47 protein-coding genes (2 of these 47 cut by a window edge) are annotated in these 57,157 nt (G+C 69.1%); 29 read left to right on the plus strand and 18 right to left on the minus strand.

Annotated elements, in window-relative coordinates; genetic code table 11:
- Both ppc and ABAZ39_RS30565 read right to left on the minus strand, forming a co-directional pair.
- Positions 1-918 carry the 5' portion of a phosphoenolpyruvate carboxylase gene (gene ppc / locus ABAZ39_RS30560; protein WP_081863453.1) on the minus strand. 1,902 nt of this gene lie to the left of the window's left edge, so the window shows 918 of its 2,820 coding nt (coding positions 1-918); it begins with the start codon at positions 916-918; its stop codon lies off the left edge, out of view.
- 296 nt (positions 919-1,214) lie between these two features.
- Positions 1,215-2,087 carry an SMP-30/gluconolactonase/LRE family protein gene (locus ABAZ39_RS30565; protein ID WP_040138068.1) on the minus strand — a complete coding sequence of 291 codons (873 nt, stop codon included), beginning with the start codon at positions 2,085-2,087 and terminating at the stop codon, positions 1,215-1,217.
- Between the two features lie 229 nt (positions 2,088-2,316).
- On the opposite strand from ABAZ39_RS30565, the gene fbaA reads away from it, so the two are divergent.
- Complete coding sequence (gene fbaA, locus ABAZ39_RS30570; RefSeq protein ID WP_040138070.1) at positions 2,317-3,396, plus strand: class II fructose-bisphosphate aldolase; 1,080 nt, start codon at positions 2,317-2,319, stop codon at positions 3,394-3,396.
- A 44-nt stretch (positions 3,397-3,440) separates the two neighbouring features.
- Here fbaA and ABAZ39_RS30575 read toward each other — a convergent pair whose 3' ends face one another.
- The 4 genes from ABAZ39_RS30575 to ABAZ39_RS30590 form a co-directional block, all read right to left on the minus strand.
- Positions 3,441-4,283 (minus strand): GH12 family glycosyl hydrolase domain-containing protein, encoded by an 843-nt coding sequence (locus ABAZ39_RS30575; protein WP_040138071.1) that lies wholly within the window; start codon positions 4,281-4,283, stop codon positions 3,441-3,443.
- Between the two features lie 77 nt (positions 4,284-4,360).
- The gene (locus ABAZ39_RS30580; RefSeq protein ID WP_040138073.1) at positions 4,361-5,215 is read right to left on the minus strand and encodes a glycosyltransferase; all 855 of its coding nucleotides are present in this window, start codon (positions 5,213-5,215) and stop codon (positions 4,361-4,363) included.
- A gap of 247 nt (positions 5,216-5,462) precedes the next feature.
- A complete protein-coding gene (ccoG, locus tag ABAZ39_RS30585; protein ID WP_040138074.1) occupies positions 5,463-6,941 on the minus strand; it encodes a cytochrome c oxidase accessory protein CcoG in 1,479 nt (492 codons plus the stop codon).
- 288 nt (positions 6,942-7,229) lie between these two features.
- Positions 7,230-7,937: a Crp/Fnr family transcriptional regulator gene (locus ABAZ39_RS30590; protein WP_040138076.1), complete on the minus strand. Its 708-nt coding sequence runs from the start codon at positions 7,935-7,937 to the stop codon at positions 7,230-7,232.
- A gap of 372 nt (positions 7,938-8,309) precedes the next feature.
- On the opposite strand from ABAZ39_RS30590, the gene ABAZ39_RS30595 reads away from it, so the two are divergent.
- The 8 genes from ABAZ39_RS30595 to ABAZ39_RS30630 all read left to right on the plus strand — a co-directional run bounded on the left by ABAZ39_RS30595 (position 8,310) and on the right by ABAZ39_RS30630 (position 23,530).
- Positions 8,310-10,601 carry an ATP-binding protein gene (locus tag ABAZ39_RS30595; RefSeq protein WP_040138077.1) on the plus strand — a complete coding sequence of 764 codons (2,292 nt, stop codon included), beginning with the start codon at positions 8,310-8,312 and terminating at the stop codon, positions 10,599-10,601.
- The gene (locus ABAZ39_RS30600; protein ID WP_040138079.1) at positions 10,594-11,076 is read left to right on the plus strand and encodes a response regulator; all 483 of its coding nucleotides are present in this window, start codon (positions 10,594-10,596) and stop codon (positions 11,074-11,076) included. The genes ABAZ39_RS30595 and ABAZ39_RS30600 overlap by 8 nt, the downstream gene beginning before the upstream one ends.
- 16 nt (positions 11,077-11,092) lie before the next feature.
- Positions 11,093-13,996 (plus strand): PAS domain S-box protein, encoded by a 2,904-nt coding sequence (locus tag ABAZ39_RS30605; RefSeq protein ID WP_051658762.1) that lies wholly within the window; start codon positions 11,093-11,095, stop codon positions 13,994-13,996.
- Positions 13,997-14,063: 67 nt separating this feature from the next.
- Entirely contained in the window at positions 14,064-16,571 is a 2,508-nt protein-coding gene (gene ptsP / locus ABAZ39_RS30610) for a phosphoenolpyruvate--protein phosphotransferase (RefSeq protein ID WP_040138081.1), read from the plus strand.
- The gene (gene pfkB / locus ABAZ39_RS30615) at positions 16,568-17,539 is read left to right on the plus strand and encodes a 1-phosphofructokinase (protein ID WP_040138083.1); all 972 of its coding nucleotides are present in this window, start codon (positions 16,568-16,570) and stop codon (positions 17,537-17,539) included. Before ptsP ends, pfkB begins: the two co-directional genes overlap by 4 nt.
- Positions 17,540-17,564: 25 nt before the next feature.
- Positions 17,565-19,403, plus strand: coding sequence for a PTS fructose-like transporter subunit IIB (locus ABAZ39_RS30620; protein ID WP_040138085.1), 1,839 nt, complete (start codon positions 17,565-17,567; stop codon positions 19,401-19,403).
- A gap of 185 nt (positions 19,404-19,588) precedes the next feature.
- Positions 19,589-21,880 (plus strand): sensor histidine kinase, encoded by a 2,292-nt coding sequence (locus ABAZ39_RS30625; RefSeq protein ID WP_040138087.1) that lies wholly within the window; start codon positions 19,589-19,591, stop codon positions 21,878-21,880.
- A 99-nt stretch (positions 21,881-21,979) separates the two neighbouring features.
- Positions 21,980-23,530 (plus strand): tetratricopeptide repeat protein, encoded by a 1,551-nt coding sequence (locus ABAZ39_RS30630; RefSeq protein WP_051658764.1) that lies wholly within the window; start codon positions 21,980-21,982, stop codon positions 23,528-23,530.
- Here the strand turns inward: ABAZ39_RS30630 and ABAZ39_RS30635 are convergent.
- Both ABAZ39_RS30635 and ABAZ39_RS30640 read right to left on the minus strand, forming a co-directional pair.
- On the minus strand, positions 23,482-25,773 hold the full coding sequence (locus ABAZ39_RS30635) for a TonB-dependent receptor (protein WP_081863455.1): 2,292 nt from the start codon (positions 25,771-25,773) through the stop codon (positions 23,482-23,484). The two genes, ABAZ39_RS30630 and ABAZ39_RS30635, sit on opposite strands and share 49 nt — an antisense overlap.
- A gap of 128 nt (positions 25,774-25,901) precedes the next feature.
- A complete protein-coding gene (locus ABAZ39_RS30640) occupies positions 25,902-26,915 on the minus strand; it encodes a FecR family protein (RefSeq protein ID WP_040138089.1) in 1,014 nt (337 codons plus the stop codon).
- Positions 26,916-27,149: 234 nt separating this feature from the next.
- Between ABAZ39_RS30640 and ABAZ39_RS30645 the strand changes: the two genes are divergently transcribed.
- The gene (locus ABAZ39_RS30645; protein WP_040138090.1) at positions 27,150-27,698 is read left to right on the plus strand and encodes an RNA polymerase sigma factor; all 549 of its coding nucleotides are present in this window, start codon (positions 27,150-27,152) and stop codon (positions 27,696-27,698) included.
- Between the two features lie 205 nt (positions 27,699-27,903).
- Here the strand turns inward: ABAZ39_RS30645 and ABAZ39_RS35240 are convergent, their stop codons facing one another.
- Positions 27,904-28,665 carry a transglycosylase domain-containing protein gene (locus tag ABAZ39_RS35240; RefSeq protein ID WP_081863456.1) on the minus strand — a complete coding sequence of 254 codons (762 nt, stop codon included), beginning with the start codon at positions 28,663-28,665 and terminating at the stop codon, positions 27,904-27,906.
- Positions 28,666-29,004: 339 nt separating this feature from the next.
- Between ABAZ39_RS35240 and cysE the strand changes: the two genes are divergently transcribed.
- Positions 29,005-29,889 carry a serine O-acetyltransferase gene (cysE, locus tag ABAZ39_RS30650; RefSeq protein ID WP_081863457.1) on the plus strand — a complete coding sequence of 295 codons (885 nt, stop codon included), beginning with the start codon at positions 29,005-29,007 and terminating at the stop codon, positions 29,887-29,889.
- Between the two features lie 31 nt (positions 29,890-29,920).
- Here the strand turns inward: cysE and ABAZ39_RS30655 are convergent, their stop codons facing one another.
- The 3 genes from ABAZ39_RS30655 to ABAZ39_RS30665 form a co-directional block, all read right to left on the minus strand.
- Positions 29,921-30,109: a helix-turn-helix transcriptional regulator gene (locus ABAZ39_RS30655; RefSeq protein ID WP_040138092.1), complete on the minus strand. Its 189-nt coding sequence runs from the start codon at positions 30,107-30,109 to the stop codon at positions 29,921-29,923.
- Positions 30,106-30,486: a hypothetical protein gene (locus ABAZ39_RS30660; RefSeq protein WP_040138093.1), complete on the minus strand. Its 381-nt coding sequence runs from the start codon at positions 30,484-30,486 to the stop codon at positions 30,106-30,108. Before ABAZ39_RS30660 ends, ABAZ39_RS30655 begins: the two co-directional genes overlap by 4 nt.
- A 98-nt stretch (positions 30,487-30,584) precedes the next feature.
- Positions 30,585-31,520 carry a LysR family transcriptional regulator gene (locus ABAZ39_RS30665; protein ID WP_040138095.1) on the minus strand — a complete coding sequence of 312 codons (936 nt, stop codon included), beginning with the start codon at positions 31,518-31,520 and terminating at the stop codon, positions 30,585-30,587.
- A 184-nt stretch (positions 31,521-31,704) separates the two neighbouring features.
- Between ABAZ39_RS30665 and ABAZ39_RS30670 the strand changes: the two genes are divergently transcribed.
- The 8 genes from ABAZ39_RS30670 to ABAZ39_RS30705 all read left to right on the plus strand — a co-directional run bounded on the left by ABAZ39_RS30670 (position 31,705) and on the right by ABAZ39_RS30705 (position 40,576).
- Positions 31,705-32,826, plus strand: coding sequence for an ABC transporter substrate-binding protein (locus tag ABAZ39_RS30670; protein WP_014199847.1), 1,122 nt, complete (start codon positions 31,705-31,707; stop codon positions 32,824-32,826).
- Positions 32,827-33,010: 184 nt separating this feature from the next.
- On the plus strand, positions 33,011-34,072 hold the full coding sequence (locus ABAZ39_RS30675; protein ID WP_040138103.1) for an ABC transporter ATP-binding protein: 1,062 nt from the start codon (positions 33,011-33,013) through the stop codon (positions 34,070-34,072).
- Entirely contained in the window at positions 34,069-34,923 is an 855-nt protein-coding gene (locus ABAZ39_RS30680) for an ABC transporter permease (protein WP_040138105.1), read from the plus strand. Before ABAZ39_RS30675 ends, ABAZ39_RS30680 begins: the two co-directional genes overlap by 4 nt.
- The gene (locus tag ABAZ39_RS30685; RefSeq protein ID WP_051658766.1) at positions 34,923-35,723 is read left to right on the plus strand and encodes an ABC transporter permease; all 801 of its coding nucleotides are present in this window, start codon (positions 34,923-34,925) and stop codon (positions 35,721-35,723) included. The genes ABAZ39_RS30680 and ABAZ39_RS30685 overlap by 1 nt, the downstream gene beginning before the upstream one ends.
- 33 nt (positions 35,724-35,756) lie before the next feature.
- Entirely contained in the window at positions 35,757-36,812 is a 1,056-nt protein-coding gene (speB, locus tag ABAZ39_RS30690) for an agmatinase (protein WP_040138107.1), read from the plus strand.
- A gap of 4 nt (positions 36,813-36,816) precedes the next feature.
- Complete coding sequence (locus ABAZ39_RS30695; protein WP_040138109.1) at positions 36,817-37,623, plus strand: carbon-nitrogen hydrolase family protein; 807 nt, start codon at positions 36,817-36,819, stop codon at positions 37,621-37,623.
- Between the two features lie 16 nt (positions 37,624-37,639).
- On the plus strand, positions 37,640-38,884 hold the full coding sequence (locus ABAZ39_RS30700) for a threonine ammonia-lyase (RefSeq protein WP_040138110.1): 1,245 nt from the start codon (positions 37,640-37,642) through the stop codon (positions 38,882-38,884).
- Positions 38,885-39,214: 330 nt separating this feature from the next.
- Positions 39,215-40,576: a nucleobase:cation symporter-2 family protein gene (locus ABAZ39_RS30705; RefSeq protein WP_040138112.1), complete on the plus strand. Its 1,362-nt coding sequence runs from the start codon at positions 39,215-39,217 to the stop codon at positions 40,574-40,576.
- A 158-nt stretch (positions 40,577-40,734) separates the two neighbouring features.
- Here ABAZ39_RS30705 and ABAZ39_RS30710 read toward each other — a convergent pair whose 3' ends face one another.
- The gene (locus ABAZ39_RS30710) at positions 40,735-42,174 is read right to left on the minus strand and encodes an aldehyde dehydrogenase family protein (RefSeq protein ID WP_040138113.1); all 1,440 of its coding nucleotides are present in this window, start codon (positions 42,172-42,174) and stop codon (positions 40,735-40,737) included.
- A gap of 338 nt (positions 42,175-42,512) precedes the next feature.
- Here ABAZ39_RS30710 and ABAZ39_RS30715 point away from each other — a divergent pair, with 338 nt between their 5' ends.
- The 6 genes from ABAZ39_RS30715 to argE all read left to right on the plus strand — a co-directional run bounded on the left by ABAZ39_RS30715 (position 42,513) and on the right by argE (position 49,406).
- A complete protein-coding gene (locus ABAZ39_RS30715; protein WP_040138116.1) occupies positions 42,513-44,111 on the plus strand; it encodes an ABC transporter substrate-binding protein in 1,599 nt (532 codons plus the stop codon).
- 218 nt (positions 44,112-44,329) lie between these two features.
- Complete coding sequence (locus ABAZ39_RS30720) at positions 44,330-45,307, plus strand: ABC transporter permease (RefSeq protein WP_040138118.1); 978 nt, start codon at positions 44,330-44,332, stop codon at positions 45,305-45,307.
- On the plus strand, positions 45,304-46,206 hold the full coding sequence (locus ABAZ39_RS30725) for an ABC transporter permease (protein WP_040138120.1): 903 nt from the start codon (positions 45,304-45,306) through the stop codon (positions 46,204-46,206). Before ABAZ39_RS30720 ends, ABAZ39_RS30725 begins: the two co-directional genes overlap by 4 nt.
- A gap of 13 nt (positions 46,207-46,219) precedes the next feature.
- Positions 46,220-47,209, plus strand: coding sequence for an ABC transporter ATP-binding protein (locus ABAZ39_RS30730; RefSeq protein ID WP_040138121.1), 990 nt, complete (start codon positions 46,220-46,222; stop codon positions 47,207-47,209).
- Positions 47,206-48,213, plus strand: coding sequence for an ABC transporter ATP-binding protein (locus ABAZ39_RS30735; protein ID WP_040138123.1), 1,008 nt, complete (start codon positions 47,206-47,208; stop codon positions 48,211-48,213). The genes ABAZ39_RS30730 and ABAZ39_RS30735 overlap by 4 nt, the downstream gene beginning before the upstream one ends.
- On the plus strand, positions 48,210-49,406 hold the full coding sequence (gene argE / locus ABAZ39_RS30740; protein WP_040138127.1) for an acetylornithine deacetylase: 1,197 nt from the start codon (positions 48,210-48,212) through the stop codon (positions 49,404-49,406). The genes ABAZ39_RS30735 and argE overlap by 4 nt, the downstream gene beginning before the upstream one ends.
- A gap of 85 nt (positions 49,407-49,491) precedes the next feature.
- On the opposite strand, the gene ABAZ39_RS30745 is transcribed toward argE, so the two are convergent.
- Positions 49,492-49,749 (minus strand): hypothetical protein, encoded by a 258-nt coding sequence (locus tag ABAZ39_RS30745; RefSeq protein WP_040138129.1) that lies wholly within the window; start codon positions 49,747-49,749, stop codon positions 49,492-49,494.
- Between the two features lie 334 nt (positions 49,750-50,083).
- Positions 50,084-50,911: an SDR family oxidoreductase gene (locus tag ABAZ39_RS30750; RefSeq protein WP_040138131.1), complete on the minus strand. Its 828-nt coding sequence runs from the start codon at positions 50,909-50,911 to the stop codon at positions 50,084-50,086.
- Between the two features lie 169 nt (positions 50,912-51,080).
- Here ABAZ39_RS30750 and ABAZ39_RS30755 point away from each other — a divergent pair, with 169 nt between their 5' ends.
- Both ABAZ39_RS30755 and ABAZ39_RS30760 read left to right on the plus strand, forming a co-directional pair.
- Entirely contained in the window at positions 51,081-51,827 is a 747-nt protein-coding gene (locus tag ABAZ39_RS30755; protein WP_051658767.1) for a hypothetical protein, read from the plus strand.
- Positions 51,824-52,816: a BMP family lipoprotein gene (locus tag ABAZ39_RS30760; RefSeq protein WP_040138132.1), complete on the plus strand. Its 993-nt coding sequence runs from the start codon at positions 51,824-51,826 to the stop codon at positions 52,814-52,816. The genes ABAZ39_RS30755 and ABAZ39_RS30760 overlap by 4 nt, the downstream gene beginning before the upstream one ends.
- Positions 52,817-52,824: 8 nt before the next feature.
- On the opposite strand, the gene ABAZ39_RS30765 is transcribed toward ABAZ39_RS30760, so the two are convergent.
- A complete protein-coding gene (locus tag ABAZ39_RS30765) occupies positions 52,825-54,009 on the minus strand; it encodes a pentapeptide repeat-containing protein (protein ID WP_040138134.1) in 1,185 nt (394 codons plus the stop codon).
- A 129-nt stretch (positions 54,010-54,138) separates the two neighbouring features.
- Positions 54,139-54,891 carry an isochorismatase family protein gene (locus tag ABAZ39_RS30770; protein WP_040138135.1) on the minus strand — a complete coding sequence of 251 codons (753 nt, stop codon included), beginning with the start codon at positions 54,889-54,891 and terminating at the stop codon, positions 54,139-54,141.
- 279 nt (positions 54,892-55,170) lie between these two features.
- Between ABAZ39_RS30770 and ABAZ39_RS30775 the strand changes: the two genes are divergently transcribed.
- Together ABAZ39_RS30775 and ABAZ39_RS30780 are read left to right on the plus strand one after the other, a co-directional pair.
- Complete coding sequence (locus ABAZ39_RS30775) at positions 55,171-55,731, plus strand: hypothetical protein (protein WP_040138139.1); 561 nt, start codon at positions 55,171-55,173, stop codon at positions 55,729-55,731.
- Positions 55,728-56,336: a hypothetical protein gene (locus ABAZ39_RS30780; protein ID WP_040138140.1), complete on the plus strand. Its 609-nt coding sequence runs from the start codon at positions 55,728-55,730 to the stop codon at positions 56,334-56,336. Before ABAZ39_RS30775 ends, ABAZ39_RS30780 begins: the two co-directional genes overlap by 4 nt.
- Positions 56,337-56,408: 72 nt before the next feature.
- Here the strand turns inward: ABAZ39_RS30780 and galU are convergent, their stop codons facing one another.
- Positions 56,409-57,157, minus strand: the 3' portion of a protein-coding gene (gene galU, locus ABAZ39_RS30785; RefSeq protein ID WP_040138141.1) for a UTP--glucose-1-phosphate uridylyltransferase GalU. It continues 121 nt past the right edge of the window; 749 of the gene's 870 nt are visible here — the last part of the coding sequence; the start codon falls outside the window, past its right edge — the gene reads right to left on this strand; its stop codon occupies positions 56,409-56,411.

Below are 57,157 nucleotides of genomic sequence, written 5' to 3' on the forward strand. Positions count from 1 at the left end.
GTGGTCGAGCGCGGCGGTCGATTGCAGGCGCATCGCCTCGCGCAGGATCGGTGCCGTGACGAAGGGGTTGCCGTCGCGGTCGCCGCCGATCCAGGAACCGATGCGGAAATAGGGCGGCAGCGACCACTGCCGGTCGGGGAAGCGCTTGGCCAGCAGATCCTCGAAGCGGCAGAACAGCTTCGGCAACTCGGAGAAGAAGGTGTCGGTGTAGTAGGAAATACCGTTCTTCACCTCGTCGATCACGGCGAGGCGCTGCGGGCGCAGCATGCGGGTGCGCCACAGGGTCAGGATGGCCTCCTGGAGCGCGTCCATGTTGGCCTCCGCCTCCTCCGGCGTCAGGCGCGAACGGTCGCGGGTGTCGAGCAGGGACGCCACCTTGTGCTCCAGCGCCAGGATGCTCTTGCGCTGGACCTCGGTCGGGTGGGCGGTCAGCACCGGGCTGACCTGTGCGATGTCCAGCACGCCGGCCAGCCGGTCCGGGGCGACGCCGGCGGCCTCCAGCCGCTCCAGCGCGTATGGCAGGGTGCCTTCGCGCGCCGGCGAGCCGGCGATGGCGTGGTCGCGGGTGCGCCGGATGTGGTGCTGGTCCTCGGCGATGTTGGCGAGGTGCAGGAAGTAGGAGAAGGCGCGCACCACCGACATCATCGTGTCGCGCGGCAGGCCGTTCAGGATCTCGGCCATCTCGCGGCGGGCGGAATCGTCGTCGTCGCGGTTGAAGCGCACCGACGCCTGGCGCACGCTCTCGATGACGCCGTAGACGCTGTCGCCTTCCTGCTCGCGCACCGTGTCGCCGAGCAGGCGGCCGAGCAGGCGGATGTCCTCGCGCAGCGGGAAATCCTTGTCGTCGGTGCCAGTGTCGGTGCCGGTTTCGGTGTCGCTGACCGGAGCGTTGGAATGGAGGGCGGCGTCGGTGGTCATCGTGGGTCGCTCCGGCTGTGCGAAGGTGGAACCGTCGAAAGGATCGGCGTGCAACTGTAAAGCAGTTTGCTGCACCCGCTAAAGCCCTTTTTCCCTTGTGGGAGAACGGCTTCGGCACGGTTGCGGACGCCGCCACCCGGGGGTGCCGGTTGCGCTGCGGTGTCCGCACAGATCTATCACTTGGCCGAAGGGCTCGCCACGGCGGCGCGTGATCCTTCCGCCATGCGGTGACGGCTGCTGTTCAGCACCAAAGTTATACTAGTATATCAAATCCACTGGCAAGACTCGCAGCCTGTTTAGGGGGCGCCGAACCGTCCCGGCGCCAGCCCGACGACGCCGGGCGTGCAGGCGAACAGCCCGCCGGCCAGCGGTTCTCCGTCCGGCGCGTCCTGAGTGGCGGTGGTGATGAACAGTTGCTCCAGCCCCGGCCCACCGAAGGCGCAGGAGGTGACGTTGGACACCGGCAGCCGCACCACTTGGTCCAGCGTCCCGTCCGGCCGGAAGCGGCTGACCCGCCCCCCGCTCCAGTGGGCGACCCAGAGGTGCCCCTCGGCGTCGCAGGTCATGCCGTCGGGATAGCCGTCCTCTTCGCCGAAGCGGAGGTGGACGCGCTTGCTGGACAGGGTGCCGTCCGCGGCCAGGGTGAAGGCGAAGATGGTCCGGGACGGGCTGTCGGTGTGGTAGAGCGTCCGCCCGTCCGGGGACAAAGCGGGGCCGTTGCTGACCGTGTAGCCCTCGTCCACCCGCGTCGGGGATCCGTCCGGCTCGACGCGGTACAGCGCGCCCAAGGCATCCTGCTCCGCGTCGTCCATGCTGCCCACCCACAGCCGGCCCGCGGTGTCGGCCATGGCGTCGTTCAGCCGGTTGCCGGGTGTGTCCTCCTCCAGCCGCAGCAGTTCGGGCCCCATCGAGAGCCGGTCGCCGTCGAGCGTCAGGCCGACCAGCCGGCGCGAGCGCAGCCCGGCGACGAAGCCGGCGCCGTCCGCCCGCTCGACCAGCCAGCAGGCGGCTTCCTCCAGCGGCCAGTCGCGGCCCCGGCCGTCGGCGGGGCTGTAGCGCAGCAGGCGCGACCCGCGGATGTCCACGGCGAACAGGGCGTTGCGCGACGGCGACCAGACCGGCCCCTCACCGAGCCTTGCGCCCGCCTCCCAGACACAGTGGGCATCCATGGTCCCGGTCTCCTTGCTATTGCTGTTCTGCGGGATGCCGCGGGTCTTTTCGTCACAGGCCCGGGGTGACTTTCGCGGCAAGTCTTTTGCAGCGTTCCGGCGCGGGAAGTGGCAAAAAGAGCGCGTGGCGTTCGCCGGTCCCATGCCCATATGGGGCTTGACCGAACGATCGAACCGAAGTTCGAACCAACGTTTCAAGGCAGTATTTTTCCGAGGGAGGAATTCATCCATGTCTGCCCCGACCCGACTGAAGCCCGGCGTCGTGACCGGAGAGGACTACCGCGCGCTGATCGCCGCCTGCCAGGACGGCGGTTATGCTCTGCCGGCGGTCAACGTGGTCGGCACCAACGGCATCAATGCCGTCCTCGAGGCGGCGGCGAAGAACCGCTCCGACGTGATCGTGCAGCTGTCCAACGGCGGCGCCCGCTTCTACGCCGGCGAAGGCATGAAGGACGCGCTCCAGGCGCGCATCCTCGGCGCCGTGTCGGCGGCCCAGCACGTCCACCTGCTGGCCGAGCAGTACGGCGTCTGCGTCGTCCTGCACACCGACCACGCCAACAAGGGCCTGATCCCCTGGGTCGAGGGCATGATCGGCCACGGCGAGGAGCATTTCCGCCGCACCGGCCGTCCGCTGTTCAGCTCGCACATGCTCGACCTGTCGGAGGAGTCGCTGGACTTCAACCTGTCGGAATGCGCCCGCGTCCTTAAGCGCCTCGCCCCGCTGGGCATGAGCCTGGAGATCGAGCTGGGCGTGACCGGCGGCGAGGAGGACGGCATCGGGTCGGAGGACCTGGACGCCGCCAACAACGCCCACCTCTACACCCAGCCGGAAGACGTGCTGCGTGCCTATGAGGAGTTGTCGCCCATCGGCCACTTCTCGGTCGCGGCCTCCTTCGGCAACGTCCACGGCGTCTATGCGCCGGGCAACGTGAAGCTGCGTCCGGAGATCCTCGGCGCCTCGCAGGCCCTGGTGGCGGAGCGTCACGGCGGCGGCGCCAAGCCGCTGGCCCTGGTGTTCCACGGCGGTTCGGGGTCGGAGAAGGAGAAGATCGCCCAAGCGGTCGGCTTCGGCGTGTTCAAGATGAACATCGACACCGACACCCAGTTCGCCTTCGCAGAGTCCATCGGCGGCTTCGTGCTGGAGAACGAGGCGGCCTTCCGCCATCAGATCGACCCGCAGTCGGGCAAGCCGCTGAAGAAGCTGTACGACCCGCGCAAGTGGCTGCGCCTGGGCGAGCAGGGCATGGTCCGCCGCCTGGACGAGGCCTTCGCCGATCTGGGCGCCGCCGGCAAGTCGCTGGCCGGCTGATCCGTTGGGGATTGGGGGTGGGGGGCCGACACGGCCGCTCACCCCTACACCGACGGTACCATCCCGATCACCGGCTCCGGCGGCGTCGCGACTGCCGCCGGAGCCGGGGTTGGAGTCAGGACCGGCGACGGGGACGCCGTGAAATCCACGGACAGTTGCTCGATCGTCATCGACCCGGCGCCCGCCGCCACCTCCGCGCCGAACTGGAAGCCCAGAATCCAGTCCGTCTTGCTGACGATCCCGCGGGTCTGAAGCTCGTCGAGCAGCCCGTCCAGGTCCAGCGTCCCGGCCAGCCGGTCGTCACCGTATTGCAGGACCGTGTATTCCCAGTCGATCGGGTTGCCGTCCACCCCGCCGCTGAACACCGGCTTGTTCCACAGGGTGGCGTCGCCCTGCGCGTCGGTCAGCTTGGCGATCGGCTCCCCGGCGGGCGTGAAAAAGCCGCTGTGCAGCCAGACCATCACCTCGTCGGTCACGCCCTCGATCCCCTTCTTCGGGTCGTCGCCGATCCATAGGCTGACGGCGACGTTGTAGAGGTTCGTCGCACCGGTCAGGCCGACCTTGTAGGTCACGTCGAAATTCGGCAGGTCGGCGATCCGCGCCGGCAGGTCCATGCTGGTGGACGGCGTGCCGTTCCATGGATTGACGCCGTGCGTCAGCTCCGGATAGGCCCGCACCGGGTAATTCTCGTAGGTCAGGGTACGGCGGCTGTCGTAGGGCCAGCTCCAGCTGATCACCGTGCCGTTGGGAAAAGTCGCCTCGTCGATGGCGATGGACTGGGTGAAGTCCTTGCCGTTGCGGTAACCGCCGGGATTCCAGACGTTGCTGCTGGCCGCCCAGCCGCCGACCTCCAGCCGGTCGGCGCTTCCCTTCAGCGTGGTGGTCATGATGAGGTCCCGCTCCGTCCTGTTCCGTCCGGCGTCGCGGCTTCAACAGAGGCGTGGGGGGATGATTGCGGCGGCGCTCAGCGCTCCATGGACAGCCGGCGGTCGATGTCGCGGGCGAGCCGATCCATCGGGCTCGACGGCTCGATCGTGTCGCGCCACTTGTTGTGCCAGTGAAAGCAGAAGGCACCGGGGAAGAAGCTGTCGAGGGTGTGATCGACCGGCGACGCCTTCATGAAGTCGTTGAAGTGAAGCACCGGATTGTCGATCCATCCGGCGTCGAACCAGGGGCACGGCAGCACGAGAATGTCCATCGGCGTGTCGTAGACCAGGCCGGCCTGCTGGAAACCCCAGCCGCGGCCGCGGTTCCGGATGAACGCGATGTTGCCCCTCATCTCCTCCGACCGCGGCGTGGGGGAGATGTAGATGGCGCCGTTGGGATAGTTCTGCCGCTCCCACCGGTAAGCCAGGATCTTGCCGGGAAACTGGTTCAGGAGGGGTGTGACGCTTCTCAGGAACAGGCAGTCGAGGTCGAACCAGACGCCGCCGTATTTGTAGAGCAGGATGTAGCGGACGATGTCGGAATAGAAGGACGCGTCGATCGACCGTCCGAAATCGTTCCCCTCAAGAAAGGTGCCGCGGCACTCGTCACGCTCGGAAAAGGCGCGTATTTCGGCGTATTTTCCGATTTCGCTCAAACAGTCGTTGTCGACGCCGTTCTGGGTCCAGACGATGATCCTGTTCCCGTTGCCGCGCGCGTTGAACAGATGGCAGCTTTTCACCGAAATGAGGTGCTTCTCGTTCAGCGCGCCGTCCCAATAGGCGTGGAAGGTGAGCGGCTCGGGCGGGGGCGTTTCGTCCTTGATGAGCTTGGCGACCTCCAGCGCCAGAAGCTCATGGGAGAAATCCTCCGGCGAGAACGTCAGCACTTCCATCGATGGACCCTTCACGACGCCGTTCTTGGGGGGATCTCCCGCCGAAGCCGTTATGCAACAGGTCCGGCGCGGCGGGCAACCTCACCCCTGATGGAAAGCGGGCGCCCTCACTTGCCCTTGCGGGTCAGCAGGAAGGCGAAGACGCCGATGGTCACGACGAACACGCTGACGGCGCCGACCAGGGCGATGTAGGTGGTGGTGTCGAAGTTCATGGCGAAACCTCCATCGGTTGAAGAGACAGGCAGGATCAGGGGGCGAGGAAGACGCTCTCATGCTGGACGGTCAGCCCGTCCGGCTGGCGGGTGATGACGAAGGCCATGGGAGTCGACGGCTGGCGCAGCGCCTCCTTCGGCACGCGGACCAGCACGCGATGGGTCGCCACGCTGTCGGGATCGGCCTGGACCGGGACGGCGCCGTCCGCCGCCTCGCCCTCGCCGCCGGCCACCGACAGGATGGCGCCGGGAAGCCCGGTGAGGGACAGGCGATAGGTCTGGGCCGCCCGCGTCATGTTCAGGACCTTGACCGTGTAGGCGTTCTGGATGTCGCCGTTGGACAGGGTGACGAACAGCGGCGCGCGGTCGCGCAGGATGTTCACGTCGACCTTCGGCTTCAGAACCAGCCCGGCGGCCATCATCCCGCCGACGACGGTCAGCAGCAGCGTGTAGATGATCGTCCGCGGGCGGACCGGCTTGAACGCCGGCTTGGCGCCGTTGGCCCGCGCGATCTGGGCGTTCAGGGAATCGAAGCGGACCAGATCGCCGGGCCGCCCGATCCTCGCCATCACGTCGTTGCAGGCGTCCACGCACAGGCCGCAGCCGATGCAGGCGAGCTGCGGGCCGTTGCGGATGTCCACTCCGGTCGGGCAGACATGGACGCAGGCCCCGCAATCGATGCAGTCGCCCAGCCCCTTCGCCTTGCGCTCCTCCCAGCTTTGCGAGCGTTTCAGGTGGCCGCGGCCCTCGCCGCGCCAGTCCTCATAGGTGACGGTCAGGCTCTCCTCGTCCTGCATCGCCGCCTGGAAGCGCGGCCAGGGGCACATGTAGACGCACACCTGCTCGCGCGCGTGACCGGCCAGCAGATAGGTGGTCGCTGTGAACAGCCCGATGAACAGCAGCACGGACGAGGACGCCTCGAGCCGCAGCATCTCCAGCGCCAAGGTCGGGGCGTCGTTGAAGTAGAAGACCCAGGCCCCGCCGGTCAGCAGAGCGATCAGCAGCCACGCGGCGTGCTTGGCCGCCTTCTTGCCAAGCTTGGCCGGCGACCAGGGGGCGTTGTCGAGGCGGATGCGGTCGCCGCGGTCGCCCTCGATCCGGCGCTCCACCCACAGGAACAGGTCGCTCCACACCGTCTGCGGGCAGGCGTAGCCGCACCAGACGCGGCCGGCGAGCGCGGTCGCCAGGAACAGGCCGATGGCCCCCAGGATCAGCGCGCCGGTCAGGTAATAGACCTGCTGCGGCCACAGCTCGATGAAGAAGAAATACAGGCGGCGGCCCGGCATATCCACCAGCACCGCCTGATCCGGCGCGTTGGGGCCGCGGTCCCAGCGAATCCAGGGGGTGACGTAGTAGAGGCCGAGCAGAAGGATCAGCGTCAGCCATTTCAGCCGCCGGAAGGTGCCGGCGACCGACTTCGGGTAGATCTTGTTGTGCTTGGCGTAGAGGCTGCTCTTGCGCGCGGACTCCGCGGTGTGGGAGGCGGTTTGCGGTTCGGTGGTGGAAACGCTCATCATGCTCGTCCGTGGTTCGGCCCGCGGACAAAGGGGCAGGGGCGGGGCAGGGGGCGGGCCATCCCCGCAGGCTAGGGAGACGGCGCGGCGCCGCCTTTGCGAATCCGCAAACGGACGGGGGTTGGGTGGCGATTTTTGTCGGAAGGGGCGCTGGGGTGCGGCGCCTGCCCCCACCCTAACCCTCCCCCGCTGACGCAGGGGAGGGAACGGACGTCGCTTTGCGAAAAACTTCGTCCCCTGCGAAGCGGGGGAGGGTCGGGGTGGGGGTGCCGAGGGGTTGAGCCTCGCCTACCCGTCCAGCACCACCGCCTCCAGCGCGGGCAGGTCGCAGACGAAGACGTTCGGCGCCTGCTCGACCACCAGACCCGCGCGCTTGAACTCGGCGATGGTGCGGCTGGCCGTCTCCATGCCGACACCGAGCATGGCGCCCAGATCCTCGCGGCCCGACAGCAGGACCGGCTCGTTCGGAGCGTCGGCGGCGAGCTTCAGGAACAGCCGGGCCAGCCGCCGCCGGGCGCTGCCGGTGGACAGCTCGGTCAGCCACTCGTCGGCTTGGTGCAGGGATTGGTACCAACGCTCCATCAGACGGGCGTGCAGGCGCGGCGTCTCCTTGCTCAGCCGCTCGACCACGGCCCGCGGCAGGCGGCAGGTCTCGGCCTCCTGAAGCACGACGGCGGTGTGCTCATAGGGCTTGCCGACCAGCACCTCCAGCCCGGCCACGGCGCCACGGCGGAGCAGCCGGACGATGCGCTGCGTGCCGTCGGGGAGGAACTGGACCAGCTTCACCAGCCCGCCGCGGATCGTGTAGAGGGAGCCGCCCTCGTCCCCCGCGCTGTAAAGCGTGGCGCCGGGCTGGAAGCGCAACTCGTCGATGGGAATGTGGATCAGGTCGAAATCCTGGTCGCGCAGATCGCCGAACAGGACGAGGTCCCGGATGGCGCAACTGCTGCAGCGCGCGGTGCCCAGCCGCGCGGCGTCGATTCCGTTCCGATGCACCCCTGCCCGCCTTCCGTCCGCCGGACCCGTTCCGGTTCCGCCCGAAGCTCCGGAGCGAATTTTACGCGATCCGGTCGAAAAGTTCCAACCGCGTGGATCCGCCCCGGGCGATCTCCCGTATCCTGTCCTACCCCCTCTTCCCACGTTGCGCGCAGCGAAAGGCAATCTATATGACCAATCGCTTATGCCCTTGTTCTGAAGTGGTATTGTCTCACTCCCCCGCCGTTGATAACCAAAGAGATGCCCGCCACGTCGAAACATTCGACATTATCTGAAATCATCGAATAGACCGGACGGCGAGCAGGGCATTAAGGAGCGACCTATTGGATTGTCTTTGTTTTCGGAGTGATCGCTGCCGCGAGGATCAGCGCCATGACCGTTGGTGATTTGGACCTCGACGCCTGCAGCCGGGAACCGATCCATCGCCCCGGCAGCATCCAGCCCCACGGCATGCTGTTGGCCTTCTCCGGAAGCGACGCCGGCGCCCCCCTGATCCAGGCCAGCGCCAACGCCGCGCCGGCGCTGTCCCTGCCGCTGGCGCAGGCGTTGGGTCAGCCGCTGGAACGGGCGCTGCACCCGCAGATCGCCACCGCCGTCCGCTCCTTCCTCGCCGCCGGCCCGGTTCCCTCCCGCCCGGTGCCGGTCATCTTGACCGAACTGCCCGGTGCCGGCCGTCACCAGCTTCTTGCCCACGCCGTCGATGACGCGGCGGGCGACCGCGTGGTGATCCTGGAGCTGGAGCGGCTGGACGGGCTGGAGACCGACCTCCTCGACCACGTCTACCCGCGCATGCGCGAGGCGCTGGAACGGCTGGACGCGCTGAACGCGCCGACGGATCTTCTGAGCTGCGCCGCGCAGGAGGTCCGCGCGCTGACCGGCTTCGACCGCGTGCTGATCTACCGCTTCGACGCCGATTGGCACGGCACGGTGGTGGCGGAGGACGGGAACGGGCGGCTGCCCTCCTACATGGACCTGCGCTTTCCCGCCTCCGACATCCCCACCCAGGCGCGCGAGCTGTACCGGCTGAACCGCCAGCGGCTGATCCCCGACGCCGGCTACGCCCCGGTGCCGCTGGTCGCGCTGCCGCCGGTCCCCGAAGGAGCGCCGCCGCTGGACCTCAGCTTTTCCGTCCTGCGCAGCGTGTCGCCGGTGCATGTGCAATACATGCGGAACATGGAAACCGCCTCCTCCATGTCGGTGTCGATCCTGCTGCACGGGGCCCTGTGGGGGCTGGTTTCCTGCCATCACCACAAGCCGAAGGCGGTGTCCTACGCCGTGCGCTCGGCCTGCGACCTGATCGCCCAGATCCTGTCGGTGCGCATCGCCGCGGTTGAGGACCGGCGCGACGCGGAGCACCGCATCGCCCTGCAGGCCATCCAGGCGCGGCTGCTCGCCGCCATGGCCCAGGCCGATCCCTTCATCGCCGGCCTGACCGAGCATCCCGACGACCTGCTGCGCTTCGCCAACGCCAGCGGGGCCGCCGTCGTCTTCGAACGGCGCTGCACGCTGGTCGGCGACACCCCGACGGAAGAGCAGGTGCGCGGCCTCGTGGACTGGCTGGCCGCCCAGGGCGAGCCGGAGCAGTTCGAGACCGACAGCCTGCCCGCCCTCTACCCGGCCGCGGCGGACTTCGAAGGCAAGGCGGCGGGGCTGCTGGCCATCGCCGTGTCGAAGCTGCACGCCAGCTACGTGCTGTGGTTCCGGCCCGAGGTGGTGCGCACCGTCCGCTGGGGCGGCGACCCGCGCAAGCCGCTCGCCCGCGACGGGCGGGGGCAGGGACAGGGGTTGAGTCCGCGCGCTTCCTTCGAGACCTGGAAGGAGACGGTGCGCCACCGCGCGCTGCCCTGGACCGCGGCGGAGCGCGACACCGCCGCGGCGCTGCGCCACGCCGTCATCGGCATCGTCCTGCGCAAGGCGGAGGAGCTGGCCGCCCTGTCGCGGGAGCTGGCGCGCTCCAACAAGGAGCTGGAGTCCTTCTCCTACTCCGTCTCCCATGACCTGCGCGCGCCGTTCCGCCACATCGTCGGCTACGCCGAACTGTTGCAGGAGCTGGAATCGGACCGGTTGAGCGACACCGGAAAGCGCTATCTGAACGTCATCGTGGACGCGGCCAACAGCGCCGGCACCCTGGTGGACAACCTGCTGCACTTCTCCCAGATGGGGCGCAGCGAGCTGACCCCCGTCTCGGTGGACATGAACACCCTGGTGGCGGAGGTGCGGGAGACGCTGGCACCCGACACCGCCGGGCGGGCCATCGAGTGGGACATCGCCCCGTTGCCCACGGTGCGCGGCGATCCCGTGATGATGCGGCTGGTTCTGCAAAATCTTTTGTCGAACGCCATCAAATATTCCCGCAACCGGGAACCGGCGCGCATCGCCGTGGGTTGCGAAGACCGGCCCACTGAAACCATCTTCTTCGTCAGGGACAACGGGGTCGGCTTCAATCAGGCTTACGAGAAGAAGCTGTTCGGGGTCTTTCAACGGCTGCACCGCAACGAGGAGTTCGAAGGCATCGGCATCGGTCTGGCCAATGTGCGTCGCGCCGTGGACCGCCATGGCGGACGGACCTGGGCCGATGGGCGGCTCGACAAGGGGGCCATCTTCTACTTCACGCTGCCGAAGGCCGGGACGGCGAAACCCGATCTGCGAGACCTCGATGAGTGACCTGAAACCCATCCTGCTGGTCGAAGACAACCCGCGGGACCTGGAACTGACCCTGGCGGCGCTGGAGAAATGCCAGCTCGCCAACGACGTGATCGTCGCCCGCGACGGCGAGGAGGCGTTGGGTATGCTGACCCGCCGCGATCCGGAAACCGGAAAGCCGACCCAGCTTCCCGCCGTCGTCCTGCTCGACCTCAAGCTGCCGAAGATCGACGGGCTGGAGGTGCTGGAGCGGGTGAAGAGCGATCCGGAGACCCGGCACGTCCCCATCGTGATGCTCACCGCGTCGCGCGAGGAAAGCGACCTCGTGCGCAGCTACAAGCTGGGCGTGAACGCCTTCGTGGTGAAGCCGGTGGATTTCAAGGCGTTCTTCCAGGCGATCCGCGACCTGGGCGCCTTCTGGGCGATCCTGAACGAACCCCCGGTCGGCTGCACCCGCCGCCCGGCGGGAATCCCGCCCGCGGGAAAAGGCGCCTGAAGGAATGCCCGCCGGAATGCCCGCTGCCGTGACCATCCTGCATCTGGAAGACAGCCCGCTGGACTGCGAGTTGGCCTGCGCGCGCCTGCGGAAGGCGGGAATCTCCTGCGACGTGACCCGCGTGGACACCCGCGCGGCCTTCGAGGCGGCGCTGGTCAAGGCGGTGGGAGGTCAGCGCTTCGACTTGATCCTGGCCGATTTCTCCCTGCCGGACTTCGACGGGCTGGCGGCTCTGGAGATCGCCAAGGCCCGTGCCCCGGAAACCCCCTTCCTGTTCCTGTCCGGGCGCATGGGGGAGGAGACGGCGGTGTCGGCGCTGAAGATGGGCGCGCGCGACTATGTGCTGAAGCAGCGGCTGGCCCACCTCCCCGCTGCGGTGGAGCGGGCGATCGTCGAGGCGCGCACCCTGGCCGAGCGGCGGCTGGCCGAGGAGAACCTGCGCCGGCTGCGGCAGGCCATCGACGACATCCGCGACTACGCCATCGTCACGCTGGACCTGGAGGGCCGCATCACCTCGTGGAACGAGGGCAGCCGCCGCCTGTTCGGCCACACCGAGGGGGAGGCGCTGGGCCACCCGCTGTCCCTGCTCTTCGCGCCGGAGGAACGCTGCGCGGAGAACATCCGCGGCCTGCTGGCCGGGGTGGCGGAGAAGGAGCGTTGCGAGGTCGAATGGATCCATGCGGCGCGCGACGGGCGGCGCTTCTTCGGCTCCACCGTGCTGACCGTGGCGCGCGACGCCACGGGCGCGCCGGCCGCCTATTCGGTGGTGGTGCGCGACATCACCGACCGCCGCGCCTCGGAAATCGCGCTGCGCGACAGCGAGGCCAAGTTCCGCGCCATCGCGGAAAGCATGCCGCAGCTCGTCTGGTCCGCCCCGCCGGATGGTCTCCCCGACTACTACAACCTGCACTGGTTCGCCTACACCGGCACCCGGCCGGAGGCGATGACCGGCGCGGCCTGGATGGATGTGGTCCATCCGGACGACCGGGCGCGGACCGTCGCCCTGTGGACCGCCGCGGTGCGGTCGGGCGATTTCTACGAGGCCGAGTACCGGCTGCGCGAGGCTGGGGGGCGGTACCGCTGGTTCCTCGGGCGGGCGGTGCCGCTGCGCGACGGGGACGGGCGGATCACCCGCTGGTTCGGCACCTGCACCGACATCGACGACGCGGTGAAGGCCCGCGCCGCCCAGGCCGACGCCCGCGAGGATCTGGAGCGGCAGGTGGCCGAGCGCACGGCGGAGCTGGTGGCCGCCAACCGCCGGCTGCTGGGCGAGGTGGCGGAGCGGCAGCGCGCCCAGGCGGACCTCAGCGCGCTCTATGCCAAAACGCCGGTGCCGCTGCATTCGCTGGACGCCGAGGGGCGGCTGCTGAGTGTCAGCGATCGCTGGCTGGAATTCATGGGTTACGAGAGCCGGGGCCAGGTGCTCGGCCGCAACATCACGGAGTTCATGCCGCCGGACGTCGTGCGGGAGCACCGGGAGCACCACTGGCCGGAGCTGCTGCGGCTCGGCGCGTTCCAGGACATGCCCTACCGGCTGGTCAAGCGGTCGGGGGAGGTCGCCGACGTGCTGGTGTCCGCCCGGGTCGAGCGGGACGGGTGGGGCGGTTTCCTGCGCACCATGGCCGCGGTGGTCGACGTCTCCGCCCGCCTGCGCGCCGAGGCGGAGCGCGAGCGGGCCGAGGAGGCGCTGCGCCATTCCCAGAAGATGGACGCGCTGGGCCAGCTCACCGGCGGCATCGCCCATGACTTCAACAACCTGCTGACGGCGATCTCCGGCAATCTGGACCTGCTGCTGTCCCGGCTGGACACGGCGGAGCGGGCGGACCTGCGCGACTACGCCAGCCACGCCAAGGTCGGGGCAACCCGCGCCGCCGGGCTGACGCAGCGCCTCCTCGCCTTCGCCCGGCGGCAGCCGTTGCGCCCCGACGCGACGGAGCCCTGCGTGCTGGTCCAGGGGATGGAGGACCTGCTGCGCCGCACGGTGGGCGAGCAGGTGTCCATCGCGACCGACTGTCCGCCGGACGCTTGGGCGGCTTGGTGCGATTCCAACCAGTTGGAGATCGCCCTGTTGAATCTGGTGGTGAACGCCCGCGACGCCATGCCGGACGGCGGGCGCATCACCATCACCGCCGCCAACGCCCATCTGACGGCGGCCGACGTGGCAGGTGATGCCTCCGGTGCGGCGCCCGGCGATTATGTGGTCCTGACCGTCGCCGACACCGGCATGGGCATGCCGCCCGACATCATCAAGCGCGCCTTCGACCCCTTCTTCACCACCAAGCCGATCGGGCAGGGGACCGGGCTGGGTCTGTCGCAGGTTTATGGCTTCGTCAGCCAGTCGCACGGGCTGGTGCGCATCGACAGCGAGGCCGGGCGGGGCACCGCCGTGCGCCTCTACCTGCCGCGCTGCGACGGGGAGGAGGGCACCAGCCTTCCGCCGGGGGCCGCTGTGGTGCCCGCCGCCGACGCGGCGGATGGGGCGGTGGACAACACCGCCGGAACCGTGCTGCTGGTCGAGGACGAGGCGCTGGTTCGCATGGTTGCGGTTCAGGCGCTGGAGGACGCCGGTCTGGACGTGGTCGAGGCGTCGGATGGGACGGAGGCGCTGGAGCTGCTGGACGGCGGGCTGCGCGCCGATCTGGTGGTGACCGACGTCGGGCTTCCCGGCATGAACGGGCGGCAACTGGCCGAGGCGGTGCATGAGCGGCGGCCCGAGCTGGGCGTGCTGTTCATGACCGGCTACGCCTACGACGCGACGCTCGGCACCGGCATTCTGGAGCCGGGTTGCGAGGTGCTCCAGAAGCCCTTCGAGACGACGGCCCTGGTCGCCCGCGTCACCGGCATGCTGGCCCACACGCGGGGTGGCGGCGGCGGGGGTGGCGTCCTGCGCGAATCTGTCCCGGAACGCCACTGCGATTGATGCGTTACTCTCCTCCAAGGACGAGTCCGGCCCCGCGCACGGACTCCACGCGGGGGGAGGACGGGCGATGCTTCAGGTCTCCGAATCGCAGGTGCGCCTTGGTCTCTCGGCGCCGGACAAGACGGAGGCCATCCGCATCGCCGGGCGGGCGATGGTCGACAACGGCCTGATCGACCCCGGCTACATCGACAGCATGCTGGGCCGCGAGGCGGTGTCCGGCACCTATCTCGGCAGCGGCATCGCCATCCCCCACGGGCTTCCCGAGGCGCGCGATCTGGTGCGGCGGACCGGCGTGGTGGTGGTCCAGTTTCCGCAGGGCGTCGATTGGGGTGGCGGGGAACCGGCGCGGCTGGTTGTCGGCATCGCCGCCAAGTCGGACGAGCACATCGCCGTGCTGCAACGGCTGACCGGCGTGCTGGGCGATCCCGCGGAGGCCGCGCGGCTGGGCAATACGAGCGATCCGCGCGCCATCATGGCCGTTCTGAACGGAGAGGCACCCACCGCGCCCGCGAGTGAGCCGGTCGCGGCTCCCATCGATGGGAACTCCATAGCGGTCACCGCGCCGTCACCTCACGGGCTGCACGCCCGCCCGGCGACGGCGCTGGTCGAGGTCGCCAAGCGCTTCCGCGCCGAGATCGCTGTCCGGCACGGCGGCACCACGGCCAACGCCAAGAGCCTGATTTCCCTGCTGCGGCTCGGCGCGTCGGGTGGACAGCCGCTGACCGTCACCGCTGCGGGCGAGGACGCGGCGGCGGCGCTCCAGGCCATCCGCGCCGCTTTCGAGGCAGGGCTGGACGAGCCGGTCTCCACGGCGGCGCCCGCGGAGGAACCTGCCCCGCGGGCCGTCCCGGCCGATCTCGATTACGACGGGCGGGTGATCGCCGGCATCTCCGCTTCCCCCGGCGTCTCCACCGGCCCGGTCTGGAAGTTCCAGCGCGAGGAGCTGACGGTCGCCGAGACCGCCCCCGATCCCGCGGCGCAGCACCGCCGGCTCGATCAGGCGCTTGCCGCCGCCGCCGCCGACCTGCGCAACCTGCACGAGGAATTCTGGAAGAAGGCCGGCGCCGCCAAGGCGGCCATCTTCAAGGCGCATCAGGAGCTTCTCGACGATCCAGAGATGGTCGCCGAGGCCCACGCCCTGATCGACCGCGGCAAGAGCGCCGGCTGGGCATGGCGCGCCGTCTACGAGGAGCGCGCCGGCACGCTCGCCCAGCTCGCCGATCCACTGCTGGCCGGGCGGGCCGCCGACCTCAGCGACGTCGGGCGCCGCGTGCTGCGCCTGCTCGCCGCGGTGACGGAGACCATGGCGGCCCTGCCGGACCATCCCGTCATCTTGCTCGCCGAGGATCTGGAGCCGTCCGACACGGCGAAGCTCGACCCGGCCAAGGTGCTGGGGCTGTGCACGGCGGGGGGCGGCGCCACCTCCCACACGGCGATCATCGCGCGCTCGCTCGACATCCCCGCGGTGGTCGCCGCCGGGCCGTCGGTGCTGGATCTGGAGAACGGACGGGCGGCGATCCTTGACGGCGACGGCGGCGTGCTGGTCGCCGACCCCAGCGACCGCGACCGCGGCCGCGCGGCCCAGGCCCGGATCAAAGTGGGCGAGCGGCGCGAGGCCGAGCGGCTCGACCGCTACAAGCCGGCCATCACCACGGATGGCCGGCGCGTCGAGGTCGCCGCCAACATCTCCGACCCGGCGGAGGCGGTGCAGGCCGTGGAAGCGGGCGGCGAGGGCGTCGGGCTGATGCGCACGGAGTTCCTGTTTCTCCAGCGCGACCTGCCGCCGGACGAGGAGGAGCAGTTCGCCGCTTACCAAACCATGGTGCGGGCGATGAACGGACTGCCGATCATCCTGCGGACGCTGGACATCGGCGGCGACAAGAGCGTCCCCTATCTGCGCATGCCGGCGGAGGGCAACCCCTTCCTGGGCGTGCGCGGCATCCGCCTGTGCTTCGAGCGGGAGGACCTGTTCCGTACCCAGCTCCGCGCCATGCTGCGGGCCTCGGTGGAGGGGCCGGTGCGCATCATGTACCCGATGATCGCCGCGCCCGCCGAACTGGAGCGCGCCAAGGCGATCACCGAGGCGGTGCGGCAGGAACTGAACGTGCCGCCGGTCGAGCTTGGCATCATGATCGAGGTGCCGTCCGCCGTGATGATGGCCGACCGGCTGGCGCGGGAGGTGTCCTTCTTCTCCATCGGCACCAACGACCTGACGCAGTATGTGCTGGCGATGGACCGGCTGCACCCGGTCCTGGCCCCGCAGGCGGACGGGCTGCACCCCGCCGTCCTGCGCATGGTGGAGCGGACGGTGGACGCCGCCCGCCGCGCCGGAATCTGGGTCGGCGCCTGCGGTGGCGTGGCCGGCGACCCGGCCGGGGCCGTGCTGCTGTCCGGGCTGGGCGTCGCCGAGTTGAGCGTGGCCATTCCTGCCGTTCCCTCGGTCAAGGCGCGGCTGCGCGCCATCGCCATGGCCGACGCCGAGCGCACGGCCCGCGACGCGCTGGACTGCGTCGACGCTGGCGAGGTTCGGGCGCTGGTCCGTCAACGTTTCGCCGACGCCGGAGGCGTGTCATGAGCGCACTGTCCACCCCACGCCCCGGCGTCGTCACTGTGACGCTGAACGCCGCCATAGACCAGACGCTCGACGTGCCGGGTTTCGCCGCGGGAGCGGTCAACCGGGCGGTCGCCGAGACGCGGACCGCCGGCGGCAAGGGCATCAACGTCGCTGCCTTCCTGGCCGGAGCGTCCTTGGCGGGCGGTGCCGTACCGGTCACCGCCACCGGCATTCTGGGTGAAGAGAACATCGCCGTGTTCGACGCGCTGTTCCGCCGCCGGGGCATCCGCGACCGCTGCCTGCGCCTGCCGGGCCGCAGCCGGGTGAACATCAAGCTGGTGGACCGCGAGGGCCGCTCCGTCACCGACATCAACCTGCCGGGCCTGCATGTCCCGGCGGAAAGCTGGCGGGGGTTGCTGACCGTGGTGGACGACCTCGCCGTCACCAACCGGACCTTCGTTCTGTCGGGCAGCGTCCCGGCGGGCGTGCCGGACACCGCCTACGCCGAGATGGTCACCGCCCTGCACCGGCGCGGCGCCTTCGTGGTGGTGGACGCCAGCGGCCCGCCGCTGCGCCACGCCGTGGCTGCCCGCCCCGACATGGTGAAGCCGAACGCGGCGGAACTGGCCGAGCTGCTGGGCCGCCCGCTGAAGGATCGGGCCGAGGTGGTGCGCGCGGCGCGCGAGCTGTCGGAGTCCGGCATCGCGCTCGTCGTCGTGTCGCTGGGCGCCGAGGGCGCCGTCTTCGTGGAGGGCGGCCGCGCCCTGCTCGCCGTGCCGCCGCCCGTGGAGGTCGCCAGCACGGTCGGCGCCGGGGACGCCATGGTGGCCGGGGTCGTCGCCGCCCGGCTGGAGGGTATGGGGTTGGAGGACTGCGCGCGGCGCGGCACCGCCTTCGCCGCCGGCACGCTGTCCCGCCTCGGCCCCGAACTGCCGCCGTCGGAGCGTCTCGCCGAGCTGATGCGGGCCGTTCGGGTGGAGGAATTATAAGGCATTCAGCGCCGGAGGGATCGCGATGGCAAAGCTCGTGGCTGTGACCGCCTGCCCGACGGGGATCGCCCACACCGTCATGGCGGCCGAGGCGCTGCGCCGCACCGCCGCGCTGATGGGCCACGCCATCGCGGTGGAGACCCAGGGGTCGAACGGCGTGCAGACGCCGCTCTCCGCTGCCGACATCGCGGCGGCCGACGCGGTGATCCTGGCCACCGATATCGCCGTGGACGATTCCCGCTTTGTCGGCAAGCCGATCCTGCGCACCTCCACCGCCGCCGCCATCCGTGACACCAAGACGGTGATTGGCAACGCCCTGGGCCATGCTCCCGGTGCGCAACCCGAAACCGCAGCTCCGCAGCCCGCCCCAAAGCCGACACCGACCGTGGTGCGCAGTCCCGGCCTGCTGGTCGCCATCACCGCCTGCCCGACCGGCATCGCCCACACCTTCATGGCGGCGGAGGCTCTGAAGCAGGCCGCCCAGGCCAAGGGCTACCGCATCAAGGTCGAGACCCAGGGCTCGGTCGGCGCGAAGAATGCGCTGACGGAGGAGGAGATCGCCGAGGCCGAGGCCGTCATCATCGGCGCCGACACCCACGTCGCCACCGACCGCTTCGCCGGCAAGCGCCTGCTCAAGACCTCGGTGGGGGAGGCGCTGAAACAGCCCGCCCGCGTGATCGACGAGGCGCTCGCCCTGCCGGTCCCCGCCGCGACGGGGAATGCCGCCGCGCCCGCCTACGCCGACACGGTGTCAGGCGCCAAGGCGCGGCAGAAGGAGGCGCAGTCCGGCCCCTACAAGCACCTGCTGACCGGCGTGTCCTTCATGCTGCCCTTCGTGGTGGCCGGCGGTCTGCTCATCGCCCTGTCCTTCGTCTTCGGCATCGAGGCCTTCAAGGAGCCGGGAACCCTGCCGGCAGCGCTGATGCAGATCGGCGGGGAGGCCGCCTTCGGGCTGATGGTGCCGGTGCTGGCGGGCTACATCGCCTATTCCATCGCCGACCGGCCCGGCCTCGCCCCCGGCTTCATCGGCGGGATGCTGGCGGCCAAGATCGGGGCCGGCTTCCTGGGCGGCATCGTGGCGGGATTCCTGGCCGGCTACATCGCCCGCTGGCTGCGCGACACCATCCGGCTGCCGCAGAATCTGGAGGGGCTGAAGCCGGTGCTGATCATCCCGCTCCTGGGCACGCTGGCGGTCGGTCTGCTGATGGTCTACGTCATCGGCACGCCGGTCGCCGCGATCATGAACGGGCTGACCGCCTTCCTGCAGAGCATGACCGGAGCCAACGCGGTGGCGCTGGGCGCGCTGCTCGGCGCCATGATGGCGCTGGACATGGGCGGGCCGGTCAACAAGGCGGCCTACACCTTCGCCGTCGGGCTTCTGGCCTCCAACACCTACACGCCGATGGCCGCGGTGATGGCGGCGGGCATGACGCCGCCGCTCGGGCTGGCGCTCGCCACCATGGTCGTGCCCAGCCGCTTCACGATGCAGGAACGCGAGGCGGGCAAGGCCGCCGGCGTGCTCGGTCTCGCCTTCATCACGGAAGGGGCGATTCCCTTCGCCGCCAAGGACCCGCTGCGCGTCATCCCCGCGGCCATGGCCGGGTCGGCGGTGGCCGGCGCCCTGTCGATGTGGTTCGGCTGCGGCCTGCGGGCGCCGCACGGCGGCGTCTTCGTGCTGGCCATCCCCAACGCGGTGGCGCCGCTCGGCCCCTATGTCCTGGCCATCGTCGCCGGGACCATCGTCACGACGCTCGGCCTGATGGTTCTGAAGCGCCGCGTCGAGGCCGACCCGGCCGCGGCCCCGGCCCTCGACACGGCGGCCCCGACCTCGTCCAGCCCCGCGCCCAGCGGGGCTGGACGCTGAAAGGGCGGGACGACCGCACCCGCTGATACCGCACCCGCTGATTGTCGGCTCTACCACAAATTAGTTTTAATTTTCGCCAAAATTGAAAGAACTCGACAACTCCAGAGTGCTATCGCTAGCTTTGCGATGTTCCGCCGCCGGCCTGTTCCGCAGTCCCCTGGAGGAACGGCAGCCGGCGGAGCGTGATGAGGATCTCGTATCGCATAGCGACGGTGGGTGGAATCCCGGTGGTCATCGCGGCGCTGATCGCGGTGTCCGCCTGGATTCTGCTGGAGCGCGCCGGCCGTTCGCGCGAGGCCGCGGTCCTGGCCGGCACCGTCTACCGCGAGATGATTGCCGCCACCGCGGCCCGCAACGACTTCATCCATTCCCCCCCGGAAAGCCGGCTCCCCCATGAGGTCACCTTCCGCCGCGCCACCCACGGCGCGCAGACGGCTCTGGACGCGCTGGGCGGGCTGGCGGACCAGGGCATCCAGGCCGACGCCGTGGAGACCGCCCGCCGCGCGTCCGACCGTCACGCCGCCCGGCTGGAGGAGCTGGTCGACGCGATCACCGTCAGCGACGCCCGCGCCCGCGGCATGGCGGAGCAGGAGACGCGGCTGCTCGGTCTGGCCGAACAGGCGCGTCAGCGGCAGCACGCCACCAACGCGGCGCTCGTCGCCTCCCTGGCCGAGGCCGACCGGCGGATGCGCGACAGCCGCGATCTCGTGGACGGGCTGCACAGGCTGCGGGAAGCGATTCTGAACGCCCGGCTGGCCGCGAAGGACGAGGCGGCGCGGCCCGATGCCCTGACCCTCTGGCTGGACCGTGTGGAGCGAGCCGCCGAGGGTCTTGCCGCGTCGCTTCCCGCCGACATTGTCCGTGGGACGGCGCTGGACGAGTTGACCCGGTTGCGGGCCGAACGGCTGGACCGGACGACGCTCCCGGAACTGGCGCCCCGCTACGACGCGCTCGCCGGGCGGGTCCTGAAAGCCGCCGACACCGGCTACAGCGCCGCCCAGGACGAGGTGGCGGAGCTTTTGCACCACACCGTGTCGGCCCACGCCATGGAGCAGGAGACCCAGACGCTCGCCATGACCGCCCTGACCCTCAGCGGGCGGACCCTGAGGGCGCTGGAGCGGCGCGACCCCCGCAGCCTGCGCGACGTCGCCACCGACAGCGGTCGGCTGCGCGACCGGGTGGCCGGGCTGCCCATCTCCCCGCTGATCCAGGACGGGATGCTCGCCGCCATCACCGCGTGGCGCGACGGGCTGGAGCGCGCCACCGATGGGCTGGCCCGCCAGAACGGGGCCATCGCGGCGATGGACATGGACGCCGCCGCGGTGATGAACACCGCCCGCCGTCTGAACGACCTGTTCCAGGACAGCGCGGTGCGCAGCGCCGGCCTGCTGCGCTCCACCCTGCTCATCGGGGCGACCATCGGCCTGCTGTTCGCCGCCGGTGCGGCGCTCCTGGTGGCCGGCGGCATCACCCGGCCCCTGCGCCGGCTTCAGGGCGCCACCCGGCGGCTGGCCCACAACCCGCGCGACGGGCAGGTGACCGACCTGGAGCGGCGGGACGAGCTGGGCGACATGGCCCGCGCCGTCCATCACTTCGCCGCCGAGATCAACCGCCGCGAGGAAGAACTGCGCCGCGCCAAGGAGCAGGCGGATTCGACCCTGGCGGAGCTGCGGCGGACCCAGGCCCATCTGGTGCAGGCGGAAAAGCTGGCCGCGCTGGGGCAGGTGGTGGCCGGCGTGGCGCACGAGATCAACACGCCGCTGGGCATCACGCTCACCACCTCGACGCTGATCCGCGAGAAGGTGCCGAAGATGAAGCGCCTTCTCGATTCCGGCCAGTTGCGCCGCCGCGAGCTGGAACGTTTTCTGACCGACATGGGCGACGTGTCCGACCTGATGGTCAGCAACACCGTCCGCGCGGCGGAACTGGTGCAGCGCTTCAAGGAACTGGCGGTGGACCCGGCGGGCGAGAAGCGCCGGCGCTTCGACCTTCGCCTTTGCCTGATGCAGGCGGTGGAGGCGCTGGGAGCTTTCTGGGAACCGGCGGAGCACCGGGTCGTCGTGGACTGCCCGCCGGGACTGATGATGGACGGCTACCCGCAGACCATCGCGCAGATCGTCTCGCACCTGTTGCTGAACGCGGTCAACCACGGCTTCTCGGGCGGGGAGGGGACGGACGGGAATGGGCGGTGCGGCACCGTGACGGTCCGCGCCCGCAAGGCCGCGGCGGATGTCGTGGAACTGGCCGTCGCCGACGACGGGCGGGGCATCCCGGTGGAGCTTCGGGCGCGGATCTTCGACCCTTTCTTCACCACGCGCCGCGACCGCGGGCACGCCGGGCTCGGCCTGCACATCGTCCACAACGCGGTCAGTCAGCTCGGCGGCACCATCGGCTTGGAGGAGGGAGAGGAAGGGGCGGGCGGGGCGCGCTTCGTCATCCGCCTGCCTTCCGCCACGCCGGAGAGGGAAGGCGCGTGACGCCGGCGGATGCTTGCGCGCCGCGCCGGTTCCGGTTTACTGCAAGGCGGGTCCGTTCGACGATTTCCCGTTTGATGATCTAGCGCGGGGTGCGAGGGCATGGCGACGATCGAGGAAGCCTACGCGGTCGCCATCGACCACCATCAGGCCGGGCGGCTGGACGAGGCGGCGGTCATCTACCAGCGCATCCTGGACGCCGATCCGGAGCAGGCTCACGCCGCGCATCTGCTGGGCATCGTCGCCGGGCAGCGGGGCCGTCCCGCCGAAGCCGTCGTGCTGATCGGCGCCGCGGTGGCGCGGGACGGGCTGAACACCGATTTCCTCGGGAATCTGGGCGCGGCGCTGAAGGCCGCCGGTCGCTACGATGATGCCATCCGTCATTTCGCCCGCGCCCTGGCGCTGGAGCCGTCGGCGCGCGGCGTTCCGGGCAATCTCGGCTCCGCCCTGGCCGCCGATGGCCGGATCGGCGAGGCTGTGCCTTGGCTGGGACGCGCCGCCGCCCTCGACCCGGCGCATTTCGAGACGCTTTTGAATCTGGGCATCGCGTTGCGCGACGCGGGCCGGTTCGACGAGGCGGAAGCGGCGCTGGAGGCGGCCAAGGCCCTGCGCCCGGACCATCCGCACCCGGTCTGCGAGCTGGCGGTGCTGAAGCTGGCGCTCGGCGATTTCGAAGAGGGCCTGGCGCTTTACGAACGGCGCTGGGACTACACCGGCCAATCCGCGGCGGTGTCCGGCAAGCCGGTGTGGCGGGGCGAGGACATCGCCGACAAGACCATCCTCCTCTATTACGAGCAGGGCTTGGGCGACACCCTGCAATTCGTCCGCTACGCGCCGCTGCTGGCCGACCGCGGCGCGCGGGTGCTGCTGATCGTCCAGCCGGAGCTGCGCCGCCTGCTGGCCTCGGTGCGGGGCATCAACCGTCTGGCCACCTACGACGACGCGGCGGCGCTGCCGGCTTTCGACCTGTGCTGCCCGCTGATGAGCCTGCCCTTCGCCTTCGGCACGCGCATCGACGGGATACCCTCCGGCGAGCCCTACATCACGCCGCCCCCCGATCTGGTGACCGCCTGGGCGAAGCGGCTCGGCTGGAACCGGACCGGAGACTCCGCCGGAAAACGCCCGTTGCGCGTGGGATTCGTCTGGTCGGGCAACCCGCGGCGCCACGACCCCACCTCGCACGCGATGGACCGCCGCCGCAGCGTGCCCTTTGCGCTGATGGAACCGCTGCTGTCGGTGCCGGGGATCGCGGCGGTCAGCCTCCAGGTCGGGGACGCGGCGGAACAGGCGCAGGCCGCCGTTGCGGCGGGCCTGTTCACCGATCCCATAGCGGGCGTGACCGACTTCGCCGACACCGCGGCCATCGCGGCGCATCTCGACCTCGTCGTCACCGTGGACACGTCGGTCGCCCACCTCGCCGCCGCCATTGGGCGCCCGGTGTGGATGCTGTCGCGCGCCGACGCCTGCTGGCGCTGGTTGCGCGGGCGCGACGACAGCCCGTGGTACCCGACGATGCGCCTCTACCGTCAGGACTCGCCCGGCGACTGGGGGCCGGTCATGGCCCGCCTGGGCCATGACCTTGCCGCCGCCGCCGCGGCGTGGGATCAGAACTGCGCCGAGGCGCTGAGCAGGAAGGCCCGGCCCGGCTGGTAGAGCGGGGTGACGGTGCCGAACTCCTGCCCGTAGGTGGCGCGGTCGGCGTAGGTCTCGTCGAAGAGGTTGCGGACGTCGAGGCGCAGCGCCAGGTTGGCGTGCTCCGGCAGCCGGTGCTCCACGAACACATTGGCCGTCTGATAGCCCTTCAGTGGCCGCTGCCCGGCCTGGACCTTGTCGTAGTCGAGCACGAACTCCACGTCGGCGCCGAAGGTCAGGTTCCAGGACTGCACGGTGTGGGCGCCGCCGACGGTGAAGACCTGCCCGATCGGCGTGGCGAGGTAGGTCCCAGTGTCGGAATCCGCGGGCAGCCCGTCGATCTTCACGTCGATGTCGGCGTATTTGGCGCGGATGAAGCCGTTCGTCCAGGCGTAGCCGAGACCCAGCTCATAGCCTTCCGACCGCACGTCGCGGGCAAGGGTGGCGCTCGTGGCGGCGAAGCGCGCGGCGCGGGCGTCGTCCAGCTTGGTGCGGAAGATCCGGCCTTCCGCGGTGAAGCCCTCGTAGCGGGCCTCCAGCCCGGCGGTGCTGTTGTAGGCCGTCACCGGGCGCGGGCCGGCGCCGTAGTTCCAGGCCGGGTTCATGATGTAGTTCTCGGCCAGCTGGACGCCGCCCCAGCCGCGGGACACGCCGGCCTTGGCGGTCAGGTAGCGGGGCAGCAGGTCGAACTCGCCCGAGAGGTTGTGGCTGAGGCCGTGGTTGGTCCACTCCCGCCCGGTCGTCCCCTCGAAGGTCTGGCGGTCGCCGCGCAGGCCGAAGGACAGGCGCAGACGCTCCATCGGCTCCAGCCGGGCCTGACCGTACAGGCCGTTGTTGCGCGCCCGCTCGGTCGCGGTCATCGTCCGGTCCCGGTAGTTGGCGCGGTCCACGTAGAAGTCGGTGCCCGTCGTGACGGTGCCGATCCGGAAGCCGAAGGTGTTTTCCAGCTTGCCGTTGAAGGAGCTGGTCGCCCCCTTGCCCGGGTAGCTCCCCGGCACGGTGCTGCTGCCGACCGGGCGGGTGAAGATCGGCGTCTCCACGTCGGTGCGGCCGTAGGCGAGCACCAGCTTGGGGTTCCACAGCTCCGTCGGCAGGGCGTCGGTGTAGGTGAAGACCATGTTCTGGCGGTCGAGCGAATAGTCCCGCACGCGCGGCTCCCAGGCCGGGCGGCCGGCCAGCGACCCGATGTTCGCGCGGAAGGGCCGCGGCGCGTCGTCGTAGACCCGCTCGTAGCTGGCCTGGAAGCGGTGGCCGCTCTCCGTCTGCACCGCCGCCTTGCCGAGACCGCTGACCACGTCCGTCTCGGTGCCGTCCACCTTGCGCCCGTTGCCCGCGGTGTATTTGCCGCCCTTGCCGTAGGTCACGGTGCCCAGCGCCTCCAGCCCCTGGTGGCGCCCGAAGCCGGCGAGGTTGGTGGTCAGGCCGGAGCCGTTGGTGTTGAAGGTGGTCTTGCCGAAGGCGCCGATGCCGTCGCTCGCCAGGAAGTCGCTGGCGTCCTTGGTCTCGTAGGCGATGGAGCCGGCGAGCGCGCCCGGCCCGGCATCGGCGGGGGCGACGCCGGCGTCCACCCGCGCCACCTTCAGCAGCGCCGGGTCGATCAGCGTGGTGCCGTTGTGGTGGAAGACCTTGTTGTTCTGGCGGCTGCCGTCGATGGTGACGGCCAGATTGGTTTCCTCGACGCCGTTGACATAGACCTTCTGCGACATCGGCACGGAACTGCCCACGCGGATCGTCGGCTCACCGGAGAAGACATCGCGGAGGTCGCTGGGATTCTTGCGCTCCAGGTCCTCCCTGGTGATGGTGATGTTGCCGCTTCCGCTGCCGGCTCCGGTCGAGGCGGTGACCGACACCGGCGCCAGCATGGTGACGTCGCCGGTCGGGGCCGGAACCAGCGTCGCGGAGCCGGTGCCGGTCGTGCGGTAGCCGACGCCCGTTCCGGACAGCAAAGTGTCGAGCGCCTGGGCCGGCGTCATGCTGCCCGACACCGGACGGGAGCTGCGCCCGGCGGCCAGATCGGCGGAATAGCCGATTTGCCAGCCGGTCTGCCGCGCGAAGGCGTCGAGCGCCGCGGGCAGGGGCTGCGCCGGCAGCGCGAAGGCCATCGTCTGCGCGGTGGATGCGGCTGGCTGGGCCAGGGACGGGGAGGGGAGGGCCAGGACGCCGCCGAGCGCGGTGGTCGCCATCAGGGCCAGGATCAGATGCCGGGCGGCGGTTCCCCGCGCGCACACCAAGAACTTGCCTGTCGAAACCGTCCGGCCTTCCATGCCTCACAACTCCCGTCTGCGCTGGTGGCGGGGGCGTGATTACCGGTGTATGAACCGTGCCCCCTCTTTTCGGCAGACGCGCGGGGGCGTGGCGTCTCACAAAAAAAATCCTGAAAGAAGGACAAAGCCTATCGAAGCAGGATGATCCCGGCAGGAAGCTCGGTCACGCGGGCGCCCACGACGTCGGCCAGCGAGCGGAGCGCCGCGATGGGATCGTCCAGCCGGTAGTTTCCGCTGACCCGCGCGCCGGCCAGCCGGTCGCCGATCAGGATGATCGGTGCGCCATGGTAGCGCCGGATGGTGTCGACGATCGCGGCGAAGGGCTGGTCGTGGAACACGTAGCGCCCGTCCTTCCAGGCAAGCGCAACCGCCGGGTCCGGGCGGGCGGGCGCCGACAGGCCGTCCACCGTGGCCGTCACCCGGTCACCCGGAACGAGGGACACCGTCTGGCCCGGCGGTTCCCGCCGGCTGACCGACACCCGCCCGCGCTCCAGGAAGACGGCGTCCTGCCCGCCGTCCGACCGCACGGTGAAGGCGGTGCCGGTCACCTCCACCTCGCTGAAGCCGGCGGTGACGCGGAAGGGGTGGGCGGGGTCGCTGACCACGTCGAAGTAGGCCTGCCCGCGCAGCAGCCGGACATGGCGCCGACCCTCGGCGAAATCGAGCGCGACCGCGGAGTCGGTGTCGAGGATCAGCAGGGACCGGTCGGGCAGGGCGATCTCCCGCCGCTCCCCGGCGGCGGTGCGGTGGTCGGCGGTCAGGCGGAGCGTCAATGTGGGCTGGAGATGGACGCCGATGGCCAGCAGCAGCGCGGCGGCGGCCAGCGAGGCCCGCCAGCCGCCGAACCGCCCGGACCGCCGCCGCGCCGCGGACCGGCCGGCCGTCGGCAAAGGCGCCGTCTGCGGGTGATGGGCGAGCGTCGCGGCCTGCAATTCGGGCATGCTCCCAAGCGACGACAGGCGGTCGAACGCCGCGGCGTGGCGCGGGTCGCGGTTCCGCCATGCCTGATAGGCGGCTCGGGTGTCCGGGTCTACGGGCGCGTCGAGAAGCGTCACGAACCAGGTGAGCGCCTCGTCCGTGATCGGGTCCGTATGCCGGTAGGCCCCGGCATCCTGTCCGCCGTTTGCCTTGTCCTGCTCCACGCTGGTCTTCCACTCTTCCTTGACCGGTCACGTACAGTTGAGACGTTTCATCGCTCGGCGGGTCACAATTCGCAAACCGCGGCCCATGGCCCGCGGATGGTGATCGTTTTCGCGCCCGTCCAACCGGCTTGACATCTGAAATTGAGAATCATTATCAATCTCGATGTTGCAAGGCCGCCGATGTCGCACCGACCGCGGTGGTGTCCTTTTCGCCGCCGTACCGACAGGGCTATCATGTCCGCAAGCCTGATTGCGATCTATCTCGATCACCGCCGCTCGTTGTTCGGGTGCGCGATGAAGATCGTGCGTGATCTTCAGGTTGCCGAGGATCTGCTGCAGGAAAGCTATCTGCGCGCCTGCAAGGCGGTGGAGAGGGGACCCATTGACAACGTCGGGGCTTTTCTTCACCGGACGGTCCACAACCTCGCGCTGGACCATCTCCGGCGCTGCCGGACCCAGGAGCGCTTCGAGGCCGGACCGACGGACACCGTCGAGGCGCTGGGCATCGCATCGGAAACCCCTTCGGCGGAAGAGCGCCTGCTGCACCGCGAGCGGCTGTCGTGCTTCATGGACGCCCTGGACCGCCTGCCGGCACGGGCCCGGCAGGTGTGGCTTCTGAACCGGGTCGAAGGCCTGTCCTATCCCCAGATCGCCACCCATCTGGGTGTGTCGCAGGGCACGGTCTTCAACGACATGAAACTGGCGATGGGCCATTTCGTGGACACCATGGCGCGCCGCGACCGCCCCGAACCGACCGGGAGCCGGTCCGGCGGGACGCCCTAGCCGCGGAACACGCTCCCGATCGAGACCGGGAGGGCGGTCCGACCCCGGATCACGGGAAGCAGATGCACGGATCCGGTGCCGGGTGTATGCATGATGGTGTTTCGTTCGGAACAGCAGATAAATCCCATAAGTTATCTTATGGAAAATAAACAAGTTAGGCTTGCGCTGCACGCCGTTGCCCGCAGGATGAAGCTGCTGGTGCCGCTCAGCTATTGGAATGCTGTCGGCACCCTTCGAGCCAAACGTCACTATGCCCTTCGGGAACACACGCTCCTGCCACCAAGCGTTCAATCCGCCTGACACGCTCGTTGAGCGCAGGGTCATTGTTACGAAGCTTGAAGGATGCTGGCGAGATGAGAACGGCGACCAATCGAGCAAATTCCGTACTGCTCAACTCAGCCGGCGGTCGCCCATAGATTGCTGAACTTGCCTTATGAAAGCCCGTCACCCAGCCTTCCGGACCTTCACCCATTTCCAGTGTATCGAGCCAAAGGGCCAGAATCTGATCCTTGGAGAGTCGGCTTTCCAGGCCCATCGCGTACCCGGTTTGTCGTATCTTTCCGACGCCCGGTTGAAATTTTTCGAAAGCAAGGCGCTTGGAAGCCGATTGCGTGATTGTCGTCGCTCCAGCCCCAGGGGTCGAAAAATCCACTCCGGCGTGATCGACGAAATTTGGGTCTTCAACTGTCAGCAACATCGCCAGATGGTCCGCGCCGAGCGAATCTCCTCCCAGCCCCTGAGCTATCAGATCGTCTGCGCGCTGACGCAATTGCGGAGCATCCGATAGAGCGTCCCAATATCCTTTTCCGCCGTAAGCAATGGCCGCGACGACAAGCAAACCAACAAGAAGACCTGCGAGCTTGAAAATTCGTCTCATGGGTCGTTTCCCAAGGCGTGATGTGTGAGCCGAAGCATTCATTATGATTGTGGCATTATTGCCGAGCGGTGCGATGGTTTCCAGCGTCATGCAGCGCGCGCTGGAAAGGGCGGGAACGTCTGTGGATCACGGTGAACGCCACCGCCTTGCCGGAAAAATTCGGCACCAGGAACACGCAGGTCGTGTCCAGCCCCTACACCGGCGACTATGTGATCATCTGTAAACCCGCCCGCTGCGCGGATGGGGCTGTCTGAGTGGGTCGGCAATTTTCACAGTGTGAAAATGTGTAAAAATTCGTGGTGGCCCTTCATTCCCCGCAACATGGCTCCCCTTCCGGAAAGCGGCGTGCTAGGCTTTCGTCCGGCCTGTTGAAGGCCCCATGACCGGACCGACGGCCGGACCGGTCGGGAACATCAGGACAAGCCTACCATGAATCACATCGTCGCCCCCTGCTTTCAGGATCAGGGCCTCAAGGACCAGAACCTCAAGGGGTTGGACCGCCCGGAATCGCCCCTTCTGGAGGGCGTCGACGGCATGTGGGCGATGCTGTGCGCCGAGGCGGAGAACGTCGTCGTCAAGGAGCCTTGGCTGCGCCCCTTCATCGACACCGCCATCCTGCTGCACCACGACTTCCCGTCGGCGCTGGGCAGCCTGCTGGCGCGCAAGCTGGGCGACTCCTACATCTCCGCCGACCAGCTCGCGATGCTCGTGCGCTCAGCGGTCGCCGACGCACCTTGCATCGTGGAGGAAGCCTGCTCCGACCTCCAGGCCATCTGCACGCGCGACCCGGCGGCGGACAACTGCCTGACGCCCTTCCTCTACTACAAGGGCTTCCACGCGCTGGAATGGCACCGCATCGGCCACTGGCTGTGGCGGCGCGAGCGGCGCGACCTCGCCCACTTCCTGCAAAGCCGGGTGTCGGAGGTGTTCGCGGTGGACATCCACCCGGCGGTCCCGGTCGGACGCGGCGTCTTCATCGACCACGGCACCGGCGTGGTGATCGGCGAGACCGCGGTGGTCGGCAACGACGTCTCGATCCTGCAGGAGGTCACGCTCGGCGGCACCGGCAAGGAGCATGGCGACCGTCACCCGAAGGTGCGCGACGGCGTCCTGCTGTCGGCCGGGGCCAAGATCCTCGGCAACATCGAGATCGGCAGCCGCGCCAAGGTCGGAGCCGGCAGCGTGGTGCTGAAGGACGTGCCGCCCTGCGCCACCGTGGTCGGCGTTCCGGCGCGGATCGTCGGCTGGTGCCGCGACACGGTGCCGGCGCTTGCCATGGACCAGACGGTGCCGGAGCCGGAGTATCACATCTGACGGTACCGGCGGATTCCGGGCTGGACATCCCTCAGGGAAAGAAAATCTCCTCGATGGTCAGGCCGAACGTCCGGGCGATGGCGAAGGCCAGCGGAAGGCTGGGGTCGTAGCGCCCGTTCTCGATCGAATTGACGGTCTGGCGGGACACCTGAAGGCGCTCCGCCAGTTCACTCTGGCTCCAACCGCGGGCCGTGCGGATGTCTTTCACCGCGTTTCTCATCGGTAGCGCCACTGGGCTACGCACACCCCGACGACCCACAGCACCGCCATGAGCGGCCAGACATGGAAGGCCCGCAGTTCCGGCGCGCCGGCACCTTCCGCAAATCCCCAGGCGAAAGTCGCCAGGGCCGTTCCCGTGAAGGACAGGACGATCGCATCAAACTGAATGCGGCGCTGAAGCTCGTCCATTCGCCGCAGCCCCCGCAAGACTGTCCAAGCGACGGCGACCGTGCCGAGGATCGGCAGAATCGCGATCGCCATTTTCATCGTGCCTTCCGGTTGGAGCAACTGGTCCGCCGCGTTGGCACCGAGCAGAAGCGCCACGTAGAGAGCCAGAGCCCCGGACAATTCGACGCCGTAGCGCTTGATGCTGAACATCCCCTGCTCCCTCCATGCCGCCCAATGACAAGGAAGCTTTACACACGACGCCTCGCCACTGTCAAGCATGCTTTACATTGCGCCGCACCGGGCCACGATCAGGCCGGTCGGACGACGGGAGCGCTTCGGAATTCCGGCGCGGTCATCTCCTCGCGGGTCAGGGCGATGAACAGGTCCACCACCGGGCTTTTGGAGCGGTTGGCGTCGAAGGCGACCTGGAAGGGGGCCTGATAGGACAGGATCTTGGGCAGCAGAATCCGCAGCCGCCCGGCCTTGACGTAGGGTGCGGCGTAATGGTCCGGCAGATAGCCGGCGTAGGCGCCGGACAGGATCAGCCGCGCCGCCCCCTCCATGTCGCTGACCGTCGCCTTGGGCGTTGATATGGCGAAGATCTTCAGGTCGCGCGATCCCCAATAGCTGCGCGCGACCAGCCGGTAGCGGCGGATTTCGTCCAGGTCGATGGCCTCGTCCGGCAGGGTGAACAGCGGGTGCCCGTCCGCCACGCAGAAGTGGATCGTCTCGTTGTAAAGATCCTGGTAGGACAGGCTGGGCACGATGCGCGGAAAGCTGGCGATGGCGAGTTGCAACTGCCCACCGATGACGTCGCGCAGCAGCTCGTTCGGCGGGCGCACGTTGATGATCAGCGAGACCTCCGGCGCCGCCTCGGTGAAGCGGGCGAAGACACGCTCCAGCGGGGCGCGCGGGTCGGTCAGCGTGTTGTCCACCAGCCCGACAGCCAGCGTGCCGGTCAGCCGCTCGCGCAGGCCGCGCACCCGCCCACGGAAGCGCTCCAGCGTGTCGAACACGCGCCGCGCCTCGTCATAGACCGCCTGCCCTTCCGGGGTGAGCTGGAATCCCGACCGTCCCCGCCGGCACAGCCGCAGGCCCAACCGCGTCTCCAGATCGGCGAAATGGGTTGAGATGGTGGACAGCGACAGGTTCAGTTCGCTCTGCGCCGCACTGAATCCGCCGGCCTCGACGATGGTCATGAACAACCGCAACAGGCGCAGATCCACGGTTTCCAGCTGAATCATCGCCACGACGCCCGCCCTCCCCTGCCCCGCCCGCCGGGTCCGGCCCCCCGATACTTCGGCCTGGATCGAAGTAAGATACAAAACTTTCTGATTTTCGGGCAACGGCGCCGGGCGTCTAATGATCGCAGGCCACAATGCTGGCCTCACGAACAGATAAGCTCGTCCGCAAGGAAAGGTCGCATCCATGAACGAGACGACGGGTAAGCAGGGACTTCACGCCGCTTTGACCGGCGGCATCAGCCGGCGCGCCGTCCTGGCCGGAGCGGGCACGCTGGCCACGGTGGCCGCCATCGGCTTTCCGAACATCGTCCGCGCCCAGTCGAAGACGCTGAAGGTCGGCGTCTACGGCGGCTACTTCAAGGAATCCTTCGAAAAGCACATCTTCCCGGAATTCTCTAAGGCCACCGGCATCGCGGTGGAGGCCATTGCCGAGCCGACCGGCGAAGCGTGGCTGGTCCAGCTCGAACAGGCGGCCCGCGCCCGTCAGGCGCCCGCCGACGTCTCGATGATGTCGCAGGTGGCGATGCTGAAGGGGGCCTCGGCGGAGCTGTGGGCGCCCTTCGACCTGTCGAAGATCCCCAACGCTGCCAAGGTCGTCCCGCACCTCATCAACAAATACCCGGACGGCAAGGTCAGCGGCATCGGCGCGGTGTCCTGGTACATCACGCTGGTCACCAACACCAAGAGCTACCCGCAGGCTCCAGACAGCTGGGCGGCGCTGTGGGACCCGGCGAACAAGGACAAGCTCGGCCTGCTGGCGCTGGTCAGCAACAGCTTCCTGCTGGAGGTCACGGCGGCCACTTTCTTCGGCGGCACCAAGCATCTGGACAGCGAGCAGGGGCAGCTCGACTGCTTCAAGAAGCTGGCGGAGCTGAAGTCCAACGTGAAGCTCTGGTACCGCGACGAGGCGCAGTTCGAGGCCTCGCTGAAATCCGGCGAGATTCCGATGGGCCAGTATTACCACGATGTGACCGGCCTTGCCGCCGCGGACGGGCAGCCGGTGCGCTCGACCTTCCCGAAGGAGGGCGGCATCCTCGACTCCGGCAGCTGGGCGGTCACCCGCGCCTCCAAGGCCGGCGATCTCGCCCATGTCTTCGTGGACTACATGTGCCAGCCGTCGATCCAGGCCCTGCTGTCGCGCAAGGTCGGCACCGCCCCGACCATCGACCGCAAGCTGACCGACCTGACCGACCAGGAGTTCGCCGCCGTGTCCTCCGACATCGCGCCGATCATCCCGCGCTACGACCTGTACACGAGCAAGTCCGACTGGCTGAACCAGAAGTGGACGGAAATGATCGTCGGGTGAGTGCCTAACCCCTCTCCCGTCTCGGGAGAGGGAGGGGCCCGCCGCACCGCGGCGGGAGGGTGAGGGTGCCGCCAAGAATCAGCCCCTCGATTCTCGGCCGTACCCTCACCCGCCCGCTTTCGCGGGCACCCTCTCCCGGGACGGGAGAGGGGAATCACTCCCTCCATCAGAACAAAGCCATCCCATGTCAGCTCTTGTCCTCGACGGTCTCACCAAACGATACGGTCCCGTGACCGCGGTGCACGGCGCGTCGCTGCGCATCCCGCACGGGCAATTCGTCTGCCTGCTCGGCCCGTCCGGCTGCGGGAAGACGACGCTGCTGCGCATGATCGCCGGGCTGGAGGACCCCTCCGGCGGACGGCTGGTCATCGACGGGCGCGACATCACCACGGCCCCCGCCCACACGCGGGAATTCGGCATGGTGTTCCAGTCGCTGGCCCTCTTCCCGCACCTGACGGCGGGGGAGAACATCGCCTACCCCCTGCGCATCCGCGGCGCCACGAAGGCCGAGCAGCGCAAGCGCGCCGACGAGCTGCTGGAGCTGGTGCGCCTGCCCGGCGTCGCCGACCGGCCGGTCTCCAAGCTGTCGGGCGGGCAGCGGCAACGCGTCGCCATCGCCCGCGCGCTGGCGCTGTCGCCCAAGCTGTTCCTGCTCGACGAGCCGCTGTCGGCGCTCGACGCCAAGCTGCGCGAGGCCATGCAGATCGAGCTGAAGCAGCTTCAGCAGCGGCTGGGCATCACCACCATCGTCGTCACCCACGACCAGCGGGAGGCAATGACCATGGCCGACCTCGTGGTGGTGATGTCGCAGGGCCGCATCCATCAGGCGGCCCCGCCGATGGAGGTCTACCGCCAGCCCGCCGACGCCTTCGTCGCCGACTTCATCGGCATGACCAACCTGCTGGAGGGCGAGGTCACCGCCCCAGGCACCGCCGCCGTGCCCGGCGGCACCCTGCACCTGCCGGACCTGCCGCCGACGGGCCGCGTCCTGCTGTCCGTCCGCCCGGAGGACGTGGTCGTCCACCCCGCCGGGACGGACGGGCCGAACCGGCTGACCGGCACACTGTCCTTCATGCGCGACCTCGGCGCCAGCGTGGAGTTCCGCATCGACGTGGCCGGGCGGGAGATCGTCGCGCTGTCGCGACCGCAGGAGCGCCCGCCGGTCGCCCCCGGCGGCGCCCTGTCGGTGGAGTTCCCCCCGGCGGCCTGCGTCGTGCTGCCGCCAATGGCGGAGCGCCCGCAATGATCCGCCGCGCGCCCCGCGGTCTGGCCGAGCACGCGCCGATCCTCTTCCCGGCGCTGATGCTGGTCGTCTTCTTCGTCATCCCCTTCAGCCTGATGATCGCGGTCAGCGTCTTCCGGCGCGTGCCCGGCGGCTTCTACGAGCCGGACCTCGTCTTCGCCAACTACGAGCGCTTCCTGACCACCTTCTTCGGCGGGGTGATGTCCTTCTCGCTGGGGCTGGCGGCGCTGGTCGCGGCGCTGTCGGTGGGCATCGCCTTCCCCTTCACCTACCGGCTGGTCAAGCTGCCGCGCAGGGCGCAGATCCGCTGGCTGGTCTTCCTGCTGTCGATCCTGTCGCTGTCGGAAGTCATCATCGGCTTCGCCTGGTCCACCCTGCTGTCGCGCACCGCGGGCATCACCAACCTGTTCGTGGCGCTGGGCCTGATGGCCGAACCGCAATCGCTCAGCCCCAGCTTCGGCGCGCTGCTGGCCGGGCTGGTCTATCAGGCCTTCCCCTACACGGTGCTGGTGCTCTACCCGGCGCTCGCCCGCCTCGACCCCTATCTGGAGGAGGCGGCACGAACGCTCGGTTCCTCGCCGCTGCGCGCCTTCTTCACGGTGGTGGTGCCGGGGCTGCGCAACACCATCGTCGCGACCACGATCATGGTGTTCGTCTTCGCGCTCGGCTCCTACCTTCTGCCGCAGCTTCTGGGACGGCCCCAGCATTGGACACTGTCGGTGCTCATCACCGATCAGGCGATCTACCAGTCCAACATGCCCTTCGCAGCGGCCATGGCCGTCTTCCTGGTGCTGGTCAGCCTCGCCCTCGTCGGGCTGGCCCTGCTCGCCGGGCGGCGGGAGGAGACGGCCTGATGCTGATGCGCACGCTGAATTCCGTGGCCGCCGGTCTGATCGCCCTGGTTCTGGCCGCCCCCATCCTGGTGGTGGCCGGCGTCTCGGTGAACGAGAAGAAGGCGCTGACCTTCCCGCCGCAGGGCTTCTCGCTCGCCTGGTACGTGGAAGTCTTCACCGATCCCGGCTGGCGCGGCGCGCTGATCACCAGCCTCGTCGTCGCCACCCTGTCGGCGGCGCTGGCGGTGCTGATCGCCTTCCCTCTGGCCTGGTTCCTGTGGCGCTGGCGCGCCCCCTGGGCGCGGGCGTTCGAGGTGCTGGGGATGACGCCCTTCATCCTGCCGCCGGTCATCACCGCGCTGGGCTTCCTCAGCTTCTGGGCGGCGGTCGGCGAGTACGGGTCGCCCTGGACGGTGGTGGTCAGCCACGCGGTGTTCTTCGTGACGCTGCCGCTGGTCACGCTGTCGCTGGGCTTCGGCGCGGTGGACCGCTCCTACGTGGAGGCGGCGGCGACCATGGGGGCGGACGACCGGACGGTGCTGCGCACGGTGGTGATGCCGCTGGTGCGGCCCTACGTGATCTCCGGCTTCGCCTTCGCCTTCGTGCTGTCGCTGAACGAGTACATCGTGGCCTACATGGTGGTCGGCTTCACGCTGGAAACGCTGCCCATCAAGATCTTCAACGCGCTCCGCTACGGCTACACCCCGACCATGGCCGCCGTGACGGTGCTGTTCGTGTCGCTGACGGCGGTGGTCTTCGGGCTGATCGCGTGGTTCGGCGACCTGCCCCGCCTGCTCGGCGCCTGGGCCAAGAACGACTGATAACCCTTTTCCTTTTTCAAAGAGATCCGGACGATGATCGACCCTCAGAAGCTTGATCGTTTGCGTACGAAGTACAGCGGCTCCGGCGGCGACGACTTCCACAATCCGGAGTTCCAGCGGGTGGCCGCCCTCCAGTTCTCCGGCGGCAAGCGGGTGCAGCCCTTCGCCGGGGTATCCACCCTGCTCGACGCCCCCTACCGCCCCGACGCGGCCGACACCGCGGACTTCGGCGGGCTGGACATCGCGCTGATCGGCGTGCCGATGGACCTCGGCGTCACCAACCGGGCCGGCGCCCGCCTCGGTCCGCGCGCCGTGCGCGGGATGGAGCGCATCGGCCCCTACGAGCACGCCCTGCGCATGGTCCCGGCGGCCTCCTGCACGCTGGCCGACGTCGGCGACGTGCCGCTGTCCAGCCGCTTCAGCCTGGAGGCCTGCCACGGCGACATACTGGCCTTCTACAACCGCGTGATGGACGCCGGTGTCATCCCGCTGTCGGTGGGCGGCGACCATTCCATCACCTATTCGATCCTCAAGGCACTGGGCCGCGAGCGTCCGGTGGGCATGATCCATTTCGACGCCCATTGCGACACCGGCGGTCCCTACGAGGGCGCCAAGTTCCACCATGGCGGCCCCTTCCGGCAGGCGGTGCTGGACGGCGTTCTCGACCCGGAGCGCACGGTGCAGATCGGCATCCGCGGCAGCACCGAGTATCTGTGGGAGTTCTCCTACGACAGCGGCATGACCGTGATCCACGCGGAGGACATCCCGGAGCGCGGCATCGCCAGCGTCATCGAGACGGCGCGCAAGGTGGTGGGCGACGGGCCGGTCTACGTCTCCTTCGACGTGGATTGCCTGGACCCGGTCTTCGCCCCCGGCACCGGCACCCCGGAGGTCGGCGGCCTGACCACGCGGGAGGCGCTGGCGATCCTGCGCGGGCTCGACGGGCTGGACATCATCGGCGGCGACGTGGTGGAGGTGGCGCCGCAGTACGACGCCACGACCAACACCGCCCACGCCGGCGCGCAGATGCTGTTCGAAATCCTCTGCCTGTCGGTCCGCGCCCTCGCCAACCGCCAGAAGCAAGGCTGACCGCATGCGGCTGACCCTGTTCCAGGCGGACGCGGAGTCCGGTGCGCCGCACCGCAACCTCGACCGTCTGGAGCGGGCGGCGGCGGCGGCGGCACAGAACGGCTCCACCCTGCTGGTCGGTCCGGAAATGGGCCTGACCGGCTACGACATCGGCGCGGAGGTGGTGTGCGCCCTGGCCGAGCCGGCGGACGGGCCGATGGCCGCGCGGGTCGCCGACATCGCCCGGCGCCACGGCATCGCCATTCTCTACGGCTATCCGGAGCGCGGGGCGGACGGCGCCGTTTGCAACGCCGCGCAACTGATCGGGTCGGACGGTCGCTCCCTGCTGAACCAGCGCAAGGCGCATCTCTATGGCGATCTCGACCGCGGCTCCTTCGCGCCGGGCGGTGACGCCTTCCCGACCGCGGAGGTTGGCGGGATGCGGGTGGGCGTGGCGATCTGCTACGACGTGGAGTTTCCGGAGCTGGTGCGCCGCCACGCGCTGGCCGGGGTGGACCTGCTGCTGGTGCCGACCGCGCTGATGACACCCTACGAGATCGTCGCCACCACCATCGTCCCCGCCCGCGCTTTCGAGAACGGCATCTTCGTCGCTTACGCCAACCGCTGCGGGCAGGAGGGAACACTCATTTATTGCGGGCTCAGCAGCGTGGCGGCGCCGGACGGGTCGGTGCTGGCGCGGGCCGGCGACGGCGAGGCGTTGCTGACCGTCGATCTGGACCCCGCCCTGCGCCGGGTCGGCACGCATCTGGCGGACCGCCGCCCGGACCTGTACGGTGCGGTCTCCAGCGCGCCTGGGAAGGGCGGTTCGTAGAGGAAGAACAGGACACATGCCGGTCACCATCGACGACATTCACGCCGCCGCCGAACGGCTGGCCGGACGCATCAGCCGCACGCCCTTCCTGCGCTCGGAAACCCTGTCGCAGATCACCGGCGCCGAGGTCTGGGTCAAGCTGGAGAATCTCCAGTTCACCGCCTCCTTCAAGGAGCGCGGGGCGGCCAACCGGTTGCTCCACCTGACGCCGGAGGAGCGGCAGGCCGGGGTGATCGCCATGTCGGCCGGCAACCATGCCCAGGCCGTGGCCTACCACGCGAAGCGGCTGGGCATTGCGGCGACCATCGTCATGCCGCGCTTCACTCCCTTCGTGAAGGTCAAGCGCACGCGCTACCACGGCGCCACCGTCATCCTGGAAGGCGAATCCCTGGCCGAGGCCGCGGCCTTCGCGCACGACCTCGCCAAGCGGGAGGGGCTGGTCTTCGTCCATCCCTACGACGACGACGCGGTGATCGCCGGCCAAGGCACCGTCGTGCTGGAGATGCTGGCGGAGGTGCCGGACCTCGACGCGCTGGCCATCCCGGTGGGCGGCGGCGGGCTGGCCGCCGGGGCCGCAGTCGCCGCCCGCGCGCTGCGGCCCGGCCTGGAGGTCGTCGGAGTGGAAGTGGAGACCTACCCCGCCGCGGCGCAGCGCCTCGCCGGGCAGCCGGTCAAGGTCGGCGGCCCGACCGTGGCCGAGGGCATCGCCGTGCGCGACGTCGGCGACCGGCCCATGAACATCCTGAAGCAGAACGGCTGCGACGTGGTGCTGGTGCCCGAGGCGGTGATCGAGCGCGCCATCGCCATGCTGATCGAGGTGGAAAAGACCGTCGCGGAGGGCGCCGGGGCCGCCGGTCTGGCCGCCCTGCTCTTCCACCCCGAGCGCTTCCGCGGCAAGCGGGTCGGCCTGATCGTGTCGGGCGGCAACATCGACACGCGCACACTCGCCAACGTGCTGATGCGCGGCTTCGCCCGCGACGGGCGCCTGATCAACCTGGACATCGACGTGGCCGACCAGCCCGGCGCGCTGGCCCAGGTGGCCCGCATCGTGGCGGAGTGCGGCGGCAACATCATCGACGTCCAGCACCAGCGCCTGTTCGGCGCCTTTTCCGTCAAGTCCGCCGAGGTCGCCCTGCTGATCGAGGTGGAGGACGAGGGCCACGGTGACCGCATCACCGAAGCCCTGCGCGGCGCCGGGCTGCCCGTCCGCAAGGCGGTGGTGGCGGAAGCCGCCCAGCCGCTGTCCAGCGCGCGGCCGTGAGCCGAGCCCCTTCGCTTGCGGTGGAATAGCCCTCTCCCCTCCGGGGAGAGGGTGGCCCGAAGGGCCGGTGAGGGGGTTGCGCTTTTGCCGAGCGTACCGACACGCACAAGTTGCGCTTTTGCCGAGCGTACCGACACGCACAACCCCCTCACCCTAACCCTCTCCCCAGAGGAGAGAGGGGATATGGATCTGCCCAATCGTTGCGCATCCCTCCCTGGCACCGCCATCTTTCGCAGCACATTCCGGCGGGCTGAACCAAAATCCTCTGCCCCGCCGGTTGTGGCATGAGCCATGCACTTCGCGCCTGTTCATTCGCGGAGGTCATGGATCATGTCGTCGCTGGAATCACCAATCCGACCCCACCCGGTTGACGAGAGGCTTCCGCTGCTGCGCCTGCTGGCGCTGGGCATGCAGCACGTGATGGTGATGTACGCGGGCGCCATCGCCGTGCCGCTCATCATCGGCGGCGCGTTGAAGCTGCCCAAGGACCAGATCGCGCTGCTCATCAACGCCGACCTGTTCGCCTGCGGCATCGTCACGCTGATCCAGACGCTGGGCTTCTGGAAATTCGGCATCCGCCTGCCGGTGATGATGGGCGTCACCTTCGCCGCGGTCGGGCCGATGGTCGCCATGGCTGGGAACCCGTCGCTGGGGCTTCTCGGCATCTATGGCGCGGTGATCGGGGCCGGCGTCTTCGCCACGCTGGCCGCCCCGCTGGTCGGCCGCCTGCTGCCGCTGTTCCCGCCGGTGGTGACGGGGACCGTGATCGCCATCATCGGCATCTCGCTGATGCGGGTCGGCATCACCTGGGCCGGCGGCGGGGCCGGGAATCCGAATTTCGGCGATCCGCTCTATCTCGGCGTCGCCCTGTTCGTGCTGGCGGTGATCCTGCTGATCACCAAGTACGCCAAGGGCTTCTGGGCCAACATCTCGGTCCTGCTTGGCATCGTCGCGGGCTTCGCCCTGACTATGGTTCTGGGGCTGGTCAGCTTCGACGGGGTGGGACAGGCCAAGTGGGTGGACGTGATCTACCCGTTCCAGTTCGGCATGCCGGTGTTCGAGTTCTGGTCGATCCTGACCATGTCGCTGGTGATGATCGTCGTGATGATCGAATCCACCGGCATGTTCCTGGCAGTGGGCGAGATGGTCGGCCGCCCGGTAACGCCAGAGCAGCTGACCCGCGGCTTGCGCACGGACGGGCTGGGCACGCTGATCGGCGGCGTCTTCAACACCTTCCCTTACACCTCCTTCTCGCAGAATGTCGGACTGGTCGGGATCACCGGGGTGCGCAGCCGCTGGGTCTGCGTGGCGGGCGGCGTCATCCTGATCGCCTTCGGCCTGTTCCCGAAGCTCGCCCACGTCGTCGCCTCCGTCCCCACCTATGTGCTGGGCGGGGCCGGACTGGTGATGTTCGGCATGGTCGCGGCGACGGGAATCAAAATCCTGGCGAAGGTCGATTACACGACCAACCGCGGCAACATCTACGTCGTCGCCATCAGCATGAGCCTGGGCATGGTGCCGCTGGTCGCCGACAAGATCTTCCAGAAGATGCCGCCCTTCCTGTCGCCGCTGCTGCACAGCGGGATCCTGCTGGGCACCATCGCGGCGGTCCTGCTGAACCTGTTCTTCAACGGGCTGGGCAAGGCGACCAGCGAGGAGTTCGTCGCCGCCGCCAAGACCGCGGAGGCGTAAGGGGACGAACCGTCTAGCCCTCTCCCCCTGGGGAGAGGGTGCCCGCGAAGCGGGCGGTGAGGAGGTTGTGCATTTGCCGGACGTACAGCAATGCGCAATCCCCTCACCCTAACCTTCTCCCCGGAGGGGAAAGGGGATTTCACCGCCGATTCAGCCCCTTAAGCGGCCGGTTCGCTGCCGTAGACGGACTTGGTCTCCAGGAACTCCTCGAACCCGACCTCGCCCCACTCGCGGCCGATGCCGGACTGCTTGTAGCCGCCGAAGGGAGCGGCAAGGTCGATGGAGGCGCCGTTCAGATGCACCATGCCGGTGCGCAGACGCTTCGCCACCGCCCGCGCCTCGTCCACCGTGCCGGCATAGACGTAGCCGGACAGACCATAGAGCGAGTCGTTGGCGCTGCGGATCGCCTCCTCGATGTCCTCGTAGGGACGGATGGTCAGGACCGGGCCAAAGATCTCCTCGCGCATGATTGTCATGGTGTCGGTGGCGCGGCTGAAGACGGTGGGCTTTGCGTAGAAGCCGCGCTCCAGCCCCTCCGGACGGCCCGGACCGCCGCACAGCAGGGATGCCCCCTCCTCAATGCCGGCCTGGATCAGGCGTTGCACCCGCTCGTACTGGCGCTGGTTGGCGATCGGGCCGACGCCGGTGCGGTCGCCGCGCGGGTCACCGACCACCAGACGGGCGCAGACCTGGGCGGCGATCTTCTCCGCCTCGTCCAGGCGGGAGGCCGGGACATACATGCGCGACGGCGCGTTGCAGCTCTGCCCGGTGTTGGACATCATCGACCGCACGCCGTGGGTCACCGCCTTGGTCAGGTCGGCGCTCTCGCAGATGATGTTGGCGGACTTGCCGCCCAGCTCCAGCGACACGCGCTTGATGCTGTCGGCGGCGTTGTGGGACACCGACGCCCCGGCGCGGGTGGAGCCGGTCAGCGACACCATGTCGACCAGCGGGTGCGAGGCCAGGACCGGGCCGACCACCGCGCCGTCGCCGTAGAACATGTTGAAGACGCCCGCCGGAACCCCGGCCTCGTGCAGGATCTCCGCGAAGATCCAAGCCGAATAAGGGGCGAACTCGCTGGGCTTCAGCACCATCGTGCAGCCGGTGGCCAGCGCCGGGGCGACCTTGCAGGCGATCTGATTGATCGGCCAGTTCCACGGCGTGATCATGGCGCAGACGCCGACCGGCTCGCGCAGGATGCGGGTGGTGCCGCGGGTCCGCTCGAACGGGTACTCGCGGGCGGCCTCCAAGGCCGTCTTGAAATGGGCCAGCCCCATGAAGGCCTGCGCCGGCTTGGACAGCGCCGCCAGGGGCGCGCCCATCTCCTCGGTGATGGCGTCGGCCACCTCGTCCATGCGCTTCTCGAAGAGCGCGCAGACGGCGGCCAGAAGCTCCAGCCGCTCGTTCAGGGAGGTGCGGGAAAAGCCGTCGAAGGCGGCGTGGGCCGCGGCCACCGCGCGCTGCGCGTCCTCCGGCCCGCCGAGCGCAACGGTGCCCGACACCTGCTCCGTCGCCGGGTTCAACACCTCCATCACGGTGGCGCCCGCCGCGGGTTCGGTCCAGGCGCCGCCGATGTAGAAGGATTGGCAGGTCTTCATCTCTAATCCCCTCGCTCTCTGCGTTGGCGTTTTCGGGTGAACCGATCCTGCCCCGTCCGGCGCCGTTTGCCAAAGCTTTCCATCGGGGAAAAACCGGATAGGTCAGAAGACCAGACCCTGTTGACAGATCAATGGTTTCAAGCTCTGATCGTTGAACACATACGTGCCGCCGCCCCGCTTGCGGCGAGCCGAACGACAAGAATCGGGCCGCAACAACCGTGGTCCAAAGGGCTGGGAGCCTGCTTCACGGGTACAAATCAAACGTACAATCAGGGGGACGAGGGATGGCCTTACGTGATCGGCATCGGCGTCTTGCGGATGCGCTGCGTTCCGGAACCTTGAAACAAGTCCTGCCGGCGGCGGCCTGCCTGGCCCTGCTGGCCGCGGCCCCGACGCCGTCTCAGGCCGCCACCCTGACGGTGGGCACCTCGGCGGAGCCGAGCGCGCTCGACCCGCACTACCACAACCTCGGCCCCAACACGCGCGCCCGCAAGCATGTGTTCGAATCGCTGGTCAGCATGGACGCCAAGATGCGGCTCCAGCCCGAACTGGCGGAAAGCTGGCGCGCCATCGACGAGACGACCTGGGAATTCAAGCTGCGCAAGGGCGTGAAGTTCCACGACGGCACCGAGTTCACGGCGCAGGACTTCGTCTACACGGTCTGCCGCATCCCGAACGTCGCTAACAGCCCCTCCTCCTTCACCGTCTACACCAAGGGCATCGCGGGGATCGAGGCGCCGGATCCGCACACCCTGATCATCAAGACCGGCAAGCCCTACCCGCTTCTGCCGGTGGAACTGTCGACCTTCGGCATCATCTCCGCCAAGGCGGCGGGCGGCGAGGCCGTCACCTTCGACAAGGCGGGCTGCAAAGCCGATTCCTGGCCGACCACGCAGGCCTTCAACGACGGCTCGCTGATGATCGGCACCGGGCCGTTCAAGCACAAGTCCTACACCAAGGGCGACCGGCAGGTGCTGGAGCGCAACCCCGACTACTGGGGTCCACAGGCCGCCTGGGACACGGTGGTCTTCCGCCCGATCACCAGCGACGGGCCGCGCGTCGCCGCCCTGCTCGCCGGTGACGTGGACATGATCGAATCGCCCCCGGTGCAGGACATCGAGCGGCTGAAGTCCGCCCCCAACGTCTCCCTGGCCCAGGCCCAGTCGAACCGCGTGATCTATCTGGCGCTGGGCGTGCAGGACACCCCGCCGACCATCACCGGCACCGACGGCAAGAATCCGCTGAAGGACCCGAAGGTGCGCAAGGCGCTGTCGCTGGCGGTGGACCGCGACGCCATCGTGAAGCGCATCATGATGGGCGTGGCGGAGCCGGCGAACCAGTACCTCCCCGCCGGCTTCTATGGCAACAACCCGGAGGTCACCGTCGCCACCGACGCCAACAAGGCCAAGCAGCTCCTCGCCGAGGCCGGCTACCCGAAGGGCTTCCAGCTCACCCTCGGCACGCCGAACGACCGCTACATCAACGACGACAAGGTGGCCCAGGCGGTCGCCCAGATGTTCACCCGCATCGGCGTGCAGACCCAGGTCGACGCGACCACCGCCAACGTCTTCTTCTCCAAGCGCAACAAGCAGGAATACAGCGTCTTCCTGGCCGGCTGGGGCGCCGATTCGGGCGAGATGTCGTCGCCGCTGAAGGCGCTGATCGCCACGCCGATCAAGGAGAAGGGCTACGGCACGACCAACTACACCAGCTACTCCGACCCGGAGCTGGACGGCATGCTGGACACGGCGCTGGCGACCGTGGACGACGCCAAACGGGAGAAGCTGCTCCAGGCCGCGGTGAAGCGGGCGGTGGACGCCGACATCATCATCCCCCTGCATTACGAGGTGACGGTCTGGGCGATGAAGAAGGGGCTGAGCTACGAACCGCGCGCAGACCAGTACACGCTGGCGCAGAAGGTGACCCCCGCGAAGTAGCGAAGGGGGAGCGGTCCTCCATTTCCCCTCTCCCCTCCGCTCTCGCGCAAACTTCGTTTGCGCTGACGCGACAGGCGGACCTTCGGTCCGCCGAAAGCGGGGAGAGGGTTAGGGTAAGGGGGTTCCGCTTCTGCCGAACGCTCCGCAACGCGCATCCCCCTCACCGGCCCTCCGGGCCACCCTCTCCCCAGAGGGGAGAGGGTTAGGGGTTAAAATCCATGCTTGTCTTCATCCTCCGACGGCTGGCGCAGAGCGCGGTCGTCGTGGTGGCGATGTCGGTGCTGGTCTTCGCCGGCATCTTCGCCATCGGCAACCCCATCGACGTGCTCATCAGCCCCGAGGCCGACGCGTTCGAACGCGCCGCCGCCATCGCCCGGCTGGGGCTCGACAAGCCCATGCACGAGCAGTTCCTGCGCTTCGTGGACAGCGCGCTCGGCGGCGACCTTGGCACCAGCTTCGTGCATGGGGTGCCGGCGCTCGGCCTCGTGCTGCAACGCTTCCCGGCGACGCTGGAGCTGGCGCTCTGCGCCATGCTGGTGGCGGTGGTTCTCGGCATCCCACTGGGGCTGTGGGCCGGGCTGAAGCCCGACAGCATGGCCGGGCGGGTCATCATGACCGGCTCCATCCTCGGCTTCTCGCTGCCCACCTTCTGGGTGGGCATGATGCTCATCATGGCCTTCGCGGTGACTCTGGGCTGGCTGCCGGCGGGCGGACGCGGCGAGACGGCGAGCCTCCTCGGCGTGCAGTGGAGCTTTTTGACCGCCGACGGGCTGGCCCATCTGATCCTCCCCGCCGTCAATCTGGCCCTGTTCAAGCTGTCGCTGGTCATTCGTCTGGCCCGCGCCGGCACGCGGGAGGTCGCCTTGCAGGACTATGTGAAGTTCGCCCGCGCCAAGGGGCTGGCGCCCGCGCGGGTGGTCGGGGTGCACATCCTGAAGAACATCATGATCCCGGTGGTCACCGTCCTGGGGCTGGAACTTGGCAGCGTCATCGCCTTCTCGGTGGTCACGGAATCGGTCTTCGCCTGGCCGGGCATGGGCAAGCTGCTGATCGACAGCATCCTCCAGCTCGACCGGCCGGTGGTGATTGCCTACCTGCTGGTGACGGTGCTGCTGTTCGTCGTCATCAACCTGATCGTCGATCTGGTCTATTCGCTGCTCGACCCGCGAATCCGGCTGGGCGGAGGGCGGGCATGAGCAGCGTCGTTGCCAAGGCCCCGCCGGTCGAGACGCCCTTCCTGCGGCTGGCGCGGGACTTCGCGCGGTCGCGCACGGCGCTGGCCGGGCTGGCGGCGCTGGTGCTGATCGTGCTGGCCGCCCTGCTCGCCCGCTGGGTGGTGCCGCAGGACCCCTACGACCTCGCCCAACTCGACATCCTCGACGGTATGATGGCGCCGGGGTCGCTGGGCGGCAGCGGCTGGACCTACTGGCTGGGCACCGACGACCAGGGGCGCGACATGCTGTCGGCCATCGTCTTCGGGTTGCGCACCAGCCTGCTGGTCGGGGTGGTCGCCACGCTGATCGCGCTCGCTGTCGGGGTGGCGGTCGGGCTGCTCGCCGCCTATGCGGGGGACCGGGTGGACGGGCTGGTGATGCGGCTGGTCGACATCCAGCTCTCCTTCCCGGCCATCCTGATCGCGCTGATCCTGCTGGCCCTGCTGGGCAAGGGGGTCGACAAGGTGATCGTCGCGCTGGCCGCCGTGCAGTGGGCCTACTACGCCCGGACCATCCGCGGTTCCGCCCTGGTGGAACGGCGCAAGGAATACATCGAGGCCGCGCAATGTCTTGCCCTGCCCCACCGGCGGATCATGATGCGCCACCTACTGCCCAACTGCCTGCCGCCGCTTATCGTCGTGGCGACGGTGCAGGTCGCCCACGCCATCGCGCTGGAGGCGACGCTGAGCTTCCTCGGCGTCGGCGTGCCGGTGACCCAGCCGTCGCTGGGGATGCTGATCGCGTCGGGCTACCAGTACATGCTGTCGGGCGATTACTGGGTCAGCCTGTTCCCCGGCCTCGCCCTGCTGATCACCATCGTGGCGATCAATCTGGTGGGGGACCGGCTGCGCGATGTCCTCAACCCGCGGCTCAACCATTGAGAGGGGGCACGCGATGACCGAACCCCTGCTGCGCGTGGACGGGCTGAAGACCCATTTCCTCACCCGCGCCGGCACCGTGAAGGCGGTGGACGGGGTCGACCTGCGGCTCGACCGCGGCGAGATCCTCGGGCTGGTCGGGGAGTCCGGCTCCGGCAAGTCGGTGACCGGGCAATCCATCCTCGGCCTCGTCGATCCGCCGGGGCGGGTGGTCGGTGGCCGGGTCCTGTTCCAGGGCGAGGATCTGGTGGGCGCCGGGGAGAAGCGGCTGCGCGCCATCCGCGGGCGGCGCATCGCCATGATCTTCCAGGACCCGATGATGACGCTGAACCCGGTGCTGAGCATCGGCACGCAGATGGTCGAGGCCGTGCAGGCTCATGACAAGGTCGGCCGGGCGGAGGCGTGGGAGCGCTCGCGCCGGGCGCTGGCCCGCGTCGGCATCGCCTCGCCCGACGAGCGGCTGGCCGCCTACCCACACCAGTTCTCCGGCGGGATGCGCCAGCGCGTTGCCATCGCCATCGCCCTTCTCCATTCCCCGGACCTGATCATCGCCGACGAGCCGACCACCGCGCTCGACGTGACCATCCAGGCGCAGATCCTGTTCGAGGTGCAAAAGCTCTGCCGCGAAACGGGGACGGCGCTGATCTGGGTGACCCACGACCTCGCCGTCGTCTCGGCGCTGGCCGACCGGGTGGCGGTGATGTACGCGGGCCGGGTGGTGGAGACCGGGACGGTGGCGGAGATCATCGGCACCCCGCGCCACCCCTACACCCGCGGCCTGCTGGAATCGGTGCCCAGCCGCAACCGGCGCGGCGTGCCGCTGCGCTCGATCCCCGGCATGACGCCCTCCGTCCTCGACCTGCCGGAGGGCTGCGCCTTCCGCCCGCGCTGCGACCGGTCCACCGGAGCCTGCACCGTGATGCCGGAGTTGATGGGGGAGCGGGAGGACCGCGCCTGGCGCTGCTGGAACCCCGTCGCGGCCGAAGCGCGGGGAGACGCCGCATGACCACTCCCCCGATCATCGAGCTGAATGGGCTGACCAAGCGCTTCTCGCGCAAGCTGGACGTGGTGGAGCGCTTCGCCCGCCGGCTGGGGGCGGCCATCGACGACCGGGCGGTGCAGGCGGTCAGCGGCGTGGACCTGTCCATCGCCGAGGGCGAGGTGGTCGGGCTGGTCGGCGAATCCGGCTGCGGCAAGAGCACGCTGGGTCGCATGGTCGCCGGCATCCTGCCGCCCAGCGCCGGCAACCTGCGCTGGCGCGGCCGCGACCTGCGGGAGCTGTCCCCGGCCGACCGCCATCACGCCAACCTGAAGATCCAGATGGTCTTCCAGGACCCCATGGCATCGCTCAACCCGCGCCTGCGCGTGGCCGACATCGTCGGCGAGGCGCCGGTGGTCCATGGGCTGGTGCCGCGGAGGGAGGCGGAGGACTATGTGGCCGCGACCTTGCGGCAGGTCGGGCTGGACCCCGCCTATCTGCGGCGCTACCCGCACCAGTTCTCCGGCGGGCAGCGGCAGCGCATCGGCATCGCCCGCGCACTGGCGGTGAAGCCGGACGTGCTGGTCTGCGACGAGTCCGTCGCGGCGCTCGACGTGTCGATCCAGGCGCAGATCATCAACCTGTTCATGCGCCTGCGCGAAGAGCTGTCGCTGACCTATCTCTTCATCAGCCACGACCTGGGCGTCGTGGAACACATTTCCGACCGCACCGCGATCATGTATCTTGGACGGATCGTGGAGTTGGCCCCGACACCGGAGCTGTTCGACAAACCCAATCATCCCTATGCCAAGGCGCTGTTGGACGAGGCGCCGCGCGTGTCCGTGGAGAAGCGGCGGTTCGCGCCGATCCGCGGAGAGATTCCATCGCCCCTCGACCCGCCGTCGGGCTGCGCCTTTCATCCGCGCTGCCCACACGCGATGCCACGCTGTTCGGCGGAACGCCCGGCCCTGCGCGAGATCGCGCCCCGGCGCTGGTCCGCCTGCCACCTGAACGAAACCACAGGTCCATGATGCCCTCATCCGATCCCGCCGGCCCATCCGCGTGCAGCCCGCGCACGCTGGAGCTGCTGCGCGACCTGATCGCCTTCGACACGACCAGCCGCAACTCCAACCTCGACCTGATCCACTACATCCGCGACCATCTGGCGGCGCTGGGCGTGTCCAGCACGCTGGTGTTCAACGAGGAGCGGACCAAGGCCAACCTCTACGCCACCATCGGACCGATGGACCGCGGCGGCGTCTGCCTGTCCGGCCACACCGACGTGGTGCCGGTGGACGACCAGGACTGGTCCAGTGATCCCTTCACCCTGACGGAGCGCGACGGCAAGTTGTTCGGGCGCGGCACGGCGGACATGAAGGGCTTCATCGCGGCGGCGCTGGCCATGGCGCCGGACTTCCTGGCCGCCAACCTGACGACGCCGATCCATTACGCCTTCTCCTACGACGAGGAGCTGGGCTGCCTCGGCGTGCCCGGCCTGCTCACCCAGCTTGCCGGGATGGCAGTCAAGCCGCGCCTGTGCATCGTCGGCGAGCCGACGCGGATGCGGGTGATCGTCGGCCACAAGGGCAAGGTGGCGCTGCGTTGCCGCGTCCACGGCCACGCCTGCCACTCCTCGCTCGCCCCGCAGGGGGTGAACGCCGTGGAATACGCGGCGGAACTGGTGTCCTTCCTGCGCGGCATGGGCCGCCGCTTCGCCGAGCAGGGGCCGTTCGATTACGATTACGACGTGCCCTTCACCACGGTGCACACCGGGGTGATGGAGGGCGGCACGGCCCGCAACATTGTCCCCTCCGACGCCTCCTTCGAGTTCGAGATCCGGCATCTCGCCGACCATCCAGTGGCGCCGATGCTGAAGGAGCTGCGGGACTTCGCCAAGACGCTGGAGCCGGAGATGCGCGCCGTCCGTCCGGATGCCGGCTTCTCCTGGGAAACCCTGTCGGACAGCCCGGCGCTCGACACCCCGCCGGAGTCGGAGGAGGTGACGCTGGTCAAGAACCTCGCCGAGCAGAACGGCCATGGCAAGGTGGCTTTCGGCACGGAGGGCGCGCTGTTCACCAGCATCGCCAACATCCCCGCCGTGGTCTGTGGCCCCGGCGACATCGAGCAGGCCCACAAGCCCGACGAGTATGTGGAGCTGAGCGAACTCGCCCGCGCCGAGCGCTTCCTGCACCGGCTGAGGGACGCCGCGAAGAAGGGGCTGTGACAAATAGGGCTTTAACGCGGAAGGGCCGGAGCGTTGCCGCTCCGGCCCCTTTTAAAACTGTCCGTAGACCGTTGCGCTTCGCCGGTCAGTGGACCTCCACGCTGACGATGGCCGGCAGGGTGCGCAGGAAGTTCACACCCGTGTCGGTCGCCTCGACGACGAGGTGACCGCAGCGGTCGTGCCCGCGCAGGCGGGCCTCCGCGCCCATGCCGGCGGTGCGCAGCACCTCCGACAGGTCGGACACCGCGGTGCGGACCCAGGCCCGATGCTCGGCCAAGCTCTTGTACGCCGTTGCTTCCGAGTGATTCAGGGTAACGGTAAAGGTGTGCAGCTCGATGGTCATAAGAGCTCCGGAATGAACCGATTGTTCTGGGACAAGCTCAGTGTTTGACGCTGTTCGAGCATCCGCTCCGCCCCAACCGGACGGTGTGTGAAAACAAGCTGGAAAGGGACGTGCGGACACTTGCCGGTTGGCGGATTGAATCCGGGGATCAGCCGATCGGCGAAAAGGGTCCCTTTCGATTTGGGGAGCAAACAAACCGCAGTGTAATCGAAATCGGCGGCCGATGCTTGTGATATCGTGGGAACGCTGCTCTGCGCCAAGAGCGTTCACGAGACGCAAAAGGGGTAGCCGTGGGCATGCCCCCACGGTGCTCCACGGCTACCTCAGACCACCCTCAATCCAGGAAGATGTCCGGCGCCAGCGGAGCGCCCGGCTTGACCGCGTAGGGCTCCAGGTCGGTGACGCCCTCCTCCGCCAGCACCTCGTCGTCGATGAAGAAGTGTCCGGTGCAGGTCCTGGCGTCGCGGGTCAGGATGGCGTGGGCGGCGTCGGCCAGGATCTCCGGCTTGCGGCAATTGTCGAACTCGGCGGCGCCCTTCAGCATGGCGATGGCCGCCGTGCCGATGATCGTGCGCGGCCACAGGGAATTCACCCCGACCTTGCCGCGGAACTCGGCGCTCATGCCAAGCGTGCACAGGCTCATCGCGTATTTGGCGATGGTGTAGGCGGTGTGGTGCTGGAACCAGCGCGGGTTCAGGTTCAGCGGCGGCGACAGGGTCAGGATGTGCGGGTTCTCGGCCTTCAGCAGATGCGGCAGGCAGGCCTGGGAGCAGGCGAAGGTCCCCCGCCCGTTGACCCCCATCATCAGGTCCCAACGCTTCAGCGGCGTGTCCAGCGTGCCGGTCAGGCTGATCGCGCTGGCGTTGTTGACCAGGATGTCGATGCCGCCAAACGCCTCCACCGTGCGGGCCACCGCCTCAGCGACCTGGGCGTCGTCGCGGATGTCGCAGAGGATCGGCAGCCCCTTGCCACCGGCGGCCTCGACCTCCTCCGCGGCGGAGAAGATGGTGCCGGGCAGTTTGGGGTGTGGCTCCGACGTCTTGGCGGCGATGACGACGTTGGCGCCGTCGCGGGCGGCGCGCAGCGCGATCGCCTTGCCGATGCCCCGGCTGGCGCCGGTGATGAACAGGGTCTTGCCCTTCAGCGTGCGCGCGTCCGTCATGTTGCTTCCCTCCCCATGGTTCTTCCGCCGCAGCCGGCCGGTTATCGGCGATGCTAGCACACATTCCCCAGGACTCGTCCAGACGCATGCGTCATTTAATTGACCTATGCGTCAATGCTGCCATCCCGTCTAGACTGCGCTCGCCCCTCTCGTTCGGGAGTCTCAGCCGGTGCGCCGTCTTGCCCTCGCCCTCGCGCTGATCCTCGCCACGGCGCCCGCCTTCGCGCAGGTGGTGGCGCAGCATCTGTTCTTCGAGGCCGTGCCGGCGGGCGCCCCGTCCGGCGCGTCCTACGAGGCGCGGCAACGCCTGACCGAGCGCGCCCGGACCGAGCTGCTGCCGGCCATCCTCGACGCCGCCGGCCTGGATGGAGCGGCCGCGGTCGCCGACCTGCGGATGGGCGGTTACCGGCTCCACACCAACCCGTCGCTCCACCTGACCCTGCGGCTGGAGGACGGTCCCGCCGACCGTCTGGCCGGGGCCATCGCCTGGAGCCTCGAACAGGACAGCGTCCTGGTGGCCGATTTCGACAGCGCCGACGGCGCCACCGGCTACGCCCTGGTCCGCTTTCCCGCGGGCAGCCTGACGCCGGACCGCGCCCAGCGCTTCTTCCTCGCCGCCGCGGCGGAGCATGAGGGGCTGGGTGGTGGCTACACCGCCTTCGGCGATACGCTGCTGTTCCTGAATCTGCGCAGCGCCGACGGAACGCCCTACAACGGCCTCCCAGACGAGGCCTTCGCGGAGTTTTTGCGCCGCGCATCCGACGCCTTCCCCGGTGCGGTCCTGGCCGCGACCGGGCGCGCCGACGCGCGGCTCGTCCTCCAGCCGCCCCAGCCCGACAGCCCTGCCCTCGCCCCGCTGCGGGCGCGGCACGCGGCGCTGGTGTCCGAAATCCTGACCACCGAGCCCGCCCGATGACGACCCATCTCTCCCGCCGTTCCGTCCTGGCGCTCGGTGCCGGCGGCCTCGCCACGCTGGCCGCTCCGGCGCGGGCGCAGGACTTCGCGCCGGGGCTGCTCTACGCGGTCGGCCAGAAATTCGACAAGAGTTTCAACGAGGGCGCCTTCACCGGCGCGGAACGGTTCAAGGAGGCCACCGGGGTCGCCTACCGCGACTATCTGCCGGCCAGCACGGCGCAGTTCGAGCAGGCGGTGGCCGCCCTGCTGCGCCGCGGCGTGACCGACCTCGCGCTGATCGGCTTCTACTACGCCGCCCCGCTCGCCAGCCTCGCGCCGAAACACCCCGCCGTCCGATTCACCCTCGTCGACGCGGTGGTGGAGGCGCCGAACGTCCAGTCCGTGACCTTCAAGGAGCAGGAGGGGTCCTTCCTCGTCGGCATGCTGGCGGCCATGGCCTCGCGGACGGGAACCGTCGGCTTCATCGGGGCGCTGGACATCCCGCTGATCCGCAAGTTCATCGCCGGCTTCCAACAGGGCGCCCGCCACGCCCGCCCGGACATCGGCCTGCTGGTCAATTTCGTCGGCACCACCCCCGCCGCCTTCAACGACCCGACCACCGGGGCGGAGGTGGCGAAGGCCCAGTTCCAGCGCGGCGCCGACGTGGTGTTCGCAGGGGCCGGCGTCTCCAACTTCGGCATCTTCGCCGCCGCCAAGGACGGCGGGCGCCTTGCCATCGGGGTGGACAGCAACCAGAACCACCTCTACCCCGGCACCATCCTGACCTCGATGCTGAAGCGGGTGGATCTGGCGGTGGAGCGCGCCTTCGGGGAGGGCCGCAGCGGCGCCTGGACCCCCGGCCCGCGCGCCCTGGGGCTGGCCGAGCGCGGCGTCGATTACGCGCTGGACGACAACAACCGCGCGCTGGTCACCCCCACCATGAAGGACCGGCTGGAGGAGGCGCGCGCCGCCATCATCCAGGGCCGCATCCGGGTGGCGGACGCCGTTTAGGCGCCCATTCAGGCGTATTGCGGTTCCACCCCGACGGCGAAGCTCAGGTCGGCGCCGCGCAGAGTCTCCGTGGTGGCGCGGACGCGCGTCAGGTCGGTGCCGTGCAGGATCGCGCGGGCGAGGCTGGTGTCGCGCAGATCGGCGCCGGTCAGGCTGGCCTCGGCGAGGTTGGTCGGCCACAGGCGGCGGCCGTCCCCGGCGAGGTCCACCGGGCGCAGCCGCGCCCGCCACAGCTTGGCCCCCGCCAGATTGGCACCGCGCAGGTTGCAGCCGGACAGGTCGGCGCTGGTGAAGTCTGCCTCGCGCAGGTCGCAATAGGACAGATCCGCCATGACCAGTTTCGCCCCGGAGAAATCCGCCCCGCGCAGCCCGCAGAAGCGCATCACGCTGCCGGCCAGGAGCTGGTTGGCGAAGTTGTAGCCGCGCAGATCGACGCGCTGCATCTCCAGCCGCTGCCCGGCGGCGGCGTTGCGCTCGACCCAGAGCTGGTGGGCGGAAATGCTGTCGGCCATCCGCCCGGCAAGGCTGACCAGACCGGTGCCGTCGACGTCGATGCCGCGCCGCTCCAGCGTCTGGCGCAACTCGTCGTCCAGCCGGGCGCCGCACAGCAGGGCGCCCTGCATCTCCACCCGCTCCATCACCGCGCCGATCAGATTGGCGCCGATCAGGATGGTTCCGGTCATGTCGCTGCCGGAAAAGGTCGCGCCGCAGAGATCGCAACCGGAAAAGTCGCACTGCGCCAGACGCGCGTCGGACAGGATGGCGCGGGCCATCTTGGACCCGATGAAGGTGGTGCTGCCGTCGGCGTTGCCCGCCGGCTTGCGCTCGTCCGCGCCCAGCATCATGCCCTTGCGCAGGTCGGCGCCGCGCAGGTTGGCCTCCTCCATCAAGGCGCCCTCCACCCGCGCGCCGCGCAGGTCGGCACCCTCCAGCGACGCGCCGGTGAGATCGGCCTTGGACAAGTCGGCGCCGAACAGGTCGGTGCGCGCCAGAACGGCCCCGGACAGCCGGGCGCTGTTCAGGTTCGCACCGCTGAGCTTGGCGCCGCTGAGGTTGATGCGGCGCAGCCCCAGGCCCGACAGGTTGTGGAAGCTGAGGTCGGCGCAGCGCCCCTTCATGCTGGGGTCGCGCGTCAGCCATTGCTGATGCTTGACCAGCGCGTTGCGGATCGCCCTCAGATATCGCTCTTCCACGTGCGACGCCTCCGCGCCGTCCAGCCGTTTCCGCCGGCACCGCACGCCGGTTGAACGATCGGGACCCTTGCCACGCTGGGATGTTACCAGAGCCGCCTGGAAAAAGCGAAAGCCTTGATTTGCCTTGCCTCAGCGCAACGTGTCGGACAGCAGCGCGCCGCGCGAGGCCATCATGTACAGCCCCATGTGGTGCGCCGGCTCCTGCGGGTGGGCCGCCGTCTCAGGCAGGCCGAGGTCCCGCGCCGTCTCCGCCGGCAGGTCGTAGGTGGCGCAGCCCGGCTCGTAGACCACCACGTCCTTCAGCGTCGGCATCATGCCGTGGTTGCGCGCGGACAGCAGGGTCAGGACGAAGTCCATCACGCACACGTCGGTGCAGATGCCGACGGTGACGACCGACACCAGCCGGTTGCCGTTGACCCAGTCCACCAGCCGGTTGCGCCCGGCCTTGCCATCCGCGCCCAGTTCGGTCGCACCGATGAAGAAATTGATGCAATCCTTGGCGATCAGGGTCGCCGACGGCTCCGACTCGAGCCAAGCCAGTTCGGACACCAGCTCGTCATGGCCGGTGCCGATCAGGCAGTGCGGGGGATAGGGCGGTTCCGGCTTGTCCGGGGCGTGGCGATCCAGCGAGACGCAGATCGGCCAGCCGGCCCCGGCGAAGCGGCGGGCCAGACGGTCCGTCTCGGCGATCATGCGGTCGACCTGGGCGTTCGGCGCCGCCGGGGCGAGCGGACCGCAACCGACGGCGGCGAACCCCTTCACCTCGTCGATGATCACCAGCCCGGTGCCCCCGGCCGGCATCGCGTAATCGCCGAGCGCCACCGGAAAGGTGCGGCGGATGGTGTCCAGCGCCTCGTCGCTGCGAGTCATCAGGTCCAGCATGGGTCCTCCCTTCGAACGGTGGAAATGTCAGTCCTGTGACCAGGGGTGCGCAACATTTCAGGACTGTGTCCAAGCACTGCGACATTGTGGCCGAACGCTTGCCCATGGGTCCGAAAAGATCAATGGAATTCAGCCCGATCGACCGTTTGTTGCAACCGCGCGACATATTCCTGTCTGCATGCGGCGGGCCGTGCGACGGAATACCGCGGTGCCAAGTCGTGGTTCCCGGTCCTCAATGAAGGAGACGCGAAGCTTCCGCCGCAACCATAAGGTACACCAATGGTTCCATCGGCCGAGTTCCTGGGCATGCTTCTGCTGGTCACCAGCGCCGCGGCGCTCGGCCTGTCCATCGTCATCGACGTCGGGCAGATCACGTCGGAGAAGGCGCGCCAGACCATGATGATGCGCCAGCACGACCGGAAGAAGACGGCACTGGGCGAATGGACCCGCAAGCTGGAGCAGCGGCAGGAGGAAATGACCGCCTTCCAGGCCCGCTATACCGAATGCAACGGGCGACGGCAGAAGGCACTGTCGGAGATCAGGGCCCTGGAGCTGACCAAGGTGGAGTTCGTCCATGAACTGGGCGACGGCGAGGAGGCGAGCGCCTTCTGGGTCCGGCTGAGCGTGCAGGACGAGTTCCCCGCCATCGAACGGCGCGACGTGATCTTCGCCCGCCAGATCTGGAGCTATCCGAACGTCGCCCATGTCTGGACCTATTCCGTCGATCAGGCGGCGGCGATGGCGCGCCTCGCCTTCACCGTGAAGAACGGCGTCCTGCCGACCATGGTCGTCCCGCTCGCCCAGGCGCCCGACCCCGACGCGGAAGGAGCGGCGGCATGACCGGGATGATGCTCTATCTCAGCCTTGGGCTGATGGTGCTGACGGTGCTGTCCAACCGCTACTGGCGGCGGCAGCTGGAAGGTCTGCGGCAGGGCCAGTTGCGCATCCGCGAGAAGATGGAGGAGGTTGGGAAGGACGTGGAGGACATCGCCACCGCCTATTCCCAGGTTACTCAGAAGCACGCCGAGGCCGAGAAGCGCGCCCAGAAGGCGGAGCAGGACATGCAGGCCGCCTTGAACGAACTGGAGGCGAGGCAGACCGCGCCGGTCGTGCGCTATCACGTGTTCGACCGCTCCGAACCCCGTCCGGGCCGGTTCTGGGAAGCCGCGGTGCGTCATGTGCCGAGCGACGCCACCGTGATGACCGGCCAGCGCGGCTGGCTGGGCATCCGCCGCTGTCTCCTGACCGCCGAAACGGAACGGGAGGTGCGCGAGCGCGTCAGCGCCCGCTACCCGCGCAAGGCCGGATTCCAGGTGTTGGAGGTGGTGCCCTGCCGGGTTGCCGGCCTGTCGGTGAACCGCATCCCCGAACTCAGCACCTTCCGCCGCTCCGCCCCGCCGGAGGAAGCCGCACGGCCTCCCCGCCGGGCCGCCGGCGGCCGTTGACGAGCATACAGCCAGCGAAAGCAGCCTGGCCCGCGGGGAAAGGACGGCGCCCCTCCCCGCGGGCCGTCCGCCTCAGCAGTACTTGCGCAGCATGTCGCGGACCTTGTCCGCCATGTCCGGACGGCGCAGCGCGTGGGCCAGCGTGGCTTCGATGAAGCCGACCTTGTCGCCGCAGTCGTAGCGGGTGCCTTCGAAGCGCAGGCCGTGGAAGGGCTGCGTGCCGATCAGTTTGGCCATGGCGTCGGTCAGCTGGATCTCGTTGCCGGCGCCGCGCTGCTGCTTCTCCAGATGATCGAACACCTCCGGCTGCAGGATGTAGCGGCCGATGATCGACAGGGTGGAGGGCGCCTCTTCCGGCTTCGGCTTCTCGACGAGGCCGCGCACGGTGGCCAGACGGCCGTCGTCCTTCTCCACATCCAGGATGCCGTAGCTGCTGGTCCGCTCGCGCGGGACGTCCACGACGGCGACGACGTTGCCGCCCACCTCGTTGTAGGCGTCGACCATCTGCTTCAGGCAGGGGGTGTCGCCCTGGACGAAGTCGTCGGGCAGGACGATGGCGAAGGGGTCGTTGCCGATCACAGCCCGCGCGCACCACACCGCGTGACCAAGGCCCAGCGGAACCTGCTGGCGCGTGTAGAAGCAGCGGCCCGGCGCGATCTCGCTGTCGCGCACCACCTCGAGGGCGTCCTGCTTGCCGCGCTCCTCAAGGGTGCGGTTCAGTTCCGTGTCGGTGTCGAAATGGTCTTCGATGGCGCGCTTGCTGCGGCCGGTGACGAACACGAAATCCTCGATGCCGGCGGCCCGCGCCTCTTCCACGGCAT

The sequence above is a fragment of the Azospirillum argentinense genome (assembly GCF_000632475.1).
Lineage (GTDB): Bacteria > Pseudomonadota > Alphaproteobacteria > Azospirillales > Azospirillaceae > Azospirillum > Azospirillum baldaniorum.

Coding starts and splice junctions, on each gene's coding strand:
- ABAZ39_RS30770 (WP_040138135.1), bottom strand. CDS start 54,891: ATGCTGGACCTGATGACTCGCAGCGACGAGGCGCTGGACACCATCCGC.
- ABAZ39_RS30760 (WP_040138132.1), top strand. CDS start 51,824: ATGACGACCCATCTCTCCCGCCGTTCCGTCCTGGCGCTCGGTGCCGGC.
- ABAZ39_RS30675 (WP_040138103.1), top strand. CDS start 33,011: ATGTCAGCTCTTGTCCTCGACGGTCTCACCAAACGATACGGTCCCGTG.
- pfkB (WP_040138083.1), top strand. CDS start 16,568: ATGAGCGCACTGTCCACCCCACGCCCCGGCGTCGTCACTGTGACGCTG.
- ABAZ39_RS30660 (WP_040138093.1), bottom strand. CDS start 30,486: ATGTTCAGCATCAAGCGCTACGGCGTCGAATTGTCCGGGGCTCTGGCT.
- ABAZ39_RS30775 (WP_040138139.1), top strand. CDS start 55,171: ATGGTTCCATCGGCCGAGTTCCTGGGCATGCTTCTGCTGGTCACCAGC.
- ABAZ39_RS30680 (WP_040138105.1), top strand. CDS start 34,069: ATGATCCGCCGCGCGCCCCGCGGTCTGGCCGAGCACGCGCCGATCCTC.
- ABAZ39_RS30620 (WP_040138085.1), top strand. CDS start 17,565: ATGGCAAAGCTCGTGGCTGTGACCGCCTGCCCGACGGGGATCGCCCAC.
- ABAZ39_RS30670 (WP_014199847.1), top strand. CDS start 31,705: ATGAACGAGACGACGGGTAAGCAGGGACTTCACGCCGCTTTGACCGGC.
- ABAZ39_RS30575 (WP_040138071.1), bottom strand. CDS start 4,283: ATGACCACCACGCTGAAGGGAAGCGCCGACCGGCTGGAGGTCGGCGGC.
- ABAZ39_RS30625 (WP_040138087.1), top strand. CDS start 19,589: ATGAGGATCTCGTATCGCATAGCGACGGTGGGTGGAATCCCGGTGGTC.
- fbaA (WP_040138070.1), top strand. CDS start 2,317: ATGTCTGCCCCGACCCGACTGAAGCCCGGCGTCGTGACCGGAGAGGAC.
- ABAZ39_RS30735 (WP_040138123.1), top strand. CDS start 47,206: ATGACCACTCCCCCGATCATCGAGCTGAATGGGCTGACCAAGCGCTTC.
- ABAZ39_RS30745 (WP_040138129.1), bottom strand. CDS start 49,749: ATGACCATCGAGCTGCACACCTTTACCGTTACCCTGAATCACTCGGAA.
- ABAZ39_RS30605 (WP_051658762.1), top strand. CDS start 11,093: ATGCCCGCTGCCGTGACCATCCTGCATCTGGAAGACAGCCCGCTGGAC.
- ABAZ39_RS30730 (WP_040138121.1), top strand. CDS start 46,220: ATGACCGAACCCCTGCTGCGCGTGGACGGGCTGAAGACCCATTTCCTC.
- ABAZ39_RS30720 (WP_040138118.1), top strand. CDS start 44,330: ATGCTTGTCTTCATCCTCCGACGGCTGGCGCAGAGCGCGGTCGTCGTG.
- ABAZ39_RS30750 (WP_040138131.1), bottom strand. CDS start 50,911: ATGACGGACGCGCGCACGCTGAAGGGCAAGACCCTGTTCATCACCGGC.
- cysE (WP_081863457.1), top strand. CDS start 29,005: ATGAATCACATCGTCGCCCCCTGCTTTCAGGATCAGGGCCTCAAGGAC.
- ABAZ39_RS30665 (WP_040138095.1), bottom strand. CDS start 31,520: ATGATTCAGCTGGAAACCGTGGATCTGCGCCTGTTGCGGTTGTTCATG.
- ABAZ39_RS30630 (WP_051658764.1), top strand. CDS start 21,980: ATGGCGACGATCGAGGAAGCCTACGCGGTCGCCATCGACCACCATCAG.
- ABAZ39_RS30705 (WP_040138112.1), top strand. CDS start 39,215: ATGTCGTCGCTGGAATCACCAATCCGACCCCACCCGGTTGACGAGAGG.
- ABAZ39_RS30780 (WP_040138140.1), top strand. CDS start 55,728: ATGACCGGGATGATGCTCTATCTCAGCCTTGGGCTGATGGTGCTGACG.
- argE (WP_040138127.1), top strand. CDS start 48,210: ATGATGCCCTCATCCGATCCCGCCGGCCCATCCGCGTGCAGCCCGCGC.
- ABAZ39_RS30565 (WP_040138068.1), bottom strand. CDS start 2,087: ATGGATGCCCACTGTGTCTGGGAGGCGGGCGCAAGGCTCGGTGAGGGG.
- ABAZ39_RS30580 (WP_040138073.1), bottom strand. CDS start 5,215: ATGGAAGTGCTGACGTTCTCGCCGGAGGATTTCTCCCATGAGCTTCTG.
- ABAZ39_RS30685 (WP_051658766.1), top strand. CDS start 34,923: ATGCTGATGCGCACGCTGAATTCCGTGGCCGCCGGTCTGATCGCCCTG.
- ABAZ39_RS30655 (WP_040138092.1), bottom strand. CDS start 30,109: ATGAGAAACGCGGTGAAAGACATCCGCACGGCCCGCGGTTGGAGCCAG.
- ptsP (WP_040138081.1), top strand. CDS start 14,064: ATGCTTCAGGTCTCCGAATCGCAGGTGCGCCTTGGTCTCTCGGCGCCG.
- ccoG (WP_040138074.1), bottom strand. CDS start 6,941: ATGAGCGTTTCCACCACCGAACCGCAAACCGCCTCCCACACCGCGGAG.
- ABAZ39_RS35240 (WP_081863456.1), bottom strand. CDS start 28,665: ATGACGCTGGAAACCATCGCACCGCTCGGCAATAATGCCACAATCATA.
- ABAZ39_RS30595 (WP_040138077.1), top strand. CDS start 8,310: ATGACCGTTGGTGATTTGGACCTCGACGCCTGCAGCCGGGAACCGATC.
- ABAZ39_RS30645 (WP_040138090.1), top strand. CDS start 27,150: ATGTCCGCAAGCCTGATTGCGATCTATCTCGATCACCGCCGCTCGTTG.
- ABAZ39_RS30710 (WP_040138113.1), bottom strand. CDS start 42,174: ATGAAGACCTGCCAATCCTTCTACATCGGCGGCGCCTGGACCGAACCC.
- speB (WP_040138107.1), top strand. CDS start 35,757: ATGATCGACCCTCAGAAGCTTGATCGTTTGCGTACGAAGTACAGCGGC.
- ABAZ39_RS30700 (WP_040138110.1), top strand. CDS start 37,640: ATGCCGGTCACCATCGACGACATTCACGCCGCCGCCGAACGGCTGGCC.
- ABAZ39_RS30695 (WP_040138109.1), top strand. CDS start 36,817: ATGCGGCTGACCCTGTTCCAGGCGGACGCGGAGTCCGGTGCGCCGCAC.
- ABAZ39_RS30600 (WP_040138079.1), top strand. CDS start 10,594: ATGAGTGACCTGAAACCCATCCTGCTGGTCGAAGACAACCCGCGGGAC.
- ABAZ39_RS30635 (WP_081863455.1), bottom strand. CDS start 25,773: ATGGAAGGCCGGACGGTTTCGACAGGCAAGTTCTTGGTGTGCGCGCGG.
- ABAZ39_RS30725 (WP_040138120.1), top strand. CDS start 45,304: ATGAGCAGCGTCGTTGCCAAGGCCCCGCCGGTCGAGACGCCCTTCCTG.